The organism is Streptococcus sp. CCH5-D3 (assembly GCF_001556435.1).
GTDB lineage: Bacteria > Bacillota > Bacilli > Lactobacillales > Streptococcaceae > Streptococcus.
In genome coordinates this window covers 1-48486 of the sequence record NZ_LSIW01000036.1, presented here as the reverse complement: position 1 = coordinate 48486, position 48486 = coordinate 1, and the positions used below count along the sequence as shown (strand labels likewise).

At 40.7% G+C, this 48486-nt stretch carries 49 protein-coding genes and 4 pseudogenes; 5 read left to right on the top strand and 48 right to left on the bottom strand.

Annotated elements, in window-relative coordinates:
• The 9 genes and pseudogenes from AX662_RS01425 to AX662_RS01390 all read right to left on the bottom strand — a co-directional run.
• The coding region (locus tag AX662_RS01425) for a hypothetical protein (RefSeq protein ID WP_060971410.1) at positions 1–391 on the bottom strand (391 nt) is incomplete at its 3' end.
• A 253-nt stretch (positions 392–644) separates the two neighbouring features.
• The gene (locus tag AX662_RS01420) at positions 645–830 is read right to left on the bottom strand and encodes an alpha/beta hydrolase (protein WP_411198084.1); all 186 of its coding nucleotides are present in this window, start codon (positions 828–830) and stop codon (positions 645–647) included.
• Positions 831–3053 carry a heavy metal translocating P-type ATPase gene (locus AX662_RS01415; protein WP_060971409.1) on the bottom strand — a complete coding sequence of 741 codons (2223 nt, stop codon included), beginning with the start codon at positions 3051–3053 and terminating at the stop codon, positions 831–833.
• 10 nt (positions 3054–3063) lie between these two features.
• Positions 3064–3435, bottom strand: a complete 372-nt coding sequence (locus AX662_RS01410) for a cupredoxin domain-containing protein (protein WP_003005336.1) — start codon at positions 3433–3435, stop codon at positions 3064–3066.
• Positions 3436–3453: 18 nt separating this feature from the next.
• Positions 3454–3849, bottom strand: coding sequence for a CopY/TcrY family copper transport repressor (locus tag AX662_RS01405; RefSeq protein WP_060971408.1), 396 nt, complete (start codon positions 3847–3849; stop codon positions 3454–3456).
• Positions 3850–3971: 122 nt separating this feature from the next.
• Positions 3972–4265 (bottom strand): annotated as a pseudogene (locus AX662_RS10225) (IS30 family transposase); the annotation flags it as partial.
• A gap of 6 nt (positions 4266–4271) precedes the next feature.
• A pseudogene (locus tag AX662_RS01400) lies at positions 4272–5308 on the bottom strand (alcohol dehydrogenase catalytic domain-containing protein).
• A gap of 91 nt (positions 5309–5399) precedes the next feature.
• Positions 5400–6494, bottom strand: coding sequence for a ferrochelatase (gene hemH / locus AX662_RS01395; protein WP_060971407.1), 1095 nt, complete (start codon positions 6492–6494; stop codon positions 5400–5402).
• Positions 6495–6605: 111 nt separating this feature from the next.
• Positions 6606–7514 (bottom strand): cation diffusion facilitator family transporter, encoded by a 909-nt coding sequence (locus tag AX662_RS01390; protein ID WP_060971406.1) that lies wholly within the window; start codon positions 7512–7514, stop codon positions 6606–6608.
• A 132-nt stretch (positions 7515–7646) separates the two neighbouring features.
• Here AX662_RS01390 and AX662_RS01385 point away from each other — a divergent pair, with 132 nt between their 5' ends.
• The 3 genes from AX662_RS01385 to AX662_RS01375 are packed head-to-tail and all read left to right on the top strand — an operon-like array spanning position 7647 to position 9040.
• Positions 7647–8186, top strand: a complete 540-nt coding sequence (locus tag AX662_RS01385; RefSeq protein ID WP_155124258.1) for a TetR/AcrR family transcriptional regulator — start codon at positions 7647–7649, stop codon at positions 8184–8186.
• A 15-nt stretch (positions 8187–8201) separates the two neighbouring features.
• Positions 8202–8672, top strand: a complete 471-nt coding sequence (locus tag AX662_RS01380; RefSeq protein ID WP_060971404.1) for an HXXEE domain-containing protein — start codon at positions 8202–8204, stop codon at positions 8670–8672.
• A gap of 35 nt (positions 8673–8707) precedes the next feature.
• Complete coding sequence (locus tag AX662_RS01375) at positions 8708–9040, top strand: hypothetical protein (RefSeq protein ID WP_060971403.1); 333 nt, start codon at positions 8708–8710, stop codon at positions 9038–9040.
• A 63-nt stretch (positions 9041–9103) separates the two neighbouring features.
• On the opposite strand, the gene AX662_RS01370 is transcribed toward AX662_RS01375, so the two are convergent.
• From AX662_RS01370 to ndk, 24 genes and pseudogenes are all read right to left on the bottom strand, one after another.
• On the bottom strand, positions 9104–9976 hold the full coding sequence (locus tag AX662_RS01370) for an SDR family NAD(P)-dependent oxidoreductase (RefSeq protein ID WP_060971402.1): 873 nt from the start codon (positions 9974–9976) through the stop codon (positions 9104–9106).
• Position 9977: 1 nt separating this feature from the next.
• Complete coding sequence (locus tag AX662_RS01365) at positions 9978–10814, bottom strand: alpha/beta fold hydrolase (protein ID WP_060971401.1); 837 nt, start codon at positions 10812–10814, stop codon at positions 9978–9980.
• A 13-nt stretch (positions 10815–10827) separates the two neighbouring features.
• Positions 10828–11832 carry an NADP-dependent oxidoreductase gene (locus AX662_RS01360; protein WP_060971400.1) on the bottom strand — a complete coding sequence of 335 codons (1005 nt, stop codon included), beginning with the start codon at positions 11830–11832 and terminating at the stop codon, positions 10828–10830.
• Positions 11833–11908: 76 nt separating this feature from the next.
• Positions 11909–12340 (bottom strand): Rrf2 family transcriptional regulator, encoded by a 432-nt coding sequence (locus tag AX662_RS01355; protein WP_060971399.1) that lies wholly within the window; start codon positions 12338–12340, stop codon positions 11909–11911.
• Between the two features lie 140 nt (positions 12341–12480).
• Positions 12481–12976 (bottom strand): annotated as a pseudogene (gene pnuC, locus AX662_RS01350) (nicotinamide riboside transporter PnuC); the annotation flags it as partial.
• Between the two features lie 133 nt (positions 12977–13109).
• Positions 13110–13910, bottom strand: coding sequence for an energy-coupling factor ABC transporter ATP-binding protein (locus AX662_RS01345; protein WP_060971398.1), 801 nt, complete (start codon positions 13908–13910; stop codon positions 13110–13112).
• A complete protein-coding gene (locus tag AX662_RS01340) occupies positions 13897–14733 on the bottom strand; it encodes an ABC transporter ATP-binding protein (RefSeq protein WP_060971397.1) in 837 nt (278 codons plus the stop codon). The genes AX662_RS01345 and AX662_RS01340 overlap by 14 nt, the downstream gene beginning before the upstream one ends.
• Complete coding sequence (locus AX662_RS01335) at positions 14709–15500, bottom strand: energy-coupling factor transporter transmembrane component T (protein ID WP_197414653.1); 792 nt, start codon at positions 15498–15500, stop codon at positions 14709–14711. Before AX662_RS01335 ends, AX662_RS01340 begins: the two co-directional genes overlap by 25 nt.
• The gene (locus AX662_RS01330; RefSeq protein WP_060971395.1) at positions 15500–16102 is read right to left on the bottom strand and encodes a hypothetical protein; all 603 of its coding nucleotides are present in this window, start codon (positions 16100–16102) and stop codon (positions 15500–15502) included. Before AX662_RS01330 ends, AX662_RS01335 begins: the two co-directional genes overlap by 1 nt.
• Positions 16103–16415: 313 nt before the next feature.
• Positions 16416–17216: a PhzF family phenazine biosynthesis protein gene (locus AX662_RS01325; protein ID WP_060971394.1), complete on the bottom strand. Its 801-nt coding sequence runs from the start codon at positions 17214–17216 to the stop codon at positions 16416–16418.
• A gap of 112 nt (positions 17217–17328) precedes the next feature.
• The gene (locus tag AX662_RS01320) at positions 17329–18849 is read right to left on the bottom strand and encodes an ABC transporter permease/substrate-binding protein (RefSeq protein ID WP_060971393.1); all 1521 of its coding nucleotides are present in this window, start codon (positions 18847–18849) and stop codon (positions 17329–17331) included.
• The gene (locus AX662_RS01315; protein WP_060971392.1) at positions 18842–19570 is read right to left on the bottom strand and encodes an ABC transporter ATP-binding protein; all 729 of its coding nucleotides are present in this window, start codon (positions 19568–19570) and stop codon (positions 18842–18844) included. The genes AX662_RS01320 and AX662_RS01315 overlap by 8 nt, the downstream gene beginning before the upstream one ends.
• Positions 19563–20528 carry a zinc-binding dehydrogenase gene (locus AX662_RS01310; RefSeq protein WP_060971391.1) on the bottom strand — a complete coding sequence of 322 codons (966 nt, stop codon included), beginning with the start codon at positions 20526–20528 and terminating at the stop codon, positions 19563–19565. Before AX662_RS01310 ends, AX662_RS01315 begins: the two co-directional genes overlap by 8 nt.
• 13 nt (positions 20529–20541) lie before the next feature.
• Positions 20542–21307 (bottom strand): annotated as a pseudogene (locus AX662_RS01305) (nuclear transport factor 2 family protein).
• 6 nt (positions 21308–21313) lie between these two features.
• Complete coding sequence (locus tag AX662_RS01300; protein WP_060971390.1) at positions 21314–21760, bottom strand: MarR family winged helix-turn-helix transcriptional regulator; 447 nt, start codon at positions 21758–21760, stop codon at positions 21314–21316.
• Between the two features lie 184 nt (positions 21761–21944).
• Entirely contained in the window at positions 21945–22664 is a 720-nt protein-coding gene (gene budA, locus AX662_RS01295; RefSeq protein WP_060971389.1) for an acetolactate decarboxylase, read from the bottom strand.
• 15 nt (positions 22665–22679) lie between these two features.
• A complete protein-coding gene (gene alsS / locus AX662_RS01290; RefSeq protein ID WP_021146813.1) occupies positions 22680–24356 on the bottom strand; it encodes an acetolactate synthase AlsS in 1677 nt (558 codons plus the stop codon).
• A 213-nt stretch (positions 24357–24569) separates the two neighbouring features.
• Positions 24570–24911, bottom strand: coding sequence for a hypothetical protein (locus AX662_RS01285; RefSeq protein ID WP_060971388.1), 342 nt, complete (start codon positions 24909–24911; stop codon positions 24570–24572).
• Positions 24912–25008: 97 nt separating this feature from the next.
• Positions 25009–26379, bottom strand: a complete 1371-nt coding sequence (locus tag AX662_RS01280) for a hypothetical protein (RefSeq protein WP_231728404.1) — start codon at positions 26377–26379, stop codon at positions 25009–25011.
• A 57-nt stretch (positions 26380–26436) separates the two neighbouring features.
• Entirely contained in the window at positions 26437–28269 is a 1833-nt protein-coding gene (gene lepA, locus AX662_RS01275) for a translation elongation factor 4 (RefSeq protein ID WP_037611351.1), read from the bottom strand.
• Between the two features lie 121 nt (positions 28270–28390).
• Positions 28391–28555 (bottom strand): hypothetical protein, encoded by a 165-nt coding sequence (locus AX662_RS10665; RefSeq protein WP_171963656.1) that lies wholly within the window; start codon positions 28553–28555, stop codon positions 28391–28393.
• 99 nt (positions 28556–28654) lie between these two features.
• A complete protein-coding gene (locus tag AX662_RS01270) occupies positions 28655–29419 on the bottom strand; it encodes a (S)-acetoin forming diacetyl reductase (protein WP_060971386.1) in 765 nt (254 codons plus the stop codon).
• A 212-nt stretch (positions 29420–29631) separates the two neighbouring features.
• Complete coding sequence (locus tag AX662_RS01265; RefSeq protein ID WP_037599968.1) at positions 29632–29925, bottom strand: rhodanese-like domain-containing protein; 294 nt, start codon at positions 29923–29925, stop codon at positions 29632–29634.
• A gap of 1 nt (position 29926) precedes the next feature.
• Positions 29927–30340 carry a nucleoside-diphosphate kinase gene (gene ndk / locus AX662_RS01260; RefSeq protein ID WP_171963624.1) on the bottom strand — a complete coding sequence of 138 codons (414 nt, stop codon included), beginning with the start codon at positions 30338–30340 and terminating at the stop codon, positions 29927–29929.
• Between the two features lie 165 nt (positions 30341–30505).
• On the opposite strand from ndk, the gene AX662_RS01255 reads away from it, so the two are divergent.
• On the top strand, positions 30506–31651 hold the full coding sequence (locus tag AX662_RS01255; protein WP_060971384.1) for a cobalamin-independent methionine synthase II family protein: 1146 nt from the start codon (positions 30506–30508) through the stop codon (positions 31649–31651).
• 59 nt (positions 31652–31710) lie between these two features.
• On the opposite strand, the gene trmFO is transcribed toward AX662_RS01255, so the two are convergent.
• The 15 genes from trmFO to AX662_RS01180 all read right to left on the bottom strand — a co-directional run bounded on the left by trmFO (position 31711) and on the right by AX662_RS01180 (position 46712).
• Positions 31711–33054 (bottom strand): methylenetetrahydrofolate--tRNA-(uracil(54)-C(5))-methyltransferase (FADH(2)-oxidizing) TrmFO, encoded by a 1344-nt coding sequence (gene trmFO, locus AX662_RS01250; RefSeq protein ID WP_021144085.1) that lies wholly within the window; start codon positions 33052–33054, stop codon positions 31711–31713.
• A 117-nt stretch (positions 33055–33171) separates the two neighbouring features.
• Entirely contained in the window at positions 33172–34548 is a 1377-nt protein-coding gene (locus tag AX662_RS01245) for a sensor histidine kinase (RefSeq protein ID WP_231728403.1), read from the bottom strand.
• Positions 34539–35198: a response regulator transcription factor gene (locus tag AX662_RS01240; RefSeq protein ID WP_060971383.1), complete on the bottom strand. Its 660-nt coding sequence runs from the start codon at positions 35196–35198 to the stop codon at positions 34539–34541. The genes AX662_RS01245 and AX662_RS01240 overlap by 10 nt, the downstream gene beginning before the upstream one ends.
• Positions 35199–35233: 35 nt before the next feature.
• The gene (locus tag AX662_RS01235) at positions 35234–36058 is read right to left on the bottom strand and encodes a TraX family protein (protein WP_060971382.1); all 825 of its coding nucleotides are present in this window, start codon (positions 36056–36058) and stop codon (positions 35234–35236) included.
• Between the two features lie 114 nt (positions 36059–36172).
• Positions 36173–38317 (bottom strand): type I DNA topoisomerase, encoded by a 2145-nt coding sequence (gene topA / locus AX662_RS01230; protein WP_060971381.1) that lies wholly within the window; start codon positions 38315–38317, stop codon positions 36173–36175.
• Positions 38318–38484: 167 nt separating this feature from the next.
• On the bottom strand, positions 38485–39324 hold the full coding sequence (gene dprA / locus AX662_RS01225) for a DNA-processing protein DprA (RefSeq protein WP_060971380.1): 840 nt from the start codon (positions 39322–39324) through the stop codon (positions 38485–38487).
• A gap of 68 nt (positions 39325–39392) precedes the next feature.
• Positions 39393–40313 carry an ROK family protein gene (locus AX662_RS01220; protein ID WP_060971379.1) on the bottom strand — a complete coding sequence of 307 codons (921 nt, stop codon included), beginning with the start codon at positions 40311–40313 and terminating at the stop codon, positions 39393–39395.
• 10 nt (positions 40314–40323) lie between these two features.
• Positions 40324–41091 carry a ribonuclease HII gene (locus AX662_RS01215; protein WP_060971378.1) on the bottom strand — a complete coding sequence of 256 codons (768 nt, stop codon included), beginning with the start codon at positions 41089–41091 and terminating at the stop codon, positions 40324–40326.
• Positions 41078–41932 carry a ribosome biogenesis GTPase YlqF gene (ylqF, locus tag AX662_RS01210; RefSeq protein ID WP_060971377.1) on the bottom strand — a complete coding sequence of 285 codons (855 nt, stop codon included), beginning with the start codon at positions 41930–41932 and terminating at the stop codon, positions 41078–41080. Before ylqF ends, AX662_RS01215 begins: the two co-directional genes overlap by 14 nt.
• A gap of 127 nt (positions 41933–42059) precedes the next feature.
• Entirely contained in the window at positions 42060–42749 is a 690-nt protein-coding gene (locus AX662_RS01205; RefSeq protein ID WP_060971376.1) for an XRE family transcriptional regulator, read from the bottom strand.
• Positions 42750–42843: 94 nt separating this feature from the next.
• Positions 42844–43359 (bottom strand): transcription repressor NadR, encoded by a 516-nt coding sequence (locus AX662_RS01200; protein WP_037599990.1) that lies wholly within the window; start codon positions 43357–43359, stop codon positions 42844–42846.
• Positions 43360–43381: 22 nt separating this feature from the next.
• Positions 43382–43909 carry an ECF transporter S component gene (locus AX662_RS01195; protein ID WP_060971375.1) on the bottom strand — a complete coding sequence of 176 codons (528 nt, stop codon included), beginning with the start codon at positions 43907–43909 and terminating at the stop codon, positions 43382–43384.
• 111 nt (positions 43910–44020) lie between these two features.
• Entirely contained in the window at positions 44021–45583 is a 1563-nt protein-coding gene (gene ffh / locus AX662_RS01190) for a signal recognition particle protein (RefSeq protein ID WP_060971374.1), read from the bottom strand.
• Between the two features lie 32 nt (positions 45584–45615).
• On the bottom strand, positions 45616–45948 hold the full coding sequence (locus tag AX662_RS01185) for a putative DNA-binding protein (protein WP_002883908.1): 333 nt from the start codon (positions 45946–45948) through the stop codon (positions 45616–45618).
• Between the two features lie 65 nt (positions 45949–46013).
• Positions 46014–46712, bottom strand: coding sequence for a GntR family transcriptional regulator (locus AX662_RS01180; RefSeq protein WP_060971373.1), 699 nt, complete (start codon positions 46710–46712; stop codon positions 46014–46016).
• A gap of 168 nt (positions 46713–46880) precedes the next feature.
• Here AX662_RS01180 and guaA point away from each other — a divergent pair, with 168 nt between their 5' ends.
• Positions 46881–48443, top strand: a complete 1563-nt coding sequence (guaA, locus tag AX662_RS01175) for a glutamine-hydrolyzing GMP synthase (protein ID WP_060971372.1) — start codon at positions 46881–46883, stop codon at positions 48441–48443.
• Positions 48444–48486 lie beyond the last annotated feature (43 nt).

Sequence of the window (48486 nt, the reverse complement as noted above, 5' to 3'; positions counted from 1 at the left end):
TTTGTTTCTTCAATTGTTTTTCAATTTTCTTTTCAACCTTTTGGACAGATTTCTGCTTCAAAAACGATTCCTTATATTCTGGAACATTGCCATAAGAGTCACTTGACCTGTCTTCATAAATAGCCGTATTCTGCTCTAAAACTACTTTCTGGTCATCGTAAGTTTTCTCAGAATAGGTATAAGTCACGTGGTAAGTTGGTATTTCTAAGGCTGTCCAATATAATTTAGTGATAGTAACCTTACCATGCAAACCCACTTTATTACAGTTCTCGACAATAACTCCTCTGACCTTGTTATAATCACTAGACTTCATCTTTCTGAACCCCATCAAAAACAAGGCTGTAAATATTATGAGAAACAAAAGTAAACAATGATTGATTTTCTTCTTCATAGCTCTACCTCCTATAATCTAAAGCTAACAAAAGAAAGACAAGCAACTGTTAAAATCCATTTTCTGAATATATGTATATCATTACTAAGTCCATGTAAACGATTACATTCTTTATCTTTATTTTATCATTCTTTGCAAGGAATGTCAGATGAAATTGGATTCGTTCTTTTACTTCTCTTCTTTGACAATCCAATCATTGTATTAAAAAAATCTAGTAGACAGCCTCTACTAGATTTTTTGTATTCTTATCAACTCATTTCCCCCACAAGAAAGCAATTAGAGGCTTATCAACCAAGGCCGTTTCATGGAGTTTACTGTGTTGGCCGTTAGGACCTGTGATTTCCTTTTCTTGGTAGGATTTGACATGACCTTTAAGCAGATAGGCTAGGGATTGACTGGATAGATTGGTCACGCGCTCATCACTCTCTTTTTGTTTCATTTAATCAATTTTCGCAACATTGAGAAGCAGAGAGCTAGTCAAAACAGACAAAGAACTAAGGGCCATGGCAAGACCTGCTAGTTCTGGATTGAGGGTCAATCCCAGTCCTACAAAGACTCCAGCAGCAATTGGAATCCCAAGAATATTGTAGATAGAGGCCCAGAAGAGATTGAGTAAGATCCTGCGGAAGGTCTTTTGACTCATGTCAAAGGCGCGCACAACGCCAAGCAAATCATTTTGCGTGAGCACGATGCCACCGGACTCGATCGCAATATCCGTTCCAGATCCCATAGCAATCCCCACATCGGCGATCGAGAGAGCTGGAGCATCATTGATGCCATCTCCGACAAAGGCGACCTTGCTAGCTTCTTGCAGTTTTTGGATGGCGCTAGCTTTTTCTTGAGGAAGGACATCAGCAATGACGGTGTCAATTCCCACTTGCTTAGCAATAGCTTGGGCCACCCGTTCATTATCCCCCGTTAACATGACCGTTTTCAAGCCCCGTTCTTTGAGCTTTTTGATCGCTTCTTTTGAGCTGGCCTTCGGAGCATCTTGAATGGCAATCAAGCCAATCACTTGCCCATCCACAGACAAACTGATCACTGTTTTGGCCTGCTCTTGTAACTCTACCATCCGTTTTTCAAGCTCCGGATCCATCGCTGTCCCGTCATGAAGTTTGCCATTTCCCAAGGTCACCAACTGCTGGTCGATCTGACCTTGGACCCCTTTTCCTTCAATCGCTTGGAAGTTTTCCACAGGGGATAATATCAAACCTTTTTCTTCTGCTTGGGATAACACCGCTTGGGCTAGTGGATGTTCTGAAAAAGTTTCAAGACTAGCAGCCAGTGTCAAGACACGCGCTTCATCTCCTACAACATCGGTTACAAGTGGTTGGCCAATGGTAATGGTCCCTGTCTTATCAAACACAACGGTTTGAATCTTTTGCACTTCTTGAAGAACTGTTCCATTTTTAATCAGAACCCCCATCTTGGCACTACGGCCGGTTCCGACCATCAGGGCTGTTGGGGTTGCTAAACCAAGGGCACAAGGACAGGCAATAATGAGGACAGAGACTGCATAGAGCATGGCCTCTTGAAGCGACGCGCCCAAAAGCACGGACCAAACCCAGAAAGTCGCAATGGCCAAAATCGTCACCACTGGAACAAAGATACCTGAAATCTTATCCGTCAAATCTTGAATGGGAGCACGACTGGATTGGGCCATTTTGACAAAGTCCACAATTTGAGATAAGAGGGTCTCACTACCGACTTTTTCAGCCTTAAAGAGAATGGTCCCATTGCTGTTGATAGTGGAGCCGATAACTGCATCACCAACTGATTTTTCCACAGGCAAGCTTTCACCTGTCACCATCGACTCATCAATGGTCGTACTTCCTTCTACAATCGTCCCATCAACCGCAATCTTTTCCCCAGGACGGACCCGAATCAAGTCATCAATTTGGATATCTTCTGCCGCCACCTCGACATAGTTCCCATCACGGAGAACTTGAGCCGTTTTTGCCTGCAAATCCAACAACTTTTCCACAGCCTCGGAGGCATTGTTACGCATCCGTTCTTCAAAGATTTGCCCTAAGAGGATAAAGAAGATGATAAAACCCGCAGCCTCAAAGTATACTGGCTGACCAGTAAAAAGGGCAAATACACTATAGACATAGGCTACCAGGGTTCCAAGAGCTACCAAGGTATCCATATTGGAATGGTGCTTCTTAAATGAGGCCCAGGCACTCTTGATAAAAGGAACTCCTGCTACCAACATGATCGGCGTTGTCGCTAGAAAAGTCCCCCAGCGACTGACTGGATGGGAGACAAATCCTGCCATCATCCCGATCATCAAGATCAATAAGGGAAGAGTAAAGATACTAGTAATCCAAAAGCGACCCAGTAAACCTAAGACACGACGGCGTTTTTCCACAACCGTGTAGGAACCCTTTTGCATCTTCATTCCACATGAAAACTCGAAGTCCCCTGTTTCTGTCGGGGTAAAGGATATCACCTTATCCACACCGACTTCCAAAGGCTCTAAAATCCCCTGATCTTCAAATAAAATTTCCTTGTAACAGCCGGAAGGATTGACCCGATGGAAGGTGATTTCAGCAGGGATCCCTTTTTGAAGTTGAAATTCCTTTGGACTATAGCCTTTTTCTGCTGTAATACGGATCTTTTGCACTCCGTTTTCCACAACTGCTTTTTGTTTTTCTACCATACCTACTCCTTTATTCCACAATCATGTGACCATGCATCATGTTCATTCCACATGAATACCCATATTCGCCCGCTTTTTCTGGCGTAATTTCAATGACATGTTTTTCACCTAAAGGCAAATCTTCATGAACGCCAAAATCTGGAAAGATCACTTGAGCCAGACATGAAGATGGATCCTTGCGATTAAAGATGATCCGGGCTGGAACATTCTTTTTCAGGACAATGGTTTCAGGCGAATAGCCCCCCATGACTTCGACTTCAATTTCTTGATAACCTGATTTCTGACGAGCGTGGCCGCTTACCTTTTCATGCTCTGCAAAGAACCACCAAGCAATAAAAGCAACCATAAGTAAACAAACAATACTAATCAACAATCCAAACATGGAATTTCCTTCTTTCTACTACATACAATTGCAAGGGACTGTTTCGACAGCCTCTGCTTTCTTTTCTTCCAGGACCTGCTGCAGCTGATTAAGATCTGCAAGCGTAAAGTCACTCTCCTGAATCAAGTTTTCAAGCACCTGGACAATTCTTTTTGAGCAAACCTTGTCTTTCACCTCCTCAACCACCAAGTCTAAACTCTGCTCCTGCTTCAACAAAGCCGAGTAAACAAAGGCTTTGCCTGATTTTTCTCTGGTCAGACAGCCCTTTTCAACCAAGCGCGTTAAGAGAGTCTTGATGGTCGACTTCGACCAGTCAAAGCGCTCGGACAAGACGGCGATCAAATCCGTGCTGGTCTGCTTGCCTTCCATCCAGATAATCTTCATGATGCGCCATTCCGCATTGGAAATTTGCATGATCTCTCCTTTCTAAATCTACATTTGTAAACCAAAAGTTTTAAAAAAAACAAATCTTCCTTTGAAGATTTGTCTGGTTGGGCTTTTTTCGCTCCCTATTTTTATCTCCCTAAATTGTCAAATTAAATTAGATTTTTCATGTAACTCAGAAAAACTTGGTATGGTGTTTGATAATTCAAAGACTTCCTAGGAAGTCTATTTCTTTTATCAGCTGTAGCTGATAAATAATTTTGAGAAATATTCGTAAAATCCATTTGTTTAGGTAGTCCATTTCGTCTTAATAAGCCATTAGAATGTTCATTGAGACCTCGTTGCTCAGGACATCCTGGATCCGCAAAGAAAATATCAATGTCATGTACATTCGAAATAGATTTCCAATTAGAAAATTCTTTTCCGCAATCAAAAGTGATCGACTTAATTCGTTACTCTATCACAATCATAGATTTAATAGACTTGCGTTCATCCATATCTTTATAGGCCTGATTAATATCTTCCAATTTATAACTTGTCGTAAAGACTCGACCTGGATTGATGTCGCCATCAAGAACAGCTTTTAACAAAACTTGTTTATCATAGGTTGTGACAGAGGCTGGTCCGCCACCAATCGTTGTATTTTGTCCAAAGGTTGATCCAATGGCACGATTTTCATAGTGCGGAACACCAACAAATCCCATGCGTCCACCATTATGAAGCACGCCAAGAGCTTGATCTACCGCTGCTTCTGTACCGACACATTCGAGAGCTGCATCTGCTCCTCCCTCGAGGATTTCACGGACTTTGGCAATGCCTCTTTCGCCACGTTCAGCAACAACTGCAGTCGCACCTGACTCCAAAGCCATTTTTTGACGATCTTCGTGACGACTCATAAGGACAATTTGTGAAGCACCACGCATCTTAGCTGCGATGACAGCACATTGACCAACAGCCCCATCTCCGATAACGACCACCTTGTCACCTTTTTGCACATTAGCCACACGCGCCGCATGATAACCCGTCGGCATGACATCAGCCAGTGTCAAAAGTGACTTGAGCATGCCTTCGCTATAATCTGAAGGTTGCCCAGGAATTTTGACAAGGGCCCAGTTGGCAAAGTGGAAACGGATATACTCAGCCTGCACGCCCCCAGACCAGTTATTACCTGGGTGGTTGTCACAAGAGCCATAAAACCAGCACGACAGGCATCACACTGTCCACAACCATGTGTGAAAGGGGCAATGACAAAGTCACCTGGTTTTACTGTAGTAACTTCCTCGCCAACTTCTTCGACAATTCCGATAGCCTCATGACCGCTATTTCTATGACCTTCTTCCATTTCCGGATTACGGTAACTCCAAAGGTCCGATCCGCAAACGCAAGTACGTACTACCTTGATAATGGCATCATCTGCCTCTTGAATGCTTGGACGTTTGATTTCCTCAATGCCGACCTGACCTGCCTTTGTGTAAACTACTGATTTCATTTAAAAACCTCTATTCTTTCGTTTCTGATAGTATACACTTTTTAACAAGAAATCGCTCAAAACACTCCCTATTACAGTCATATTTAGTTACTTAATCATATTTTTTTCCATACTTCTTTTCAAGCATTTTCTTAACTAGATATGGCATCTTGACATTCTCTCGACCTTTTTTAGCAATCAATTTTTTGACGAAATCAGGCATCTGAATATCTTCTTCCTCTTCTAAAATCTGTCCTGTGTTTGAAGGAGCTTCCAACTCATCAAAAGTCTCTAGTTGAGGTTGATAGTAACGATAGTCACCGTCTATATGAGACTGAATGGTTGAAAGAAGGGCTTTAATCAAACGAGAATCGCTATTTGGCATAGGAGGACGGTGATAGGCCACACCAAGCTCATGACAAAGCTCCTTACACTCCACATCATTATCAAAAAGAACCTCAATATGCTCACTAATAAAAGCTATTGGGACAAAAATATAGTGGTCAGGGTGTTCCTTCTCATCATGAAGGTATTCTAAGACATCAGGTTTAATCCAAGGAATACCAATATCACTTTCACTCTGCCATGTATTGGTATACTGGTCTTCTTCAAAGCCTAAAATTTCCACAATCAAGCGAGTATTGTCATAAATCTGATCGATATAAGGATCGCCAAAATCAAGTGCCAAAACTGGTACACTGTGAGCTGAAAAAATCACCTTATAGCTGTCATCTCCAATTTGATCTAAAATATTTCTAATCTCATCAGCCCAGTAGTGAAGAAGTGAAGGTTCTTGGTACCAATCCTTGATAATTTGGAACCTAATCTGCTCACTTTCTAAAAATTTCTCATATCCCATGACAGAATAGTAAGAATAATGAGGCTCTAAAATCAAGCACAAACATTCTTCAATTCCATCATTCTCCATCTCTTTGATTACATCAGTGATAAAAGGGCGGGAAAATTTATTAGCAAAGTAGACCGACGCTCGTTCTCCAAGAGCAGAAGCAACCAAATCCACTTCTTCTCTAGTTATCCTTTGAAGTGGAGTTCCGCCAATTCGTACGTAATTGTCATATAAAGTCTGAATTTCATGTGGTTCAGGACGAACACCACGTCGGATATTCGTGAAAAATTCCGCTACTCCTTCATAGGTAATCTCTTCTGGTGACCCAAAGGTCATCATCAACACAGCTCTCTTACTCATAAATACTCCTTGTTTCACGTTTATTCTATTTTAGCATGAAAAGGCTTACTTTAGGGAACTTGGTATCAAAATAACTCTTAAAGGTAGACTTTAAGAGTTGAAAAACAAACCTTAATGATGGTGGTGGTGATCATGTCCATGACTTTGACTGGCTTCCAGCTCTTCGATATTTCGCTTGTGGGCGCAGTGAGTTGCTAGGTCTTCATCCACTTCGATGGTGACATTTTGAAAGCCTCTCTCTTTGAGCGATGCACGGATCGCTTCTTTGCAGACTTCCATCTGCTCCATCCGCTTGAGACAAACATGGACAATGGCATTTTTCTCTAAGCCATCCATGGTCCAGAGGTTAAGCTGATTGATACTTGCGACATTGTCCAACTGCTCTAAATCATTCTTAACTTGCTTGATATCTACCCCTTCTGGCACAGCATCCAAGAAAATCTTAAGGGTGCTCCAAAAACGTGGAATAGCTTTGGACAGAATAAAGAAGGAAATAGCAAGAGACAAGAGGGGATCGAGGATATACCAGTCCGTAAATCGGAGGACAATGGCCATCAAGATGACAGCCAACCAACCTAAGGTATCTTCCAAAAAATGCAGGCTGAGAATGGATTCATTCTTGGTTTGTCCCTTGCGAATGACCAGACTCGCCAGCACATTGACACTGATAGCAAACATTCCCAACCAAAGAAGCCCTTCGTCATTGACGGGTTGTGGGTGGAAAAGCTTGCTTACATTTTCCAAAATCACCATACCAGACCCGGTCATCAGAATGACTGCCGTTACTAAAGCCCCTAATAAGCTAAAACGCTTGTAGCCTAGGGTATAGCGACTATCTTCTTGACGATTGGAGATCGTTTCTAGAAAGGCCGAGAGGCCAATGGCTAGAGCATCTCCCAAATCATGGACAGAGTCAGCGAGAACAGCACTGGAACCAAAGATTCCCCCTGCAATAAACTCAACAATGGCAAAACTTAGATTCAAGAAAAAAGCCAGCCAAACCGCACATTTTGTCTTCATAATCCTCAATCCTTTGATATAATAGATTCATGAACATCTTGTTCATTATCATTATCTAACATTCACAACAGAAAGGATAGAAGCAAACCGTTCGCTATGTACGTTACTGAACAGTTTGTTCAAATTGTCCATATGACAACACAGGATCGTCGTATTACCAAAACTAGAAAAGCTATCTATCATGCTTTTTTACACTTACTCAATGAAAAAGGCTACGACATCATTACCGTTCAGGAAATTATTGACCGTGCTGATGTAGGGCGTTCAACTTTTTACAGCCATTACGAGAGTAAGGAACTCTTGCTGGATGAACTCTGCCAAAAACTCTTTCACCACCTCTTTGAGCGAGATGATCAGCTCTCTCCCCAAGACTACCTAGCCCATATCTTTCAGCATTTCAAGAAAAATCAAGACCATGTAACCAGTCTCTTGCTTTCAAAAAACGATTATTTTATCCGGCAACTGAAAAAAGAACTGGAGCACGATGTCTACCCCATGGTAGCTGAGAAACTGATTCAATCTCACCCCAACATCCCCCACTCCTATCTCAAACACCTGGTCGTAACCAACTTCATTGAAACCCTGACCTGGTGGTTGAAAAAAGGCAAATCCTACAGCGAACAGGAAGTGGTCAAATTTTATTTGGAGATCCTGAAAGTTGGTTCAAACTAGAAAGAAGTTTTTTTAATGACCCTCACTCAATTTTATTTTCTCTTTCCAGCCTTATTCATGCTTCACGAACTTGAGGAAATCATATGGATGCCATCCTTTGTCAAAAAATTATCAGTACAGTTTCTAGATATTCGATTCCTTTCTTATTACACTCCTTTTACTTTCAATGCCATTGTCTTGGAGCAGTTTCTGATCCTGCTTCTATCACTTTTTCTTAGCTATCAGTTTAGCAACTATACTATTTACACAACCATCGTAATCGCTTATATCTATCATGTGTTCGGACATCTGATTCAGACAATTGTCCTTCGAAAATATGTTCCTGGCTTGTTAACGGGCAGTTTAACGAGCTTGTTCTCCATCGCATTTCTAAAAATTGAAATTTCAGTCAAACTCTATGGTTACTCTTTTTTGACTTTACTGGTTATCGTTTTAAATCTTCTAGTATCATTTATGATTCTTAATAAAATCAGTCATAAAAAATAGCACTCAGACAATCATAGGTTAGAAAGGAAACATCTGTGTCACTTTATCTAATCTTTAGCATCATCACAGTCTTCTTATCCCTTGCTTTTGCTCTTCTTCATTTAATGGCCAGTCTTTCAGAATTAAGAAAGCACAAGAATACTCTAGGAAATCGGCTTCTCCTTATCGGAAGCAACCTTGCGACCTTCTCTCTCATCCTCTACTTCTTTTTCTCGATTGTCGCACTATTTCTTTGGCTGATTGGTTGTGGCTTGATTTGCTACGGAGCCTATTGGAATGGCAAGCACAAAGAAAACTTCCATCTAGCCCACCATGTCATTCGGATCGGAATTGCTCTGATTCTTACCATTTTATTAGCCCTTATCTAAGAAAAACTCAAGTTTTATCAATGAAAACTTGAGTTTTTTGGTAGTTACGAAATCAATAAGGAATTAAAAATCCTGCTTTTCTTTAAACATTTTGACCTTTTCTTGGCAGTAATCCATTAATTTCCGTGCTTTTTCAAATGTGTAGCCTTTTTCAGATACCGACTTGACTTTCTTTTCATCAAAGTAGTAGCCTGTCAAGCCCCTAACTTCCTCTGATAAGGTGAGATAATAACCTGTTTCAATCCCCTGATCTAAATTTTTTGAAAGAGACTTCATCAGGCGTCCGAAGAGAGACTTTTTCGTCTTTTCATCACTAGAATTATTCCCTAAGTTGGTTGAAATCAAGCCCGGATGATAGGCATTAATGGTGATGTTTGAACTTTTTAAAAAGAAATCTCTTGCTAGATAGCGTGTCATCCAAATGGTATAGAGTTTGGAATTATTATAGGCCAATCCTGGATTGTATTCTTTCTCAAATCCAAAGTCCAAATCCTTAACCTTGGCAAAATGATGCATATAGGAAGAGGTATTAATAACACGGCCGTCAGCCGCTTTTTCTAACAAGGGGCTTAGCTCAGTTGTTAACATATAGGGAACGAGAACGGATAACATAAAAGTCAACTCGACATTTTCAGCACTCGCTTTTCGTTCTTTTCCTGCATACAGTCCTGCATTGTTAAACAAGACATCGACCCTTTGAAAGTCACGCTTGATTTCCTCCACAAATCGATAGACATCCTCTAATTTTGAAAAATCAGCCAAGTAGCTAAAAACTCTACCTCTCAAGGAAACGGCCCGAACCTCTTGAAGCGCCAATTCCAGTTTTTGATGATTGCGACCATGAAGGATAACCTGATGACCTTCACTGGCCAGTTTCTTTGCCAAATGTTTACCAATGCCATCCGTAGCATCTGTTATTAGTATGGTTTTGACCATATTAGTCCTCCAAGAAAGCAATGAGTTCTTTTGAAAACTCTTCTGCATATTGGAAGATCGAACCGTGACCAGCATTTGGATAAATGATCAGCTTACTATCTTTTATTTTCTCATGCATGTCATAAGAATTTTCCGTTGGAACCTGCATATCCTTATCCCCGTTGACGATTAAGGTTGGTTGAGTGATAAATGTTAGGTCGTCTTGAGAATCTTTCCCCCAACGTTTAATAGCTTTGAGTTGCGTCAAGAAACCAGCCACACTCATGTCTTTGTCCTCAAATTCCTTGGTACGCATCCCCATTCGTCCGAGAACTTTCAAGGCTTCAATTTTTCCTTGTTCATCATGGTTATAGAAGATATAGCGTTTAGGATCGATGCGTTCGAGTCCAGCTTTAAACATATAGTTAAATGTTTTCCCTGTAACCTTATCGACCTCTTTTCCACCTCGAGGTCCTGTTCCTGCCAAGATGAGACGGTTGACCAAATCAGGCTGGATTCGGACCATTTCTTGGGCAATCATTCCTCCCATAGAAAGACCTAGGAGATTGATTTTATCGTAACCAAGGGCTTTTACAAAGGCAATTGTCTGCTCAGCCATTCCAGGAATGGTTGGGGCCACTTTGCCTTGACTGACTCCGACACCAGGAAGGTCGACCACAATCACATGGTGTTTTTCAGCAATCAAGTCCAAGAGTTTTGGATCCCAGTTGTCGAGGGTTGCTGCCAAATGGACCAGCATCAGAAGAGGTAGTTTTGATTTGCCTTTGCTGAGTTCCCGATAGGCAATTTTATTTCCTTCGACAGTGATGTATTGATTTTTAGTTATAAGATATGACATTGTCTTTTCCTTTTTATTTCTTAAAGCTGAGGACCGTTTTTCCACGTGAGCGCCCATTAGCGACCTTGTCTAAGGCGCTATTCACTTCTTCAAATGGATAGACTGTATCGATAGATGGTTTGATTTCCAATTTGCTAAAGAGGTCAGCTACCTCTTGTAATTGAGCGCCATTGCTTTCTACAAAGATAAAATGGTAGTGAACGCCGTATTTGTCAGCCATCTTATCAAATTTGCGACCGGCTAGTCCAAGTAGGATCTGTTTCCATTTTGGCAGGTTCATCCGTTTGGCAAAGTCACCATTTGGCATCGCACGGAGGGACACAAGCTGACCACCTTTTTTCATGATAGACATTTGTTTTTCAGTCTCAGCGCCCCCAAGAGTATCAAGGACATAATCAACCTGGCTAACAGTTTTTGTATAATCTTCTGTTTTGTAATCGATAAAGCGGTCTGCTCCTAGCTTCAAAACACGATTAGCGCTATCTCCAGCCCCATTGGTGATGACCTTCAAACCTTTAGCTTTAGCAATCGGAATGGCCATCCCACCGACACCGCCTGTACCACCAGAGATAAAGATGGTCTTGCCAGCTTGAGCTCCCATGAGTTCTAGGGCTTGCATAATGGTCAAGGCAGTCAAAGGTACAGCAGCCGCTTCCTCATTTGAAAGATAGTCTGGAACCTTGGCTAGAGACTGACTATCGACAGCTACGTATTCTGCAAAGGCACCGATGTGGTCGAGTGGTAAACGTCCAAAAACTCGGTCTCCGACTTTGAGATTTTTGACTTGTTTACCGGTCTCTTCAATGATACCGACCACTTCATTTCCTGCAGTTTGTGGGAGTTTGTAAGGGACAATCATCTTGACTTCTCCTCTGGAAATCATATTATCCAGAGGATTAACACCAGCTGCGGTGACTTTGACCAAAACTTCTTTGTCTGTGATACTTGGTGTAGCGATTTCTGTGATGTTTAGTGTGATATTCTTTTTGTTATAAGTAGTATGTTGTGCGGCTTTCATTGTCTTCTCTTTTCTATTTTTGTTGTATCTGATACAGATACAAGTGTGGTCTTTTTAAAACTGATCTGCATGCAAATCAGTTTCGTTTTTGTTTGGCATCTTTATAAAGATTGTTAATGACATCTTCTAAGGTTTGCTGGGCTAGTTCCTTCTCAAGTTGAGCTTCAGCGCTAGCAAATAGTGGCGAAACGGCTCCTTGGATATGTTTCCCTACTGGGCAATCAGGATTGCTATTTTGATGAACTGGAAAAAGGCTAATGTGGTTGACTTCTTGTGTTGCAAAATAAATTTCAAGTAAGGTCACTTCCTTTGGAGACTTACTGAGTTGGTAGCCCGTTTTCCCTTGATGAGACTGGATTAGTCCAGCATTTTTCAATAAAGCGATTACCTTTCGAATATAACTCGCATTGGTGCCAACGCTCTCAGCCAGAGCTTTTGAACTTAAGGTTTCCTTGCTCTCACTAATCATGGTTAGGATGTGCAAGGCTACTGAAAATTTCGTATCCATATAAACTCCTTTAGATAACTTGTATCTGTAACAAGAACAAGTATAACACAAATAAAAAGAAAAGCAAGACTTTTGCTTCACTGTAAAAACACAAAAAAAGGACCCTACTGGATCCTCTTATTAATTGATAAACATAAGTATTAAGCTTTCTTTGCCGCCTTGCTCCATTGGTACCAACCAACTAGACTGTTGATAAGATAAATGAAGTATTTCCCTTGAATTTGAAGGCTTTCTCCCCACCAGAGGTAGATAGAGAAAATATTAGTGGCTGCCCAGAAAATCCATTGTTCACGGTAAACAGCTGTCATCAAGAGCTGACCAACACCATTTGTCGCATCAGTAATAGAATCACGGAACGGACGATTGGCGCCAACGGATTGGTAAATGAAACCAAAGGTTAACCACCAAAGCACACTAATTGATAAGTACTTGATCCATCCCACCGCATCCAATTTACGGGCAACAAATTCCTGCTGTTCTTTTTTGAACTGGGCTTGATAGATCCAAACCAAGAGACCAATTGGCTGCATGATGGTGAAAATAGAGAGTTGTCAAAACCTCACCGTAGAAGCCTTTTTGAAGGGCAAGCACAAGATAAATGACAGAATTGATCAAACCAAAGAGATAGTTACTGGCAAATCAAACCAGTTATCTGAGGAAGCACCCGATGATCATGAAACGTTATTAAACACAAAAGTCACCCATGTGAGTTCTTGCCAGAAGCTGAAGTTAATCCTTCAACCTGGAAAACCCGCAGAGGTGACTTTTTCTATACATCTCGATTTTTCTGACAATAATCATTAACTGATAAATATGTCTGTGAATCACCCAGCGACTCCGCTATGTCCATAATCCGCGGTGGTAGTAATCCCACTCGCTGGACAAGTTCGTGATCGCTGAACAATTCCCGTGGACTGCCGGCGAAGCCAAACTTCCCGTGTTCCATAACATACACCGACTCAAACTCGGCTGCGACCCAATCCATGTCATGGGTGATGGTCACAACTTGGTGGCCCGAATCAACCAACTGATGGAAAATTGCGGTCAACTTGCGCTGGCTTTCCCAATCAAGCGACATCATCGGCTCATCAAATAAATAAATCGCCGGATCCACTGCCAAAACTGTGGCAACGCTCAACAGCTTGCGTTCCGACAATGACAGGTCATATGGACTTTCAGCTGTTTTATCATCCAAGCCAACTCTTTTTAGAGCCGCTAAAGCCCGCCTCGTAATCGTGTCGTGGTCATCCATGACCTGCGCGACACTCCACTCCACCTCTCGTTGAACGGTCGGGTTGAAAAGCTGATCGTCAGGATTCTGAAAAGTAATCCCAACCTTCAGTAACTTTTCGACTGGTTTAAGATCATTAAAATTTTCTCCATCGATCTTAATCACACCGGTTTGTGGTGTCAGCAAGCCCGTCAACAATTTGAAGAGCGTTGATTTGCCGGCACCATTTTGGCCGACAATCGCCACCATCGGATCGGCGAAGTGTTTGTCTTCAACATCCAAGCTAAAGGACCGTTCCGGATAAGTGAACGTCAGGTGGCTCAGTTCAATTGTGGACATAACGAACCTCCTTCAGATCAGCGTAATTCACCGGATACCGGCCATCAGCCAAGTGCCAATCCATTTTTTGAGCAAGTTGCTGGATTGTCGGAGCTGGAATCTGCCAGTCAGCTGCCAAATGATTAAACACCTCACCCGGCCTGCCCTGGGCTACCATTTGACCCTCGTGCAGCACCCACACAACGTCGGCGACTTCGCACAAATCGTCAATTTCACTAGTGACAATGAAGACAGTCGTCTCTTTGACTTGGGCCAGCCATTGGAAAAATTGCTGGCGGCCAAGGGGATCCATCTGACTGGTCGGATCATCCATAATCAAAACAGCCGGATTAGCCACAATCGCCGTGGCAATTGCCAACCGCTGGATCTGACCACCGGAAAGGCTCTCGGGACGCAAATTCAGCTGTTCAATCAGCCCCATTTGAGTGGCAACTTCTTCAACCCGTTTTTGAATCAGTCCTTCAGCCATTCCCTGATTAATCAAGTCAAAGGCGATTTCATCGGCAACCGTGTCTGCCAACCCGCTTAGTTGGCCAGCTGGATTTTGCAGTACAACTCCATTCATGGCATTATAAACGGGCCAATTGTCGGACACTCGCCGGCCAAACATGTGCCAGTCGCCCTCAATCTCAGCAGACACAATTTTGGGAATGACCCCTGCCAGCACACGGCACAAAGTCGATTTGCCGGAGTGGCTATTCCCGATAATCCCAACCACCTGGCCGGTATGAACCTCCGCGTTAATCTGACGCAGTTGTGGTTGCTCAGTACCCGGATAACGGGTGGTCAAATTTTCAATTACAATCCATTTATCTTCGTCCATATCTTCCACCCAATCAATAAAATTGCCAATCCAGTCAGACCAATGTGCAGCGTCCGCGACAGGCGATACACGCGCTGGGAGGTTCTGACAGTCCGGTTGAGATTATCAAAACCTCTCAGTTGGAGCGAAATCGACCGCGTCATCGATTGATCCAAAGTCTTAATCACCAATGGAATTAGAACCGGCAGGACTGACTTTAATTTCTGAATCAACGTTTTTTGCGGATTGGTTCCGCGAACTTTTTGTGCCTGCTGGATTTTCCGCATATTGCGCATCATTTCCGGCAAAATATAACACACCGACATCAGAACGTAGACAGTTTTATAAGACAATCCGGACAGTTCCAAATAGGCCGCGTTTTCTGAAATACTCGTGGTCACCATAAAAAAGCCACTGGTCAAAATAATCACCAATACTCGACAACCCAGAGTGGTGGCGTAAATCAGGCCTTCTTTGTAGAACGACACCCCAAGCACAGAAAACAGCACAGTTTGATTCCGACTGTAAAATAACCCTTGGATGATCAGCATGGTGCAAATCAGAAACATGCTGAATCCCAGCGCCTTAAAGGTGGTAGAACTCAATTTGGAAAATAACAATAGCAGTGTTGCGACAAGAATTAATCCGGCCTGAAGCAATAAATTCATACTGGCAAAGCTCAACAACGTCATGTCCAAGATGAACAAGAGCTTAGTAATCGGATCGATCACCTGGTACCACTTGAGCTTGACCCGTGGCGCTCCAGAATTCAATGTTTGATCAGTCATCATTTATCATCGCTAAAGAAGTGCACCATCCGCTTCGGCAGCTGACGATAGATGAAGAATGCCAGGTAGGCCACGCAGACTTTATCCAAAATATCCAAGACAAACTCATCGATAAATGAGGCCAGCCACACTGGTACATGATTGGCGACCATTACCGCAAACAATGAGTCACCCCAAGCGATACCGGTCTGACCACCCCAAAAGATGACGTTGAATGGCGTTGAAATGACAGCTGAAACGATGGCAATAATAATAGCAGAAACAAATACTCGTCGCACTGACGAGAACCACCCATTGGCGTGCAAAACTCCGACAGCAATCCCAATTCCGATGCTGGTAATCGCATACACGGTTGAAATTGGCGATAAGGTCAGCCCATAGATCACGTTGTTGATGAAACCACTGATGGCACCGGCAACCGGCCCAGCCAACATGCTGGCAAGAAAGGTTCCCAAAGACCCCAGCCAAACGGGCAACTTTAACCCCTCCGCCAAGGCTTTGGCAACATAGTTAATCCCCACGGCAGCGGGAATCAAAGTCATGGTGGAAGCACTTAACTTAAATTTCCACATACTGGTACGATGAATCGATTCTGTTTTCATAATCTTCTCCTTTTGTTTTTAAAGAGCCGTGTCAGGAATGACTTTCGGACGCAACGCTCTATAGAATAGTTAATAGAACTATTTAGTCTTTTCACAATACCAACCGTAGTCGACATAGATTAATATAGTAAAATTACTATTTCTAAGTTCATACTCTATATGATACGCTTATTTTCAAAATTGTCAAGTCTTTTCTGAAAATTCTTCAAGAAATATGAAATAATTTAAAATGCCTAGCTCAGCTAGACATCTTTTGTTTCTATAATGACTTTAATCGTTATTGCTTATACTTCCTTTTTTAACAAGACAACATCTAGTCTGTCACATAAATCTCGCCACGACTATAGAGGGCAGCTTTTCCCGCAAGATAAAGCCTATCGTCTTCTAATCGGCAAATAAGATGACCGCTTCTCTTGGAGGCTTGATAAGCTCTAAATTCTACTTGTCCTAACTTATTAGCCCATAAAGGAATGACATGACAATGACCTGATCCACAGACCGGATCTTCCATGACTGACAATTTTGGAGCAAAACTTCTCGTAACGGTGTCATAGTTTGTACCTTTGGCTGTGATATTTAGGAGTAAGCCATCTAGTGCTTTAACTTTATCGAAATCTGGAGTCGCAGCAATAACATCATTTTCATGAGGGAGGATACAGACTAGATCTCTTCCAAGCCAGGCTTCAAGTGGACGGACACCAATCGCTTCTTCCATCTCACTTGTGACTGGAACTTGGTGCATCGAGTAAACTGGGAAATTCAGCTCATATAGCTCTCCTCTTTTGGTTACCAAAAGCTCCCCACTCTGAGTTGTAAAGGTTAGACTATCAACATCCACTTCTATAAATTGAAAGAGAACGAAGGCAGTTGCTAAAGTAGCATGACCACACAAATCGATTTCTCCACCGGGAGTAAACCAACGTAAATCGTAATAGCCGTTCCTTTTAACCGTAAAAGCTGTCTCAGAGAGATTATTTTCTTTGGCAATATTCTGTAAGGTATTATCCGACAACCATTCGTCCAGAAGACAAACAGCAGCCGGGTTCCCTTTAAAAACGGTATCTGTAAAAGCATCAACGATAAATTGTGGGATGGTATATTGATTCATTGGCATAGGTAGCTCCTTAAATTTTTATCTTTATTATATCTGAAAATAGGATAGAAAACAGAAAAATGGTAACTAAAAAAGCAACTTGAAAAAGTTACTTTTTTGTGTAAAGTTTTCATTATTTCTTGATAAACCCTTCTTTGACCAAAAAGTCACGTGCTACTTGGTTAGCTGGTTTACCTTCTACGCCCACTTGGTAGTTGAGCTGACTCATTTGACTCTCCGTAATTTTACCAGCTAGTTTATTGAGAACTGCTTCCAATTCTGGATGTTTTTCCAGTAATTCAGCTTTCATGAGTGGGGCCCCTTGATATGGCGGGAAGAGTTGCTTGTCATCTTCTAGGACCACGAGGTCATAGCGAGCAAGCTCGGCATCTGTAGAGTAGGCATCTGTTATCTGGATATCACCGGACTGGATAGCCTGGTAGCGAAGGGCTGGCTCCATGGTGGAGACTTGAAGATTGAGTCCGTAGACCTTCTGTAAGCCTTTGTTCCCATCCTCTCGATCATTAAACTCTAGTGTAAATCCTGCCTTGAGTTGTCCTTCCACCTTTTTCAAATCTGAAATAGTCTTGAGGCCATACTCCTGGGCAATTTTCTTAGGCACCGCGACAGCATAGGTATTCTGATAAGCCATAGGTTTAAGTAGAACTAGATTATCTTGTTTCTTAATACCATCACGCGCTGCTCGATAGACTGCTTCTGGATCATGGCCGACTTGTGGTGCCGGCTTGAGCAGACTTTCGGTCACGGTCCCTGTAAACTCGGGATAGATCGCGATATCTCCTTTTTTCAGAGCTTCATAGAGGAAGGTGGTCTTACCAAAATTTGGTTTAACGGTCACTGTCATGTCCGTGTTTTCTTCGATCAAAATCTTGTACATATTGGCTAGAATTTCCGGTTCAGGACCTAACTTCCCAGCGATGACCAGATTTTCTTTTTCAGGTTTGGGAAGAAAACTTGGTGTATAAGATACTCCCAATCCGATAACCATTACCGCAAAAGCCACAAAGATGGTCCGCAATTTGGCCTTTTCCATCCATTTGAGAAGAAGGTTAAAGGCGATGGCTAAGAAGGCTGAAGACAGGGCACCGATCAAAATCAGACTGGCATTATTGCGGTCAATCCCCAGAAGGATAAAGGAACCGAGTCCCCCAGCTCCAATCAAAGCAGCTAGAGTAGCCGTCCCGATAATCATCACAGCTGCTGTCCGAATTCCAGACATAATGACGGGCATGGCCAAGGGAATCTCGAACTTCTTCAAGCGCTCCCACTTAGTCATCCCAAAGGCAACCCCTGCTTCTTCTAGACTTGGGTCAATCCCCTGCAAACCGGTGATGGTATTTTGAAGGATGGGGAAAATGGCATAGATGACGAGAGCTGTCAAGGCCGGAAGTGTTCCGATCCCCATGATGGGAATGAAGAGCCCCAAAAGGGCCATGGAAGGAATGGTCTGGAAGATCCCAGCTACCTGTAAAACCCAGTTGCTGGCTCTCTTGCGTGTACTTAAATAAATAGCCAGAGGGACCGCCAGAAAAATCGCAAGGAGAAGGGTCAGTAATGACAGTTGCAAATGTTGCCCCAGTGCAGTGAGCCAGTCCCCAAAGCGTTCTTGAAAGGTTGTAAGTAGTTTAGACATGGTGAGCACCTCCAAACAAATCTGCCACAAAGTCGTTGGCAGGTTGGGCTAGAATGGTCTCAGAATCCGCCACCTGCACAATCTCTCCTTCCTGTAGCACCGCAATCCGATCGCCTAATTTTAAGGCTTCGTCTGTGTCATGGGTCACGAAAATAGTCGTCATACCAAATTCTTTGTGCAAGTCTTTGGTGAGAGCCTGTAGCTGTTTGCGGGAAATAGCATCCAAGGCTGAAAAGGGCTCGTCCATTAATAGAATCTTTGGTTCCCCAATGATGGCACGCACAATCCCAATCCGTTGTTGCTCCCCACCCGATAACTCGCTTGGCTTGCGATTTGCATACTCTGCAGCAGGCAGACCTACCTTGTCCAAGAGTTCTTCAGTTTTAGAGGCTATTTGGCTTTTAGTCCACCCTTTCATCTCTGGAATTAAAGCAATGTTCTCAGCGACAGTTAGATTTGGAAAGAGAGCAATGGCCTGCAAAACATAACCAGTAGAAAGACGTAACTCTCGTTCATCATAGTCCTTGATGCGTTTTCCGTCCATATAGATATTGCCATCAGTTGGCTCCAAAAGACGGTTAATCATCTTGATCATGGTGGTCTTTCCAGATCCTGAAGGGCCTACGAGGACCATAAATTCACCATCTTCAATACGGAGATTGACATCTTTTAAAATGTCTGTATCCGTGTAGCGCAGGACTACATTTTTATATTCAATCATATTCTTCCTCAATTTTCACAATTACTTTCCCGAAGGACTGGCTACTTTCAAGATAGGTGTGCGCTTCTTGTATCTCTTCTAGTCTATAAACCTTCTCAGGCCGGACATCCACTTGATACAATTCCACAAAATCGATCAACTCTTGGAGCTTTTCATTTGAAACATTCCCCGAATAAAAGGTCGTTAAATAAACATTCTTCGCCAATTCAACAATTGGATCAAAATCAGCCAAGGTCCACTGGCCACCTAATTGACCACAAGAGCAGATAATTCCTCCTTCACTTAAGTGATGGATACTATCTTTGATATGACGAGGTCCCACTAGATCTAGAATTTTTGTGAAAGACTCCTCACTTTGCAAAACGCCATCCTTCTCCAAAATCACCTGATCAAATCCAACCGCCTTCAATTGGTCTTCCTTGACTAAATTTCGGCTAGTTCCTACCAAGTGAATCTCAGGAAATTTTCCTTTAAGTAGTTTAGCAAAAGCAATTCCTACACCACTGGTTGCTCCGCGAACTAACACGCAATCTTTCTCCTCAATCTTGAGATTAAGAAAAGAGCCATAAGTTGTGTAATAGGTTTCAGGAAGGGCAATCAAGCTTTCCAAATCAAGTTCTGTCTTGATTGGATAAATTTGCTCATTTGGGAGAAGTGTATACTCTGCATAACCTCCATCAAAAGCTCGCCCCATCTCCCCCATAATGGAAATGATTTGCTGTCCAATATTCAAATCCGGTCGTGTCGTTTCTTCCACAAGACCGACACACTCAATTCCTAACACACGAGGAAATTGAACTGACGGCGATAAACCCTGACGGGTAAAAATTTCACTGTGATTGATACCAAATCCTTGAATTTTCACCAAGGTCCAACCGGCCTTCAAAATTGGTTTTTGTCGTTCGACAACTTCTAATACCTCTGGTCCACCTGGACTGCTCACAACAACTGCTTTCATAAGGCACTCCTTCTTAAAACTTCCCTCTATTGGTCAAGTCTTCGACCTTAGGCATGACTTCCTTATTATCCCAATGCTCAACAATTTTTCCATTTTCTAAACGGAAGATATCGTATTGAGCAAAAGGCACTCCATCCATCAAGACCTGACCATAACTAACTGCATAATTCCCTTGCGCCAAGAGTTGGAAAACAAAGTCATAGGCCACATCGTGCTCGCGTACATAGTTCTTATAAGCTTGGCTTCCTTGCCCAATCTCATGGTTATGCTGGATCAGTTCCTCTGCCACAAAGTCTTCCCATTGATCGAGTTCCTTGTTTTGGAAAATTTCTGTCAAGAAACGACGGACCAATTTTTTATTTTCTGCTGTCTTACCCAAATCTTTGATTTCAAAATCTCCAAAGATCTGATCTAGTTGGCCATTTTCAGGTATGCGATAGTAGTCAATAACGTCCCAATGCTCAACGATACGACCATTTTCATCTGCACGGAATGTATCCGTCGTTACCCATTGGGCTTCTCCACCGTTCAGATATTGGTGAACATGAACAAAAACAAGATTCCCATCTTCAATGGTACGAACAATCTTAATATCACGTTCTGGATGACGTTTAAAAAAAATCTGCAAAGAAAGCCGCAAAACCTTCTTTCCCATCTGGCACCCCTGTCGAGTGTTGGATATAGGTATCCCCTACAGAGCTAGCCTGAGCTTCTGCTACACGGCCATCTTGAATGGCATGAAGGTATAGATTTTGTGCGTTTTGTGCTTGAATAGACATGACTTATTACTCGTTTTCTTTTTTCTTTAAATTATTTATAATCCGCTCTTGATAGGCTTGAAATTCTTGGATTTCATTATCCGAAAAGCCTTGGTAGAATATCTCTCCCAGTTCCTGACTGACGCGATCTCCAATATCTTTTTGCGTCCAACCTAAATCCGTCAAGACTACAAACTTCTTGCGCTTGTCCCGGTCACTCTGTTCAATCTTAACCAAGCCTTGCTCGACCAATTTCTTTATCATGCTAGTCAATGTGTTATTAGCTAGTCCCGTCGCTAGAGCAATATCAGTTGCAGTTGCCCTTCCTTGCTCTTTTTGCCATAAGACTGTTAAAATTTTCCCCTGTTCATTACGGTATTGAGCATCTGGTTCCTTGCTCAATAGTTTTTGGAAGATACGACCATTCAATAAACGAATCTGTAGAGCTTGGTAGCCTCCTATCATCTTATCCATTTTGTCTCCTTTTTCTTCTATATCGAACTTTCTATTTTTATTGTAACTCTACCAATTACATCTGTCAACTATTTCGATATAGAAATTTATATTCTTCTATAACTTCGTATATATGACCATTCCTTACTAAAATGGCAAACAAAAAACTCCCCTATCTAAATAGAGGAGAATCTCATTTATACATTTATTCTGATTTAGTAATATCTTCACGCATCTCATCGACATTGAATTTAGCAAAGAGATACTGACGGTCTTGAACTGGGAAACGTTGATCGAGTTGGTCAACTGGACCGACTTCAACTATACCATTGTCAATAATAAAGTCCATGACATGCCCACCAAATGATAAATCATCTGATATAAAATGTAAATGATAGCCAGCCACGCTCACACCGTGGAACATTTCTGGTGTCCAAATCCCAACGATGGTACCTGAAATATTATCAGATTCATACTCTGGTTGATGAGTCGCAACTTCAGCAAATTTCGTATCAGGAGTAGACTTAGGTATCATGCGGACATGCATGTGTTTAAAATGCCCTTTAATCTTGATGGAACGGAAGAGATTAACCCCATCATAGTAAGATTCAATACGATCCTCAAGTTCTTTATCAGTCATTTCAAAACGTTGACGGAAGATAACTTCAGCTTGGTGAGGTACGACTGCTGCATAGGGAACTTTTTCATCTGGAGAAACTTCTACCACTTCGACTTTACCTTCAGAGCCTTTAGCTTGATAGGCTTTACCATCAAGAACAATCAACTCCCCATCAATAGAATCTAATGTTCCAAGACCCAAGTCTCCATGCTCCAACAATTCACCAACTGTTAAAGTACCTCCATAAAGCCCAGCCATCAAGGCTCCCAAAGTATTATATTGAAATAATTTTATGGCTTCAGACATGTCTACACCCTCTTTTTAGTAAAATTCATCTGGCAAAATAGTTTCGCCGAGTTTAATATTATCTTTATAGTCGATTGGAACATCAATAAGGACTGGTCCATCTACAGCTTGAGCCAAGGCTTCTTGGAGCAAGCTAGAAAACTCCTCTTTACTTGTTGCACGATAACCTTTCGCTCCAAAGCTCTCAGCATATTTTACAAAATCAACTGGACCAAAGTCAACCCCTGATGAACGACCGTACTTCATTTCTTCCTGGAATTCCACCATATTGTAATGGCCATCGTTCCAGATAATATGAACAATTGGCAATTTCAATCGAACTGCTGTCTCCAATTCTTGTGCTGAGAAGAGGAAACCACCGTCACCAGAAACAGAAATGACTTTCGTCTTAGGACGAACCAAAGCTGCAGAGATGGCCCACGGAAGAGCAACCCCCAAAGTTTGCATCCCATTTGAGAAAAGCAAATGACGTGGTTCATAAGATTTGAAATAACGAGCCATCCAGATATAGTGACTACCAACGTCAACGGTAACTGTCATATCATCATCCGTTTGTTCTTGTAAAACTTCAATTAAATCGAGTGGATGTACGGTACCTTCTTCAGGCTGACGGTCAAATTTAACATCTTCGACGACTGTATTTTTTAACCCTTTAAGATACTCGACTGAACCTTCAGGTAATTTGTAGCCTTGAATAGCAGGCAAAAGCAAATCTAAAGTTGCTTCTACATTACCAATCAATTCACGTTCTGGCTGGAAGTAAGTATCCACCTCAGCAGGTTCAACATCAATTACGATAATACGTGCTGAAATTTCAGCATTCCAGTTACGTGCTTCATACTCAATTGGGTCATAACCAATGGCAATAATCAAGTCCGACTTCTTAAGCAACATGTCCCCCGGTTGGTTACGGAAAAGACCTACACGACCAAAGAAAGTATCCTCTTCAAGGTCACGTGACACGATACCAGCACCTTGGAAAGTTTCAACAACTGGTAATTTAACATGTTTCAAAATCTGGCGAATAGAGTAAGTTACAGCTTCTGATGAAGCACCGTTCCCTAAAAGTAAGACCGGCAATACGGCATTTTTTATCGCCTGTGCGAGATAGTTAATATCAGAAACAGATGCTGAACCAAGTTTTGGATCCGTCATAGGCTTGATAGCCTTAACACTGACCGGAGCATCGGTCACGTCTTGAGGAATTGAAATAAAGCTTGCACCCGGTTTCCCTGACTTAGCATGGCGATAGGCATTCGCTACCGTTTCAGAAAGGGTATTAGCATCATGTACTTCAGCAGCATACTTGGTAATCGGTTCAAGCATAGCAACGTTATTCATTGATTGATGGGCACGTTTCAAAAGATCTGCACGCTTAACCTGACCACCAATAGCAAGAACAGGATCTCCTTCATCTGTCGCTGTTACCAAACCAGTAGCCAAATTTGAGACACCTGGACCAGATGTTACCAATACTACACCGGGTTTCCCTGTGATACGTCCAACACCTTGAGCCATAAAAGCAGCATTTTGCTCATGACGGGCAACAATCAATTCAGGTCCCTTATCTTCCAAAGTATCAAAAACCCTATCGATTTTTGCACCTGGAATCCCAAAGACATAATCAACATCATGGTTAATCAAACTATCAACCACTAAATCCGCACCATACAATTGCTTTTCTTCTGACATGAACACAGTCCTTCTGGCCCTAAAATGATAGAGCCAATTTTCCTTTCAAGTATAAGTCACAAAGTGTCAAAGTCTGATCATTTTTTCACAAACTTTTATCACTTCACAATTCTGTTATCATTATAGCACAGTTTTCAGACAATCTTGTGAAAAAAAGATTGTGAAATTTTGAACTTCTAGCACAAAAAGAAACACCCGATTACTATCAGATGTTCATGTATTTTTTGCCTTAGCAAACTCTCGATTAAGATAATTTTGCAAGCCTTCAAAAATCTCTAGTAACTGGAGGTAATTATACAAACTTGAGCGACCAGGGATATCTACGACATCCAAAGAAATGCGTTCCAGGTCTTTTTCATAGAGAATGCGGAAGGAAATCACTGCTTGATCAGAAAAATAATTCTCCCCTGCTAAAATAAAGCACTCATAGATGATGCCAACAGGATTAGCAACCTTCAATTCAATACGAACTGCGCCTAATCCCAAGGCCTCCACTTGCTGAAAACGCTCCAGAATAGCCTGTCGCTGACTAGGAATAAAACTCGTGATATCCATAGTGGCCCTCCCAAGATTCCTTTTTGTCTATTATAGCCTAAAGCTGAGAAAAATGCTTGTAATGGGTTTCTTGATAAGACTAAAAACCCATGAATCCTTATTTAGCTTCTTTATAATCTCTAAAGTCCGATTTTATAGTGTTATCGTAATCATGTTTATCTATCCACTCCTTAATATCAGCAAAAGAATGAATTTCCTCCCTAATACCAGCACCGTCCTCTACAGAAATTAAAATCGCTTGCTCTCCATGTGTTCCCAACCAATGTAAAATATCATTGGTCTGCTCTTCAGGAGAAAAATAGATTTGTGATTGTTTGTCGTACTCTCTATCTCTATAGGACTCATATTGAGCCAATTTCTTTTTATAGGCATCATATTTTCTATCATAATCTTTTTGAGCTTTTTGACGTGCTTTTTCGTAAGCTCGATAGTCTTTCTGATAATCTTGTTGAGCCTTTTTGTTCAGAATCTCACTGAAACTTAAAGTTTTAACAGGAAAAATAGAATCAGGAAAAACATTAAATTCTGGAAGTTTCTTTGGCTCGCTTGGTTTATTAGGTAGGCTGCTTTTCACTGGCTCAGTTGGACCGACCGGAAAATCTCCCTCCTTACCTTGACGGGTCAATAGTTTAAATTTCTTTAAGGTATTACTGTTTGTTCTTGTCTGATTAACAGCCTCTTCGTAAATATGCTTAACTTCAGAATTTTCTTTAAATAGATTAATCTGATTCTCTTGTTTTGAAGTATCTACGTTATCAATCTCTAGGATAACATTTAGATGAGCTGATAAATGGCTGTCTTTTTGAGCTGGAGAATTTCTTAAAAGCTCATTCAAGTTTCCTTCTCTCTTTAAATATCCCCACATGGTGCTATCATTCATCTGATTACGAGCAGAACTCTTATCACCGAAATAAAGCAATTCATCCTTACTGTAGGAATAATCTGGTAAGTCTCTAGTTAAAAATTTATTCGTATCTAAATTGTAAGCAAATTGCTTATCATTTTGAGAATTCGTCAAGAACACATAATCATAACCATTAATCGTTCTTAAAGACACAGCCAACTCCTCAATATCTTTAAAATTTTTTATTTTCTTCAAATATGGGGTCAAATTAATAATTTTCTTTTCAAAATTTTTGTTGATATCATAAACTACCAAATGAGCTTGATGCAGACTACTCATGGTATCGTAATAGCGAACAAATTGATTTATACCAATTAACTCAGTCGCTACATTATCTTCAGAATTATAGTAAGCAGGTACTTCATGACTGATGGCAACATATTGTTGACGTCTACCAAAAATCTCATTGGAAGTTACTTTATCAACTTTTAGAGCCATCTGTAACTCTTCTACAGCTTTTTCATGAAATTTGTGCTTTATATATATATTCCCTAAAAAGAAAAGCATTAGTATAGTCGCAGTATAAATCCTTCCACGCTTTGATAAGGGGAATTTTAAAAACATCTTTATCATAACTTTTATTACAAAAATAGCCAGAACATCACATTCTGACTATTACTCTTATTTCTCATCTTCATCCATTGAAAGTACTGATAAGAAGGCTTCTTGTGGTACTTCAACCGAACCGATAGCTTTCATACGTTTTTTACCGGCTTTTTGTTTTTCGAGGAGTTTACGTTTACGTGAAACGTCACCACCGTAACACTTAGCCAAGACGTTTTTACGAAGGGCTTTGATGTCTGTACGGGCAACGATTTTTTGACCGATGGCCGCTTGGATAGGCACTTCGAATTGTTGACGTGGAATGATTTTCTTAAGTTTATCAACGATAAGTTTTCCACGCTCGTAGGCAAATTCCTTATGCACGATGAAGCTAAGGGCATCGACCTTGTCACCATTAAGGAGAATATCCATTTTCACCAATTGTGAACGACGGTATTCTGACAATTCATAGTCAAAGCTTGCATAACCACGTGTTGATGATTTCAATTTATCAAAGAAATCAAAGACGATTTCAGCAAGTGGAATCTGATAAATAACGTTCACACGATTATCATCGATATATTCCATGGTTTCAAAATCACCACGTTTACGTTGTGCCAACTCCATAACCGCACCAACATACTCTTGAGGAACCATGATTTGAGCTTTAACATAAGGCTCTTCAATAGCATCAATACGTGTAGGATCTGGGAACTCAGAAGGGTTAGACACTTCAAGCATCTCACCGTCAGTAGTATTAACATGGTAAACTACCGATGGTGCTGTCATAATGAGGTCGATATTAAACTCACGTTCCAAACGTTCTTGGATAACATCCATGTGAAGAAGACCCAAGAAACCACAACGGAAACCAAAACCAAGGGCTTGAGACGTTTCAGGCTCAAACTGAAGACTGGCATCGTTCAATTGGAGCTTTTCAAGAGCTTCACGCAAGTCATTGTATTTATTAGACTCAATTGGATAAAGACCGGCGAAAACCATTGGATTCATTTGCTTATAGCCATGGAGTGGCTCTGCTGCTGGATTATCCGCAAGTGTTACTGTATCACCGACACGGGTATCCGCAACAGTCTTGATTGAGGCTGCAACATAACCAACATCACCTGTCGCAAGGTAGTCACGGCCAACAGCTTTAGGCGTGAAGATACCAACCTCAGTAACATCAAAGGTCTTGCCATTAGACATCATTTGAATCTTATCGCCTGGTTTAACCATTCCGTTAACCACACGCACTTGGAGGATAACCCCACGGTAGGCATCATAAACAGAGTCAAAGATAAGGGCTTGGAGAGGCGCTTCGACATCACCTTGAGGTGCAGGAACTTTCTCAACGATTTGTTCGAGAATCTCCTCGATACCAATACCAGCTTTAGCTGATGCAAGCACAGCTTCTGAGGCATCTAGTCCGATAACATCTTCAACCTCTGTACGCACACGTTCAGGATCTGCGGCTGGAAGGTCGATTTTATTGATAACTGGTAAGATTTCCAAGTCATTATCTAGGGCCAAGTAAACATTGGCAAGTGTTTGCGCTTCAATCCCTTGAGCAGCATCCACCACCAAGATTGCACCCTCACAAGCAGCAAGAGAACGTGACACTTCATAAGTAAAGTCCACGTGTCCTGGTGTGTCGATTAGGTGGAAAATATATGTTTCGCCATCTTTAGCTGTATAGTTAAGCTCAATGGCATTTAGTTTGATAGTGATACCACGTTCACGCTCGAGGTCCATACTATCAAGGAGTTGCGCCTGCATCTCACGACTTGATACTGTCTCAGTCTTTTCCAAAATACGGTCAGCAAGGGTTGATTTACCATGGTCAATATGGGCAATAATAGAGAAGTTACGAATCTTCTCCTGTCGTTGTTTTAATTCTTCAATATTTGGCATTTTTATCTTTCCTAGTTCTTACTTGTGATTATAAAAAAACTAATCGTTACCTTCTATTATACAAAAAAGACAGGCTTTTGCCTATCTCTAATATCTGCTTTCTGACCGCATTTAATCCTTCTTACTTCTTAAAATTATCGTTGTAGTGCTTATTAATAATTGCCGAGCGCTTGTTTTCTGTAGAACTACTTGAAAATGGAGCTAAACCGAAGGCTAGTACAACAATTCCCAATAGAATGAGACTAAAAAATGGGTGCTCTATAATATAGTGTAAAATGTCTGACATAGAAAGGCTCCTTTTAAATCATAATTATTTACGATTATATTATCAGAAATATTATGTTTTATCAAGCAAAAAAAGAGAGCCTTTCGCTCTCCTTTTATTTTAATGGAATTGCATCCCACCATCCACGATGATGGTTTGACCTGTGATGTAGTTTGAGTCAGGTCCAGCTAAGAAGCTAACTGCTGCTGCCACATCTTCAGGTTCTGACAAACGTTTGAGAGTAATATCTTTAGCAAAAGTTTGCATACCCCATTCATCATCTTTACCAGCGTTCTTACCAACTTCATGAGCAATGTCAAACATCATTGGAGTTTTAACGATACCTGGTGCATAAGCATTGACAGTGATACCTGAATCAGCCAAGTCACGCGCCAAAGTTTGAGTGATACCACGCACTGCGAATTTAGTACCACCATATACAGTCAAGTTAGGGTTACCTACGACACCTGCTTGTGAAGTCGCATTGATGATTTTACCACCATGACCAAGTGCTTTAAATTGTGCTTGTGCAGCTTGAGCACCCCAGATAACACCACCGACATTGATGTTAAATGTACGTTGGAACTGTTCTTCAGTAATAGTATCAAGTGGTGTTGTTGGTGCTACACCGGCATTATTAACAACAACATTCAAGTCACCAAAGTGATCAACAACTTTTTGGAAAGCAGCTGCTACTTCAGCTTGTTTAGATACATCAGCTACAACCGCAAATGCTTTGTCTGTTGACAATTCAGCAACAGCTTTTTCTGCAGTTTCAGCGTTGTAGTCCAATACTCCGACTTTAAAACCATCTTCAACCAAACGTTTTGCAATCGCAAAACCAATACCTTGACCTGCACCTGTAACAATAGCAACTTTTGACATACGAAATCCTCCTCTACCAATTAGAGTCACTGGCTTAATACCGAGCCTTATCTCAATTGGAATACGCTAAGTTAGTCAAGTTCTGGCAAAGTCATTTTCATAGGCTTTGTCTTAACTCAATTAAAATTCTACCCCTTTATGAAAACGTTGTCAAGTAATTATCAAACTTTTCTGAAAACAAATAAGACCAGCTTTGGGTGACCTTATTCCTATTATTCCTCAAATTCAAAACCTAGTGCTTCCATATCGTCCAAGCCACCCAAGTTAGTCACCTTAGTATAGCCTCGCTCTTTAAGAACTGATGCAGCAAATTCTGCACGAGGTCCCATTTTACAATAGAGGTAAATTGAAGCGTCTTTTTCAGCTGGAATCTCAGCAGAAAAAAATTGTGTATGAGGAATCAAGAGGGCATTCTTAACATGACCTTCTGAATACTCTTCTGGACTTCTGACATCAATTAACAGTCCACCCTTAGCTAAATCAGATTGAATCTGTACTAAATCCATCTTACTCACCAAACCAAATCTGAATTTCTCGAGCCGCAGATTCTTCTGAGTCAGAACCATGAACGATATTCGGAACCATATCCCCATCTGGTGCAGTTGCAAAGTCTCCACGAATCGTTCCTGGAGTAGCATCCCCAGGATTAGTTGCTCCCATCATATCACGCCATGACTTGATAACACCAGGGCCAGACATAATACCAATAACTGCTGGGCCACTCATCATGAATTCAGAAATACTAGGGAAAAAGGGTTTATCAACCAATTGGGCATAATGTTCTTTAAGACGTTCTTCGTCAAGCATCAGCATTTCCATTCGTTCAATAATGAAACCACGACGTTCGATACGATCAAGCACTTGACCAATTAGATGGCGTTTAACAGCATCTGGTTTAATAATAAAGAATGTTTTTTGCATGTTCTCAACCTTCATCGTTTTTTTCCATTTTACCATAGGAAGCATCATATTGCAGGGTAAAATCTTATATAGTCTTAAACTATGCCCTCAGAAAGAAATTAACTATTTTTTATTAATGCAAATAAAAAGTATCATGGAATAAAATGATATTTTGAGGTTAATTTTATGACAAAATCTAAATTCCAATTAGTCGGTTCTCTTCTTCGTCCAGCGGATCTCCGCAAACATAAGGACGAAATCGAGCATCGTGACGACATCCAGTATCCTTTCTATGATGCCCTTCCTGGTTATCAAGAAACTGAAACAGCAGATATTAAGCAAATTGTGGCTGACCAAAAAGCTAACGGCATTGACATCCTTACTGATGGTGAGTTTGGACGTTCTATGTGGCATTTAGACTTTGTCTGGGGATTTAAAGGAATTGAACGCTACATTGCTGAGCATGGCTACACTTTTAAAGACCATGATGGTGGTCAATATGAAACACGTAAAGATATCGGTATTCGCATCACTGAGCCGCTCTCAGGTAAAAACCACCATTACCTAGATATCTATAAATTGGTTAAGGCTGAGGCTGGTGATGAAGATACCAAACAAACTATCTGGGGTCCTGCTCATGCCTACACTGAACTTGCTATCTTTGACCGTTTGGCTGGTCCTGGACAAGTCTATGAAACAAATGAAGACCTCAAAAAAGGTTTGATTAATGCCTATAAAGAATTCTTAGAAGAATACAAGGCTATCGGTGGAAAAATTGTTCAATTTGATGACTGTCTCTGGGAACTTTTTGACCCATCAAACCCTGCAAGTTTCTTTGCGGAAGGTAATTCTGATTTAGCAGAATTGGCTGATGAGTTTGTAGCTATCAATAACGAGGTTGTAGACTATGCTCACGAAATTGGTTTAACGGTTTGGACGCACAACTGTCGTGGTAACTATGAAAGCCGTTCTGCTGCCGAAGGAACTTACGAAGCCATCGCTAAGAAGTTCTTGGCAGAGCAACACTATGACCGTTTCTTCCTTGAGTGGGATAGCGACACCGCTGGTGATATCAAAGCTCTCGAAGCCCTCAAAGACAGCAAAGCTGAAGTTGTACTAGGACTTTTGTCTTCTAAAACTACTGAGCTTGATGACGAAGAACGTGTCCTCGATTTGCTTGAAAAAGCGAGTCAAATCCTTCCAAAAGAACGTCTTTTCCTCTCTCACCAATGTGGTTTCGCCTCATGTGACTCAGGGAATGAGTTGGCAACACCTCAACAATGGGCTAAAATCAAACAAGGTCAAGAAATCGCTAAGAAATTCTTTGGTTAATTGAATACTTTTAAATCTGAAAATCCCTTGCCGTATTCGGCAAGGGATTTTAATGTTGTCTAAGCTTGAATAAAAGGTTGTAAATCCTTAAGAGCTCTCTCTGCGATCTTTTCATAACGCTCTTTCTTGTCACGAATACGTGGCCCTTCCAACTCTTTGATAATACCAAAGTTAACATTCATTGGTTGGAAATGTTTACTTTCAGCATGTGTCACATAATATGGCAGACTACCGATAGCTGTTGTGTGAGGGAAGATAACCTCATCTTCACCCTTAAAGAGACGGGCAGCATTGATGCCGGCAACCAAACCTGAGGCAGCTGATTCAACATAACCTTCTACACCAGTCATTTGTCCCGCAAAGAACAAGTTAGGGTTTGATTTTGACTGGAAAGTCTGTTTGAGCAAGTTTGGCGAATCCATGTAAGAGTTGCGGTGCATAACCCCATAACGCACAAATTCAGCGTTTTCAAGACCTGGAATCATTTGGAAGACACGCTTTTGCTCTCCCCATTTGAGGTGGGTTTGGAAACCAACGATATTATAGAGGCTACCAGCCGCATTGTCCTGACGAAGCTGTACAACCGCATAAGGAGTCTTAAAGTCGCCGTCACGTGGCCCTTTGTAATCTTCAGGATACTCCAAACCAACTGGTTTCATAGGACCATAGAGCATTGTCTTGATACCACGTTTAGCCATAACCTCGATAGGCATACAGCCCTCGAAATACTTTTCTTTTTCAAAAGAATTCAAAGGAGCTTCTTCAGCTGTTGTCAAGGCCTCGTGGAAGGCCATGAACTCTTCCTTGGTCATTGGACAGTTTAGGTAAGCTGCTTCACCCTTGTCATAGCGTGACTTAAGGTAGACTTTGTTCATGTCGATAGTCGCTTTATCAACAATCGGTGCAGCGGCATCATAGAAATAGAAACCATCTCCACCGTTAAGCTTGTGAATTTTTTCAGCTAAAGCATCAGAAGTCAAAGGACCTGAAGCAATAACTGTAATGGCATCATCAGGAATTTCTGTGATTTCTTCACGGATAACTTCAATTAATGGATTGTTCTCAATTTCAGCTGTCACTGCTTCTGCATAACCTTCACGGTCAACCGCCATGGCACCACCAGCTGGCACACGGTGAGCTTCTCCATTACGCATAATGATAGAGTCCAAGCGACGCATTTCTTCTTTAAGAAGCCCTACAGCATTTGTCAAGCTATCGCCACGGAAAGAGTTAGAGCAAACCAATTCTGCAAAGTTTGTTGTCTTATGCTGAGGTGTTGCTTTGACCCCACGCATTTCATATAGTTTTACCGGAATACCACGTTTAGCAATCTGATAAGCTGCTTCAGAGCCGGCCAAACCAGCTCCAATCACGTTAATATAATCTGCTTTTGATTGAGACATGACACTAATACCTCTTCGAGAACAAGATGAAATCCTGCCCCCACAAATCTTTCTTCATTTTTACTCTTAGTAGTATAGCAAAAAACTCCTCATCTGGCGACTAGGAGTAATCTGTATTTAAAGGGGTAAAATGATAGTCACTTTAGCACCACCCGTGCTATCGTCATTCGAAAGAGCAAGACTACCATGGTGTAAGCGAATAATATCATTGGCAATAGTCAGACCAAGGCCACTATGATTGCGGCTCTGTCTGCTTTTATCCTCTTGATAAAAGAGCTGAGTAGCTTTTTCAAGAGATTCAAGGGAAAATCCAGAACCAGAATCAAGGCAGATAAACTTGAATTCATCTTCTTCTACCCTAGCGGTCAGGAGCAACTGACTGCCACTGGGTGTATGCTCTACAGCATTTGAAACAATATTCATAAAAGCTCGATTCAACAAGGACCTGTCCCAATGGCCTATGATTGCTTTATCAATTTCCTTCTTGTCAAATACTACATTGATTTGTTTGGTTTGAGCTAATGACAAGGTTTGAGCGTAAATGTCTTCAACAAATTCCCTAACCGAAATGTCTTCAAGCGTCAAGGTTTTCGTCAAACTCGTTTTGTTGAGTTCGGACAACTCTTTAACATAAGCATCAACCTGTGTAATCCCCTTTTGAAAATGCTCTAACAAGTCCATCTGTTCTACATCTAAGGGCGTCATGGCTAAGAGGTCTGCATTCCCACGAGCAACTGTCAGTGGAGTCTTTAAGTCATGTGTCAGGGCAGAAATCTGATTTTGCTTATCTTGCTCTGCCTTCCAATTTTCCATCAAAGATTCACGGAGCGCAACCCTCATGTCATCCAAGCCACTTAAAACCTGATTGAATTCCTTAATTGTAGACTGGGAGGTTTGAAAATCCAAGTCTTGTTGGGAAATTTTTTCAGTAACTTTTAATATAGGTTTAAGCTGCTGGCTTAATTTATTTGCATAGTAAAAAGTTAAAATAATAAATATGAGGAGAATGAATACAATCATTGAGCCAATCATCATAAGATCAGCATTAGGAAAATGCTGATTCATCCACGCATTATGATACCTAGGTGATAATTGATAGTTGACAATGACTATGCCATCTGACCGTTCAAAAGACTGAAAATAGCCGTATATCCCACCGTGAGCATTCTTGAATTGGTAATTTAGTAAGGATTCTTCTTGCAAGTTAACAGGCATGTTAGTCTTTTTAAGCTTAAAATCCCTAGTTAAAAAGACATAACTCGTACCATCAGGTAAAATCTCGGGATTAAAGACCTTAGAAGTTTCAATATCACTTCTCACAGCAGACAAATCACTCTCAACTTGATTTGCTGGAATCACAACTCCAAAACGATAAGACAAGCTGAACAAATACAAAATAAGAAGACTGCTGATTGCCGAGAGGACCGTCAGGCTAACGACATAAGATAACAAGATTGTTCTTAGAGAGTGTTCTCGTTTTTTAATTAGTGCCACTTGTAACCAATCCCCCAGACTGTTTCAATAGGATTTTGCCCAACATCTTTGAGCTTTGCACGGATATTTTTGGTATGTTCAGCCACTGCTGTTGGACTTCCTTTATCCTCATAGCCGTACAAATGCGTGTAGATTTGTTCTTTTGAAAAGACTTGTCCCTTATTTTCAGCCAAAAATTGACAAATACCGTACTCAGACTTAGTCAAATCTAACAACTGATTCTCAACATAAAGCTCCTGAGCTGACAAATCAAACTGAAAATCTCCAAGTGAAAGCTTATGATGGCGCTCACGATGTTCCCGTCTCAAGTGAGCAGCCACACGCGCTTGAAGTTCTTTAACTCCAAATGGCTTGCAAATATAATCATCTGCACCATAAGTCAAGCCTTGGACAATATCAGCCTCTTGCGTTTTGGCTGTAATAAAGAGGATGGGGCAATCCACCTGATCCCGAATCTCATGACAAAACTGGAGACCGTCAACATCAGGCATCATGATATCCAGCAATATCAAGTCAAACCGTGGCAACGAGTTCTTATCCAAATCTAAAACACTTGTAAACCCCGTCACCTTATGATTTTTAAGCTCTAAAGCTTTTACAACCAATTTCACAATATCTTCTTGATCATCAATAACAAGTATTTGAGCCATAAGCTTTCCTTTCGTACAAAATTACCTTTATCATATCATCTATAGAAGATAACTGACAAGGCGTAGAGTAGATAAATATGTGTTGGGTAAAAAATGTAGAACAAATATTTTGACCCTTTACCTCTCTTACCGTTATAGCAAAGCATTAAAGGAGCTGCAAAAATTTCCATCCATTCAATGTATTTAAACATTAAGTCGTGAATAGAAAGTCTACCTAATACAATCGCCATTAGTACCCAAACAAGACTAACACTCACAAAAGCAAGCACTTCTTTCTTAAGATTCTTATGACAAAGATACATAGCGATACCAGTCAAAAGCAACCATGTTCCTCCATCACTAATAATTGTATGAACTGGTAATACTGTAAAATTTAGTAAATTTAGTAGAAAACCTAACATAGGTTTGTTTGCGCTTAGCAGATAAAAAGGTGCCATTAACCATGGAAGCAATAAGGGGAAAAGTAAGGTTGGGATTCCTTTTAGATATTTCTTTTCTTGAATCCAAGCGATACCTTGAAGAGCAACGAGCAAGATAGCAAATGATGATAGCATCATATTTTGTGGAAAGAAACCATCTGGCCTCACAAGAGGATGTAAAAAATTATAAAACCCAAACTGAATCAATCCCATCAAAATCGCTAAAGCATAAATCTTTAGGAAGTATTTCTTTCGATTGTGTGTATGGACGAAACCTTCAATCACAGCAAATAGAAATAAGGGGGCCGCTAATCTCCCAATCATAGTAAACCAAATAGGTATTTTCCCTGTATAGTCAAAAAAGTAATGAATATGGTCAAATACCATAGTAATGAGGGCTATATATTTGAGTTGGAAACCTGATAGACTTAAACGTTTCATAATAACTCTCCTTTCTTTCATTCTCAGTATAAAAAACAAATTTAAGGAAAGTATCAGTTTTTTGGATAAAATACAAAAAACTATCCCAAGTCTTAACTTGAGATAGCTATGTCTTTATTTAACAACAGATTCTTTGTAGTCACACTCTTCGTTACTACAGATGACTTGTTTGCCACCACCACGTACTTTCTTCTCGACGAGGTAATCGCCTGATTTAGGACAGTTACGTCCAACAGGGATATCCCACGACGTAAATTCACAGTCAGGATAGCGATCACAACCGTAGAAGACACGATTACGTTTTGTCTTACGTTCGATGACCTGACCTTGACCACAGGTTGGACAAGTAACGCCAATTTCTTTAGTAATGGCCTTGGTGTTATGACAGTCTGGGAAATTACTACATGCGTAGAATTTACCGTAACGACCAAGTTTGATGACCATTGGGTGACCACAGATGTCGCAATCAAAACCAGCAGGCTCATCTTTGATTTGGATTTTTTCAATTCCTTCTTCAGCTTTATCCAATTCTTTTTGGAAAGGTTTGAAGAATTCATCGATTACCTTCTGCCATTGTTCCTTACCAATTTCAACCTTATCAAGTTTACCCTCCATTTCAGCGGTGAATTTAACATCCACGATATCTGGGAAGAATTCTACGATTAAGCTATTGACGATTTCTCCAAGCTCCGTTGGTTCAAAACGTTTAGCCACCAATTTGACATAGTAGCGACGCTGGATAACATCAAGCGTTGGCGCATATGTTGACGGACGACCAACACCATTTTCTTCCAGCGTCTTAATCAGTGTCGCTTCAGAATAGCGTGCAGGTGGTTGCGTAAAGTGTTGTTCAGGCGTTGTCACAACCTTCTTAACCGTATCACCTTCAGCCATATCAGGAAGCATTTTATTTTTATCAGAGTCGTTGTAAACGGCCATATAACCGTCAAACTTGATTTGGCTACCATTTGCTGTGAAAATGACTCCGTTTTGAGACAAGGTCACCTTCATCGTATCAAATACAGCAGCTGTCATTTGACTGGCCACAAAACGATTCCAAATAAGGGTATAGAGCTTCAGCTGATCCTTATCCAAATACTTGGCAATGCTTTCTGGTGTTTGGAAAACATTTGACGGACGAATAGCCTCGTGGGCATCTTGCGCCGCTGAGCTATTTTTCACCTTACTACCATGCTTAGAATACTTAGAACCAAAGCGTTCTGTAATAAACTCAGCAGCCTGGTTTTGTGCCACCGGACTGATACGTGTAGAGTCCGTACGCATATAGGTAATCAAACCTTGAGCTCCTGAACCCAGATTAATCCCTTCGTACAACTGTTGGGCAACCATCATGGTCTTACGTGTACGGAAGTTAATCTTATTGGCAGCATCCTGTTGGAGAGAGGAGGTAGTGTATGGCAATGGTGCATTACGACGGCGTTCTTTTTTCTCTACCTTATCTACGTTGAAGTCGTCACTTGTAATACGAGAAAGAACAGCTTGAACATCGTCATTATTGTTGAGCTTAAGCTTTTTACCATCCAAGCCATAGAAGCTAGCCTGAAACTTCTTAGCCCCCTTCTTAAAGGCACCATCAATAGTCCAGTATTCTTCTGGTTTAAAGGCCTTAATTTCATTCTCACGGTCAATAATAAGCTTAAGAGCTACCGATTGCACCCGACCTGCAGAAAGACCTTTCTTAACCTTCTTCCAAAGAAGAGGTGAAATAGAGTAACCCACAATACGGTCCAAGACACGACGAGCTTGCTGCGCATCTACCAAGTCCATGTCAATGGCGCGTGGCTCCACAAAGGCATTTTTCACTGCATCTTTAGTAATTTCGTTAAAGACGACACGATTTTTCTCCTCTGGCTCTAATCCAAGAATATGTGACAAATGCCATGAAATGGCTTCCCCTTCACGGTCCGGGTCACTTGCGAGAAAGACTTGCTTGGCTTTTTTAGCCTCTTTCTTCAATTCATTGATAAGAGGTCCTTTACCACGAATATTAATGTACTGAGGTTCGTAGTTATTTTCAAAATCAATAGACATACTTGATTTTTTCAAATCACGGATATGTCCAACAGAGGCTACAACTTTATAATTGCGCCCAAGGTACTTTTCAATGGTTTTTGCTTTGGCAGGAGACTCCACGATAACCAAATTTTTCTTTGGTGTCGCCCTCTTTTTAGTCGTCTTTTTAGCCGTTGTTTTCTTTGTTGTTTTAGTTTTTGTTTTTGTTGTCGTTGCTGTCGCCATAGACTATTTCCTTATAATGTTGTAAACTGGCTGCGCCACTAATCTGTCTAAAATCTAGTCACAAGACATTAAAAAATGTAACATCTTGGACCGAGCAACTAACATGATACCGTCCTTTTCTTTAACTGTCAATAAAAAACTTTTTCCCTATAGGAGAAGTTTGATTTTCAAGAAAACTCTGAAAGGATGTCAAACCCTGTCGTAATGCACTTTGCACCCTCTTGAATCAAGTGATGACATCCATCCGATTTTCCGTCTAAAATATTTCCAGGTATGGCGAAAACATCTCTTCCTTCTTCCATGGCACGCTCACAAGTAATCAGACTCCCCGAACGAAGCTTAGCTTCAACCACCATAACTCCTTGACACAATCCAGAAATAATCCGATTGCGTTCAGGAAAGTGATACTTGAGAGGTTGTTCACCTGGTCCATATTCTGAAAGAACTAAATGATTTTTGGACATATAGTCCTGCAAAGCTTTATTTTCTTTTGGATAATAAACATCAAGTCCTGTCCCGATAACTGCAATGGTCTTACCTTTATTTTTCAAGGCCTCCATATGAGCACAAGTATCAATCCCACGAGCCAAACCACTCACAATAGTAAAGTGATTCCCAAGTTCACTAACAATTTTTCGAACAGACTGTTTGCCTATTTCGGAGCAGTTTCTTGCCCCAACAACAGCTAGCTTTGGTTTACTTAGCAAATCAATATTCCCTTGATAAAAGAGGAGGACAGGTGGATTATAGCTATGCTTCAGCTCAATGGGATACTCCTTATCAAAAATTGATAAGGTCGGAAAACGTTGAAAATCTTCCTTAAGCTGCTTAATATCTAAATTCTTGTATTTTTCCATAAAGAGAACTGCATTTTTAGACTTAGATACCACTGCCATATCACGTAAGCTCAGTTTTTTATCTTGATTTTTTTGATAGTCTAAAATATTAAGAATATTTAAATTTGTCAATCCAGCTGCTTTTAGTTTAAAAAGTTCAAAGTTATTCATGTAACTACCTCCATTTCATTATTCGCAAGAGAAATAGAAAAAAAGCCCCTTCATGGAACTTTTGTTAATTATAAGGCATTTTCAGAAGTAAAATATGATGCCGCTCCTAAGAGGTTACTGTCGTTATGGAAATGACAAGCTTGAATTGTTATCGGCTCAAAACCTAATTCTGGCTTTTCATTAAATAACTCTTCATAAGCATTAACAATACCTTCTATCAAAGAATTTTGACTGCTGATGCCTCCACCGATAACAACTCTATCCAACTTAAAGAAACTCTGCAAATTAAGAATCAGAACAGCAATTTCATGACAATAGTCCTTAAATAGACAGTTTAGTTGTTCAGAGTGATTTTCATCTAAAGCGGAGAAAACAGCTAAACCATCATCCTGTTCAAAACCGAGTATTTGACTAGCTTCATGAACGAAACCTACCGCAGAACCTTTATTATCAACAAGACTAAATAGAGCATGCTTGAATAGCCCCAACTGAAAAGGGAGAACGGTTTGACCCATGCTTTGGGGACTTGGCGCACGCAAATATTGGGTAACCGACAGAGGACTTAACAAGGCCCCCTGTGAGACAAGTCCTAAGCCAACACCAGTACCCAAAACCAAGGCAGCACCACAATCTATATCCTGTAAGCTACCGTATCTTGCTTCAGCCAAAGCTGCCGCATCAGCATCATTGATAACTTTTACAGGCAGTTGAAATGTTTTGGACAAGCGTGTCCCAAGTGGAATAGCGGTTAAATAAGGGATAAGGCCACCCTTGAAAACAAAGCCATGTTTACTATTAATTTCGCCCGGGCATGCAATGGCAATACCAGAAATACCATTCTTAAATGATGAAATAATACTCTCTAAAGTTATCCAGAAATTATCTAGGGACGATGGTGTCGGCTCTTTAGATTGATTGCTAATGCTAAAATCATCATCAACTAATCCAAATTTGATAAAGGTTCCTCCGATATCAATAGCTAAAATCACTCCACTTCACCTACTTTTTTATTATTGACTTTATTGGTTCGAAGCTTCTTCTATGAATTGGCGTGACACCAAACTTATCTATGCCAGACAAATGCTCTTTGGTGCCATAGCCAGCATTTTTGGCAAAGGCGTATCCAGGAAACTCCTGCTCATAATCAGCCATCATCTTATCCCGAGTTACCTTTGCTACGATAGAAGCTGCTGCAATAGATAAAGAATTAGCATCCCCTTTTATGATTGATGTTTGTCCTATAGGTAGGTCCAAAGTCATGGCATCAATTAGCAAATGTTCAGGTTGGGGTTCGAGTTTTTCAATAGCTTCTACCATGGCCAATTTGGTAGCTTCATAAATATTGACGTCATCAATCACATGATTATCCTTAATACCAATACCGACAGCTACTGCTTCCTTCATTACCTGCTTATAGATAGCTTCATGTTTAGATTTTGGAATCTTTTTACTGTCATTGAGACCCTTTATTTTGCAAAACTTTGGTAAGATAACAGCTGCAGCTACAACTGGGCCAGCTAAAGGACCACGTCCAACTTCATCAACACCTGCAATAAGTTCAACTCCCTGAGTATAAAGCGATTTTTCGTAACTGAGCATCATTTCTAAGCGTTCTTCCTCAGCAATCTCAGCTAGGATAGCTTTGCGTCGTTGCTTTATGGCAGTCTGTACACCAGATCGACTATCTTCCTCAAAACTTGCCCATCGGTAGTCATCAAGATCTGTCAATGCTGCCAATTGCTCCTTGACTTCTTTAATTGTCGCCATCAGTATCGACCCCAACAATATCAAGTGTGTAACGGCCTAGTTTTCCATCACGAACTTCTTTGACAAATAGATTATAAAAACGGTCATAATCTTCACGGAAGCCAAGTTTTCGAGTCATTTCCATAATGATTTCTGGTGCCTCTTCTTCAAGATCAATCCCTTTGAAACGTTCCTCTAAACGTTCAGGGTAGTAAGTTTTAAAATAGTTGAGTCCAAATATCGTCACTTCATCCATTGGCAATAGTTGGTCCTTGATGGCACCAGTCAAAGCGAGTTTCAATCCAACCAATTCATCTTCAAACTTAGGCCACAAAATACCTGGAGTATCAAGAATTTCCAAGTCTTTATTAGACTTCAACCACTGTTGACCTTTTGTAACGCCGGGTTTATTTCCTACAACAGCAATCTTTTTACCAGCTAAGCGGTTCATCAAGGTAGATTTCCCTGCATTTGGAATCCCAATAATCATGGTTCGTAAGGTCTCTTTCTGAATACCGCGTTCACGTAGCCGTTGAATCTTGTCAGCCATAAGACTCTTAGCAGCATCTGTTACCAATTTAACTGTAGATTGTTCCTTGGAATTGATGGCCAAGGTTTTAATCCCTTGACTCTCAAAATAGGTACGCCATTCTTTCGTACGATTACTGTCAGCAAGATCAGCTTTATTGAGAATTAAAAGCTTTGGTTTATCGCCAACAATTTTGGTCAACATAGGGTTCTGACTTGATAGTGGCAAACGTGCATCCACCAAAATCGTTACAAAATCAACATGCTTAAGATTTTCCTGAACCTGTCGACGGGCCTTAGACATGTGACCTGGAAACCATTGAATAGTAGCCATGTATGTTTCTCCTTTTGTATACTTAGCAAAATATCATTTAAAATCTTTAAAAAAAGCCAAATCATTGGCTTTGCTTTACTTATATTATAACAGATTTAGTTTGAGATGCCCAATTGATAAAAGTTTCCTAAGCCTCAACAGGCATAAAGTTACCTACAATTTTACCGATAATTCGAGGGTCTTCATCGTAAGGAGCAAACTTGTCTCCATAGCGTTTATTAAGAGAAACTAAACGAAGACCGTCTTCCTCACGATAAACCTTTTTGATATAGGTTTGACCATCCCAGTCTACAGCATAGACAGCTCCATCATAATCAAAACCTGTTTGTTTGATTAGCACGACTTCGCCATTTAGGTAGGTAGGTTCCATTGAGTCTCCAAATACCCATGACGCAAAATCATGATCTAATTCTTCATCATAGAAAACTTCATCATAATTGCCATCACCAAAATAAGTATAACCTGTTCCGGCTGATAAACGCTCGAAAACTTTGTAAGAGTAAAGTGGAATAACAGGTGCTTTCTTCTTTTCTGCTTCTTGCTCATCCAGAAGAGCTTTAGTGAGTCGCAAAGCTTCTTGACGATTTTCCTCATTTAATTCCAAGTACACTTCTACAATCTCATGCTCAGATAGAAAATATGTCTCAGCTACACCAAAAAGTTCAGCCAATACCGATAGATTCTTTTGATTTGGTTTCGTCTTACCATTTTCCCAGTTAAAATAAGAGGAGCGAGAAATTCCTAGATGCTTAGCCACTGCTGCCTGACTCATTCCTTGTGCTTCTCGAATTTCCTTAAGTCGTTGTCCTGAAAACATAGCCACCTCCGTAAGTTAATAAACTAACATAAGTTTATCAAAAAAAGCAGTTAACTTCAAGTAAAACTAACTACTTTTACAATTCTCTTTTGTATTATTCTTTAACTAAAAATCCTAGATGGTTTAGTGCCTCTTCTATATAAGCCATATCCTGTTCACTATCTGCTTCGACAAGATGGTAATGAACGCCATTTGTTAAATCAGATAAGGGGCGAAAGTCATTTGACGATGATTGATCTAAAAAATGACTAACATCTCGACGACAAGTCAATTTCAACAAAGTCTGAATTTCTCCGTAAACTGGATGATCTATCATGATATTTTGAATACGTCCTCCATTATCAACAATAGCCAAAAGCTCATCTTTCATATCTGACACAGTATGATTCACCTTAAACAGCCTACGTATATAACAATTGTCATCGCTACTTTTATAGATATAGCCCCTATTAGTTGAAATAATCTGGGCACCATCTGCACGTAAGAGGGCAATATCTTGAACAATGATTTGACGTGTCACACCAAAATGCTCCGCCAAACTTTGTCCATTCATTGCTTCTTTAGCTCCCTTTAAGAGTGCCAATAATTCTTCTTTTCGATTTGAAGCCATAGACAAACCCTCCCTCTTTCAACTAGCGTATTTTTCGAATACTTTTGAAAATCGTTAATGCTATTACATAGTCTATCATACTATGGATAATAGTGCCAAAACCAACTAAAACAAACAGAACATAAAATAGTTTTTGGAAATCCTCACCAGTTACAGAATAAAAAATCACGCAAGCAAGAACTTCACCGATGGCATGAATAACCCCTAAAACAAAGTTGAAAAGTAATGATGATTTATGGTTTTCTATCGTCTGTGGAAATTTTTTCAAATAGAGTGCGCCTAAAAAACCAAATATAATATGAGAAAAGGCTCTAAAAACAACCACAATCGGATAGCCGGCCATAAAGAATCCTAAACTAGAAGCTAAGATAACAAAAGCTGCTACCCAGGGCGATATAAACATAGCTAGAAATATTGGAACATGACTCCCCAAAGTATACGAAGCCGGTGGGATGATTAGTTTAATTGGCATAATACTTGGGATAAGGATAGCAATTGCAGTTAATAAAGCTGCAAAGGTCATTTCTTGAATTCTCTTTTTAGGTTTCATTATTTACTCCTTTTACTGTATATACATTAGTATATTACAGTGTATAGTTATATAAGTCAATAATTTTCAGAAAAAAACACTAGAGCAAAGTGCCCTAGCGTTCTAAGTTTCTTATTTACGTTTTTTCTTAGCTTTCTTCATCTTGTTGGCTTGACGCTTCATCGCATGTTTCATGGCAAAGGAACCAACCTTACCTTTAAGACCACCACCAAGCATTTGACTAAGGTCCATATTACCAAGGTCTGGCATACCTGCGCCACCCATCATGCCTTCAAGAGCAGACATGTCCATATTACCCATATCAGGCATATTTGGCATGTTTTTTGGAAGATTATTTGGGTTAAGACCCATTTGACGCATCATTTGCTCCATATCACCAGACATAACACCTTGCATCATTTGTTTGGCTTGGTTGAAGTCTTTAATAAACTTGTTTACTTCAATAAAGGTATTCCCTGAACCATTTGCAATACGGCGACGACGACTTGGTGTCAAAAGATCTGGATTTTCACGCTCTTCTGGTGTCATTGATGATACAATGGCACGCTTGCGTGCAATCTGTTTCTCGTCTACTTTAACATTAGCCAAGGCTGGATTGTTAGCCATACCTGGCAACATCTTAAGCAAATCCTCCATAGGACCCATATTTTGCACTTGGTCTAATTGGTCGATGAAGTCATTGAAGTCAAAGGTATTTTCACGCATCTTTTCAGCCAACTCAAGAGATTTTTTCTCGTCGTACTCTTGAGAAGCTTTTTCAATAAGGGTAAGAAGGTCACCCATACCTAAGATACGGCTTGACATACGGTCTGGGTGGAAAGTCTCAATATCTGTGATTTTCTCACCAGTACCTGTGAATTTAATTGGCTTACCAGTAATCTCACGAATAGAAAGAGCCGCACCACCACGTGTGTCACCGTCAATTTTAGTAAGAACGACACCTGTGATATCTAGTTGTTCATTGAACTCCTTGGCAACGTTAGCAGCTTCCTGACCAATCATGCTATCTACAACCAAGAGAATTTCGTTTGGATGAGCAAAATCTTTAATATCATGCAATTCTTGCATGAGAGTCTCGTCAATCTGCAAACGACCAGCCGTATCAATCAAGACATAGTCATTCTTATTGGCACGCGCTTGTTCCAAACCATTTCTGACAATCTCAACCGCCGGTGTATCTGTACCCATATCAAAAACAGGAACATTGATTTGTTGTCCCAAAGTCTTCAACTGGTCAATGGCTGCTGGACGATAGATATCCGCAGCAATCATCATTGGACGGGCTTCTTGTTCTTTAATCAGCTTATTAGCCAATTTACCAGCAAAGGTTGTTTTACCAGCCCCTTGAAGACCAACCATCATAATGATTGTTGGAATCTTTGGAGATTTCTCAATTTCAGATGTTTCAGACCCAAGAATATCTGTCAATTCTTCATTAACGATCTTGATGATTTGTTGCGAAGCATCAAGAGTATCAATGATTTCGTGACCTACAGCACGTTCACGAACACGTTTAATGAATGTCTTAACAACTGGTAGGGCTACGTCTGCTTCAAGAAGTGCCAGACGAATCTCTTTAGTGACTTCTTGAACTTCTTTCTCTGAAAGTTTTCCTTTACGTCTTAAATTTTTGAAAACGCCTTGCAAGCGTTCCGTTAAGCTTTCAAAAGCCATATATCATTTCCTCTCTTAATTTCTGCTTGAATCTAATCTCTATTATCAATGCTGCTAAGCACAGCAATTTGTTCCTGAAGATAGCTATCGTCTGGGTATTTTTCCATAATATCATCAAAAATTTGACTACGAACGATGTAATCTGAATACATATGTAGTTTCATCTCGTAAGCTTCTAAAATCTTCTCAGTACGCTTGATGTTATCATATACAGCCTGACGACTCACACCAAATTCCTCGGCAATTTCTGCCAAACTATAATCATCCGCATAATATAGCTCAATATAGTTCATCTGCTTATCTGTTAACAAGGCTGCATAGAACTCAAAAAGGGCATTCATGCGATTGGTTTTTTCAATTTCCATAAGCTCCATTTTACCATAAAATCATGGTGTTAGCACCATTCTTGTGCAGAAAAAAGCCGTGACTGTTAATTGTTCTCCAAATAAAATTCAAAACGGTCGCCAACATAGTAACTTCGTACATATTCGAAAGCCTGCCCGTCTTGGAGGAAGGAAATCTGTGTCAAACTCAAGAGAGCATCACCGATCTTAACCTTTAGGTGCTTGGCTAGACTACTATTGGCCAAACTGGCTGATATGGTCTGCTGACTTTTCCCTATTTCATAGCCATTATCAGTTAAGGTTTTGAAGAAGTGTTCGGTAATGTCTGATTCCTTAAAACCTCGGATAATTTTCTCAGGGATACTAGCAATCTCATAGGCAACTGGAATGTCATCGGCAAAGCGAACACGTTCCATACGAATGACATAGGACTGCGGTAAAACACCTAAATTCTTGATTTCAAATTCATTGGGATGTACACGTTGATAAGAAATAAGCTCACTAGATGGTTTCTTGCCTTGGGATTTGACAATCTCAGTAAAACTCGTAGTTCCACGCATCTTTTCCTTAACTCGACTGCTAGCCACAAAAGTACCACTGCCTGGTTTGCGTTCTAAAATCCCCTCATCCACTAAAAGTGTTATGGCCTGACGAACAGTCATACGACTCACATCAAAAGTCTCGCAAAGATCTCGCTCGCTAGGGAGACGTTGCCCGATTTTCCAAGTACCATCATCAACATCTTCCTTAATCTTATCATGTATGCGAATATACGCTGGTAACATCTAATACCCCCTTCTGTACCCCTATTTTACAAAAAAAGGGACAGAATTGTAAAGAAGAGTAAGAGACTTACAGTTTCTCGTATAAATCTAGGTGCTAAGTCCATAAATTTGTGATACAATGATTGCATAAGAAAGAGTCCATGTGTGACGTAAAAAGAAAGGGTAATAATGACTGACATTTCTACTTTGAATGATGTGCAGAAAATCATTGTTCTAGACTATGGTAGCCAATACAATCAGCTGATTGCACGTCGTATTCGTGAATTTGGTGTTTTCTCTGAATTGAAGAGCCATAAAATTACCGCTGATGAAGTCCGTGCCATCAATCCTATCGGTATCGTACTTTCTGGTGGTCCTAACTCTGTTTATGCCGAAGATGCATTTGGTATTGACGAAGAGATTTTGGAACTTGGTATTCCTATTCTTGGTATCTGTTACGGAATGCAACTTTTGACCCACAAACTCGGTGGTAAAGTTGTTCCTGCTGGTGAAGCAGGTAACCGTGAGTATGGCCAATCAACACTTCGCCTTCGTACCCAATCAGAACTCTTTGCAGGAACTCCTGAAGAACAAGTTGTTCTTATGAGCCACGGTGATGCAGTTACAGAAATTCCAGAAGGTTTCCATCTTGTTGGTGACTCAGTAGATTGCCCATTCGCCGCGATGGAAAATACTGAGAAAAACTTCTATGGTATTCAATTCCACCCAGAAGTTCGTCACTCTGTATATGGTAATGATATCTTGAAAAACTTTGCTTTTGGTATCTGTGGTGCCAAAGGTGACTGGTCAATGGCTAACTTCGTAGATATGCAAATTGCACAAATCCGTGAAACAGTTGGTGACCGTAAAGTCCTTCTTGGACTCTCAGGTGGGGTTGACTCATCTGTTGTTGGTGTCCTTTTGCAAAAAGCTATCGGAGATCAATTGACATGTATCTTCGTTGACCACGGTCTTCTCCGCAAAGGTGAAGGTGACCAAGTTATGGAGATGCTTGGAGGTAAATTTGGCCTTAACATTATCCGTGTTGATGCTTCTAAACGCTTCCTTGACCTCTTGGCTGGTGTTGATGATCCTGAGAAAAAACGTAAAATCATTGGTAACGAATTTGTTTACGTCTTTGATGACGAAGCAAGCAAACTTAAAGGTGTAGACTTCCTAGCTCAAGGGACACTTTACACTGATATTATTGAATCAGGTACTGAGACAGCTCAAACAATCAAATCTCACCACAACGTTGGTGGTCTTCCAGAAGACATGCAATTTGAATTGATTGAACCACTTAATACCCTCTTTAAAGATGAAGTTCGTGCCCTTGGTACTGAAATGGGAATGCCTGATGAAGTCGTTTGGCGTCAACCTTTCCCAGGACCAGGACTTGCCATCCGTGTTATGGGTGAAATCACTGAAGAGAAACTTGAAACCGTTCGTGAGTCTGATGCTATCCTTCGTGAAGAAATTGCCAAAGCTGGTCTTGATCGTGATGTATGGCAATACTTCACTGTTAACACAGGCGTTCGTTCTGTCGGTGTTATGGGTGATGGCCGTACTTACGACTACACTATCGCTATCCGTGCTATCACTTCAATCGACGGTATGACAGCTGACTTTGCGAAACTTCCATGGGAAGTTCTTCAAAAGATTTCTGTTCGAATCGTTAACGAAGTTGACCACGTTAACCGTATCGTCTACGATATTACAAGTAAACCACCTGCAACTGTAGAGTGGGAATAAAATATAAACCTAATTTAAAGTGACTTGATTGATTTAACAGCAT

Excerpts from the sequence above, each read along its gene's own strand:
- AX662_RS01420 (WP_411198084.1), bottom strand. The coding sequence starts at position 830 with ATGAAACAAAAAGAGAGTGATGAGCGCGTGACCAATCTATCCAGTCAA.
- AX662_RS01415 (WP_060971409.1), bottom strand. The coding sequence starts at position 3,053 with ATGGTAGAAAAACAAAAAGCAGTTGTGGAAAACGGAGTGCAAAAGATC.
- AX662_RS01410 (WP_003005336.1), bottom strand. The coding sequence starts at position 3,435 with ATGTTTGGATTGTTGATTAGTATTGTTTGTTTACTTATGGTTGCTTTT.
- AX662_RS01405 (WP_060971408.1), bottom strand. The coding sequence starts at position 3,849 with ATGCAAATTTCCAATGCGGAATGGCGCATCATGAAGATTATCTGGATG.
- hemH (WP_060971407.1), bottom strand. The coding sequence starts at position 6,494 with ATGAGTAAGAGAGCTGTGTTGATGATGACCTTTGGGTCACCAGAAGAG.
- AX662_RS01390 (WP_060971406.1), bottom strand. The coding sequence starts at position 7,514 with ATGAAGACAAAATGTGCGGTTTGGCTGGCTTTTTTCTTGAATCTAAGT.
- AX662_RS01385 (WP_155124258.1), top strand. The coding sequence starts at position 7,647 with ATGACAACACAGGATCGTCGTATTACCAAAACTAGAAAAGCTATCTAT.
- AX662_RS01380 (WP_060971404.1), top strand. The coding sequence starts at position 8,202 with ATGACCCTCACTCAATTTTATTTTCTCTTTCCAGCCTTATTCATGCTT.
- AX662_RS01370 (WP_060971402.1), bottom strand. The coding sequence starts at position 9,976 with ATGGTCAAAACCATACTAATAACAGATGCTACGGATGGCATTGGTAAA.
- AX662_RS01365 (WP_060971401.1), bottom strand. The coding sequence starts at position 10,814 with ATGTCATATCTTATAACTAAAAATCAATACATCACTGTCGAAGGAAAT.
- AX662_RS01360 (WP_060971400.1), bottom strand. The coding sequence starts at position 11,832 with ATGAAAGCCGCACAACATACTACTTATAACAAAAAGAATATCACACTA.
- AX662_RS01355 (WP_060971399.1), bottom strand. The coding sequence starts at position 12,340 with ATGGATACGAAATTTTCAGTAGCCTTGCACATCCTAACCATGATTAGT.
- AX662_RS01345 (WP_060971398.1), bottom strand. The coding sequence starts at position 13,910 with ATGTCCACAATTGAACTGAGCCACCTGACGTTCACTTATCCGGAACGG.
- AX662_RS01340 (WP_060971397.1), bottom strand. The coding sequence starts at position 14,733 with ATGGACGAAGATAAATGGATTGTAATTGAAAATTTGACCACCCGTTAT.
- AX662_RS01335 (WP_197414653.1), bottom strand. The coding sequence starts at position 15,500 with ATGACTGATCAAACATTGAATTCTGGAGCGCCACGGGTCAAGCTCAAG.
- AX662_RS01330 (WP_060971395.1), bottom strand. The coding sequence starts at position 16,102 with ATGAAAACAGAATCGATTCATCGTACCAGTATGTGGAAATTTAAGTTA.
- AX662_RS01325 (WP_060971394.1), bottom strand. The coding sequence starts at position 17,216 with ATGCCAATGAATCAATATACCATCCCACAATTTATCGTTGATGCTTTT.
- AX662_RS01320 (WP_060971393.1), bottom strand. The coding sequence starts at position 18,849 with ATGTCTAAACTACTTACAACCTTTCAAGAACGCTTTGGGGACTGGCTC.
- AX662_RS01315 (WP_060971392.1), bottom strand. The coding sequence starts at position 19,570 with ATGATTGAATATAAAAATGTAGTCCTGCGCTACACGGATACAGACATT.
- AX662_RS01310 (WP_060971391.1), bottom strand. The coding sequence starts at position 20,528 with ATGAAAGCAGTTGTTGTGAGCAGTCCAGGTGGACCAGAGGTATTAGAA.
- AX662_RS01300 (WP_060971390.1), bottom strand. The coding sequence starts at position 21,760 with ATGGATAAGATGATAGGAGGCTACCAAGCTCTACAGATTCGTTTATTG.
- budA (WP_060971389.1), bottom strand. The coding sequence starts at position 22,664 with ATGTCTGAAGCCATAAAATTATTTCAATATAATACTTTGGGAGCCTTG.
- alsS (WP_021146813.1), bottom strand. The coding sequence starts at position 24,356 with ATGTCAGAAGAAAAGCAATTGTATGGTGCGGATTTAGTGGTTGATAGT.
- AX662_RS01285 (WP_060971388.1), bottom strand. The coding sequence starts at position 24,911 with ATGGATATCACGAGTTTTATTCCTAGTCAGCGACAGGCTATTCTGGAG.
- AX662_RS01280 (WP_231728404.1), bottom strand. The coding sequence starts at position 26,379 with ATGTTTTTAAAATTCCCCTTATCAAAGCGTGGAAGGATTTATACTGCG.
- lepA (WP_037611351.1), bottom strand. The coding sequence starts at position 28,269 with ATGCCAAATATTGAAGAATTAAAACAACGACAGGAGAAGATTCGTAAC.
- AX662_RS10665 (WP_171963656.1), bottom strand. The coding sequence starts at position 28,555 with ATGTCAGACATTTTACACTATATTATAGAGCACCCATTTTTTAGTCTC.
- AX662_RS01270 (WP_060971386.1), bottom strand. The coding sequence starts at position 29,419 with ATGTCAAAAGTTGCTATTGTTACAGGTGCAGGTCAAGGTATTGGTTTT.
- AX662_RS01265 (WP_037599968.1), bottom strand. The coding sequence starts at position 29,925 with ATGGATTTAGTACAGATTCAATCTGATTTAGCTAAGGGTGGACTGTTA.
- ndk (WP_171963624.1), bottom strand. The coding sequence starts at position 30,340 with ATGCAAAAAACATTCTTTATTATTAAACCAGATGCTGTTAAACGCCAT.
- AX662_RS01255 (WP_060971384.1), top strand. The coding sequence starts at position 30,506 with ATGACAAAATCTAAATTCCAATTAGTCGGTTCTCTTCTTCGTCCAGCG.
- trmFO (WP_021144085.1), bottom strand. The coding sequence starts at position 33,054 with ATGTCTCAATCAAAAGCAGATTATATTAACGTGATTGGAGCTGGTTTG.
- AX662_RS01240 (WP_060971383.1), bottom strand. The coding sequence starts at position 35,198 with ATGGCTCAAATACTTGTTATTGATGATCAAGAAGATATTGTGAAATTG.
- AX662_RS01235 (WP_060971382.1), bottom strand. The coding sequence starts at position 36,058 with ATGAAACGTTTAAGTCTATCAGGTTTCCAACTCAAATATATAGCCCTC.
- topA (WP_060971381.1), bottom strand. The coding sequence starts at position 38,317 with ATGGCGACAGCAACGACAACAAAAACAAAAACTAAAACAACAAAGAAA.
- dprA (WP_060971380.1), bottom strand. The coding sequence starts at position 39,324 with ATGAATAACTTTGAACTTTTTAAACTAAAAGCAGCTGGATTGACAAAT.
- AX662_RS01215 (WP_060971378.1), bottom strand. The coding sequence starts at position 41,091 with ATGGCGACAATTAAAGAAGTCAAGGAGCAATTGGCAGCATTGACAGAT.
- ylqF (WP_060971377.1), bottom strand. The coding sequence starts at position 41,932 with ATGGCTACTATTCAATGGTTTCCAGGTCACATGTCTAAGGCCCGTCGA.
- AX662_RS01205 (WP_060971376.1), bottom strand. The coding sequence starts at position 42,749 with ATGTTTTCAGGACAACGACTTAAGGAAATTCGAGAAGCACAAGGAATG.
- AX662_RS01200 (WP_037599990.1), bottom strand. The coding sequence starts at position 43,359 with ATGGCTTCAAATCGAAAAGAAGAATTATTGGCACTCTTAAAGGGAGCT.
- AX662_RS01195 (WP_060971375.1), bottom strand. The coding sequence starts at position 43,909 with ATGAAACCTAAAAAGAGAATTCAAGAAATGACCTTTGCAGCTTTATTA.
- ffh (WP_060971374.1), bottom strand. The coding sequence starts at position 45,583 with ATGGCTTTTGAAAGCTTAACGGAACGCTTGCAAGGCGTTTTCAAAAAT.
- AX662_RS01185 (WP_002883908.1), bottom strand. The coding sequence starts at position 45,948 with ATGGAAATTGAAAAAACCAATCGCATGAATGCCCTTTTTGAGTTCTAT.
- AX662_RS01180 (WP_060971373.1), bottom strand. The coding sequence starts at position 46,712 with ATGTTACCAGCGTATATTCGCATACATGATAAGATTAAGGAAGATGTT.
- guaA (WP_060971372.1), top strand. The coding sequence starts at position 46,881 with ATGACTGACATTTCTACTTTGAATGATGTGCAGAAAATCATTGTTCTA.